Source organism: Arthrobacter glycogeni, assembly GCF_054511155.1.
Map to the genome: position 1 here is coordinate 1 of NZ_JBTNDE010000021.1, position 56,702 is coordinate 56,702.

The 56,702-nt window shown below is 65.8% G+C and carries 54 protein-coding genes, 2 tRNA genes and 1 riboswitch (1 of these 57 running past the window's edge); of the genes, 41 read left to right on the forward strand and 15 right to left on the reverse strand.

Translation table 11 applies throughout. From position 1 onward, the window contains the following. From ACX80O_RS13580 to ACX80O_RS13630, 11 genes are all read left to right on the forward strand, one after another. Positions 1-408 (forward strand): HNH endonuclease (locus ACX80O_RS13580; RefSeq protein WP_459333750.1); only part of this gene is annotated, 408 nt, incomplete at its 5' end. Positions 409-421: 13 nt separating this feature from the next. Further along, positions 422-718: an Asp-tRNA(Asn)/Glu-tRNA(Gln) amidotransferase subunit GatC gene (gene gatC / locus ACX80O_RS13585; RefSeq protein WP_459333751.1), complete on the forward strand. Its 297-nt coding sequence runs from the start codon at positions 422-424 to the stop codon at positions 716-718. Between the two features lie 3 nt (positions 719-721). Further along, positions 722-2,251 carry an Asp-tRNA(Asn)/Glu-tRNA(Gln) amidotransferase subunit GatA gene (gene gatA / locus ACX80O_RS13590; protein WP_459307851.1) on the forward strand — a complete coding sequence of 510 codons (1,530 nt, stop codon included), beginning with the start codon at positions 722-724 and terminating at the stop codon, positions 2,249-2,251. 2 nt (positions 2,252-2,253) lie between these two features. Beyond that, the gene (gene gatB / locus ACX80O_RS13595; RefSeq protein ID WP_459333784.1) at positions 2,254-3,762 is read left to right on the forward strand and encodes an Asp-tRNA(Asn)/Glu-tRNA(Gln) amidotransferase subunit GatB; all 1,509 of its coding nucleotides are present in this window, start codon (positions 2,254-2,256) and stop codon (positions 3,760-3,762) included. A 27-nt stretch (positions 3,763-3,789) separates the two neighbouring features. Continuing rightward, the gene (locus ACX80O_RS13600; protein WP_459333752.1) at positions 3,790-4,737 is read left to right on the forward strand and encodes an aminoglycoside phosphotransferase family protein; all 948 of its coding nucleotides are present in this window, start codon (positions 3,790-3,792) and stop codon (positions 4,735-4,737) included. A 19-nt stretch (positions 4,738-4,756) separates the two neighbouring features. After that, positions 4,757-5,488, forward strand: a complete 732-nt coding sequence (locus ACX80O_RS13605) for a hypothetical protein (RefSeq protein ID WP_459307853.1) — start codon at positions 4,757-4,759, stop codon at positions 5,486-5,488. Between the two features lie 138 nt (positions 5,489-5,626). Further along, complete coding sequence (gene tdh / locus ACX80O_RS13610; protein ID WP_459307854.1) at positions 5,627-6,670, forward strand: L-threonine 3-dehydrogenase, zinc-binding type; 1,044 nt, start codon at positions 5,627-5,629, stop codon at positions 6,668-6,670. Between the two features lie 11 nt (positions 6,671-6,681). After that, positions 6,682-7,884, forward strand: a complete 1,203-nt coding sequence (kbl, locus tag ACX80O_RS13615) for a glycine C-acetyltransferase (protein ID WP_459333753.1) — start codon at positions 6,682-6,684, stop codon at positions 7,882-7,884. 43 nt (positions 7,885-7,927) lie between these two features. Next, on the forward strand, positions 7,928-9,001 hold the full coding sequence (locus tag ACX80O_RS13620) for an NAD(P)/FAD-dependent oxidoreductase (RefSeq protein WP_459333754.1): 1,074 nt from the start codon (positions 7,928-7,930) through the stop codon (positions 8,999-9,001). Between the two features lie 87 nt (positions 9,002-9,088). Further along, the gene (locus ACX80O_RS13625; RefSeq protein WP_459307857.1) at positions 9,089-9,571 is read left to right on the forward strand and encodes a cation:proton antiporter regulatory subunit; all 483 of its coding nucleotides are present in this window, start codon (positions 9,089-9,091) and stop codon (positions 9,569-9,571) included. An 8-nt stretch (positions 9,572-9,579) separates the two neighbouring features. Further along, entirely contained in the window at positions 9,580-10,770 is a 1,191-nt protein-coding gene (locus ACX80O_RS13630; protein WP_459333755.1) for a cation:proton antiporter, read from the forward strand. Between the two features lie 25 nt (positions 10,771-10,795). Here ACX80O_RS13630 and ACX80O_RS13635 read toward each other — a convergent pair whose 3' ends face one another. Continuing rightward, positions 10,796-11,620 (reverse strand): siderophore-interacting protein, encoded by an 825-nt coding sequence (locus tag ACX80O_RS13635; protein ID WP_459333756.1) that lies wholly within the window; start codon positions 11,618-11,620, stop codon positions 10,796-10,798. Positions 11,621-11,807: 187 nt separating this feature from the next. Between ACX80O_RS13635 and ACX80O_RS13640 the strand changes: the two genes are divergently transcribed. Together ACX80O_RS13640 and ACX80O_RS13645 are read left to right on the forward strand one after the other, a co-directional pair. Continuing rightward, complete coding sequence (locus ACX80O_RS13640; protein ID WP_459307915.1) at positions 11,808-12,353, forward strand: AMIN-like domain-containing (lipo)protein; 546 nt, start codon at positions 11,808-11,810, stop codon at positions 12,351-12,353. A 55-nt stretch (positions 12,354-12,408) separates the two neighbouring features. Beyond that, positions 12,409-13,140 carry a DsbA family protein gene (locus ACX80O_RS13645; protein WP_459307860.1) on the forward strand — a complete coding sequence of 244 codons (732 nt, stop codon included), beginning with the start codon at positions 12,409-12,411 and terminating at the stop codon, positions 13,138-13,140. Between the two features lie 8 nt (positions 13,141-13,148). Here ACX80O_RS13645 and ACX80O_RS13650 read toward each other — a convergent pair whose 3' ends face one another. Continuing rightward, positions 13,149-14,462 carry a DUF2252 domain-containing protein gene (locus tag ACX80O_RS13650; protein WP_459307861.1) on the reverse strand — a complete coding sequence of 438 codons (1,314 nt, stop codon included), beginning with the start codon at positions 14,460-14,462 and terminating at the stop codon, positions 13,149-13,151. A 58-nt stretch (positions 14,463-14,520) separates the two neighbouring features. Further along, on the reverse strand, positions 14,521-16,098 hold the full coding sequence (hutH, locus tag ACX80O_RS13655) for a histidine ammonia-lyase (protein ID WP_459333757.1): 1,578 nt from the start codon (positions 16,096-16,098) through the stop codon (positions 14,521-14,523). A gap of 109 nt (positions 16,099-16,207) precedes the next feature. Here hutH and ACX80O_RS13660 point away from each other — a divergent pair, with 109 nt between their 5' ends. The 6 genes from ACX80O_RS13660 to ACX80O_RS13685 all read left to right on the forward strand — a co-directional run bounded on the left by ACX80O_RS13660 (position 16,208) and on the right by ACX80O_RS13685 (position 23,042). Next, the gene (locus tag ACX80O_RS13660) at positions 16,208-16,918 is read left to right on the forward strand and encodes an IclR family transcriptional regulator (RefSeq protein WP_459333758.1); all 711 of its coding nucleotides are present in this window, start codon (positions 16,208-16,210) and stop codon (positions 16,916-16,918) included. Then, positions 16,915-18,609 (forward strand): urocanate hydratase, encoded by a 1,695-nt coding sequence (gene hutU, locus ACX80O_RS13665; RefSeq protein ID WP_459307864.1) that lies wholly within the window; start codon positions 16,915-16,917, stop codon positions 18,607-18,609. The genes ACX80O_RS13660 and hutU overlap by 4 nt, the downstream gene beginning before the upstream one ends. Before the next feature lie 166 nt (positions 18,610-18,775). Beyond that, positions 18,776-20,002 (forward strand): allantoate amidohydrolase, encoded by a 1,227-nt coding sequence (locus tag ACX80O_RS13670; protein ID WP_459307865.1) that lies wholly within the window; start codon positions 18,776-18,778, stop codon positions 20,000-20,002. Next, complete coding sequence (locus ACX80O_RS13675; RefSeq protein ID WP_459333759.1) at positions 19,999-21,378, forward strand: formimidoylglutamate deiminase; 1,380 nt, start codon at positions 19,999-20,001, stop codon at positions 21,376-21,378. The genes ACX80O_RS13670 and ACX80O_RS13675 overlap by 4 nt, the downstream gene beginning before the upstream one ends. Next, on the forward strand, positions 21,375-22,598 hold the full coding sequence (hutI, locus tag ACX80O_RS13680; protein ID WP_459333760.1) for an imidazolonepropionase: 1,224 nt from the start codon (positions 21,375-21,377) through the stop codon (positions 22,596-22,598). The genes ACX80O_RS13675 and hutI overlap by 4 nt, the downstream gene beginning before the upstream one ends. 75 nt (positions 22,599-22,673) lie before the next feature. Next, positions 22,674-23,042 (forward strand): glyoxalase superfamily protein, encoded by a 369-nt coding sequence (locus tag ACX80O_RS13685; protein ID WP_459333761.1) that lies wholly within the window; start codon positions 22,674-22,676, stop codon positions 23,040-23,042. A 22-nt stretch (positions 23,043-23,064) separates the two neighbouring features. Here ACX80O_RS13685 and ACX80O_RS13690 read toward each other — a convergent pair whose 3' ends face one another. From ACX80O_RS13690 to ACX80O_RS13700, 3 genes are all read right to left on the reverse strand, one after another. After that, positions 23,065-23,979 (reverse strand): carbohydrate ABC transporter permease, encoded by a 915-nt coding sequence (locus ACX80O_RS13690; RefSeq protein ID WP_459307869.1) that lies wholly within the window; start codon positions 23,977-23,979, stop codon positions 23,065-23,067. Between the two features lie 2 nt (positions 23,980-23,981). After that, a complete protein-coding gene (locus ACX80O_RS13695; protein ID WP_459333762.1) occupies positions 23,982-24,923 on the reverse strand; it encodes a carbohydrate ABC transporter permease in 942 nt (313 codons plus the stop codon). 85 nt (positions 24,924-25,008) lie between these two features. Further along, on the reverse strand, positions 25,009-26,256 hold the full coding sequence (locus ACX80O_RS13700; RefSeq protein WP_459307871.1) for an extracellular solute-binding protein: 1,248 nt from the start codon (positions 26,254-26,256) through the stop codon (positions 25,009-25,011). 298 nt (positions 26,257-26,554) lie between these two features. Here ACX80O_RS13700 and ACX80O_RS13705 point away from each other — a divergent pair, with 298 nt between their 5' ends. The 6 genes from ACX80O_RS13705 to ACX80O_RS13730 are packed head-to-tail and all read left to right on the forward strand — an operon-like array spanning position 26,555 to position 31,961. Then, complete coding sequence (locus ACX80O_RS13705) at positions 26,555-27,484, forward strand: SIS domain-containing protein (protein ID WP_459333763.1); 930 nt, start codon at positions 26,555-26,557, stop codon at positions 27,482-27,484. 7 nt (positions 27,485-27,491) lie between these two features. Further along, positions 27,492-28,454 (forward strand): ROK family protein, encoded by a 963-nt coding sequence (locus tag ACX80O_RS13710; protein ID WP_459333764.1) that lies wholly within the window; start codon positions 27,492-27,494, stop codon positions 28,452-28,454. Beyond that, positions 28,451-29,452, forward strand: a complete 1,002-nt coding sequence (locus tag ACX80O_RS13715) for a 1-phosphofructokinase family hexose kinase (RefSeq protein ID WP_459333765.1) — start codon at positions 28,451-28,453, stop codon at positions 29,450-29,452. The genes ACX80O_RS13710 and ACX80O_RS13715 overlap by 4 nt, the downstream gene beginning before the upstream one ends. Further along, positions 29,449-30,333: a class II fructose-bisphosphate aldolase gene (locus tag ACX80O_RS13720; protein ID WP_459307875.1), complete on the forward strand. Its 885-nt coding sequence runs from the start codon at positions 29,449-29,451 to the stop codon at positions 30,331-30,333. The genes ACX80O_RS13715 and ACX80O_RS13720 overlap by 4 nt, the downstream gene beginning before the upstream one ends. Next, positions 30,330-31,130, forward strand: coding sequence for a DeoR/GlpR family DNA-binding transcription regulator (locus ACX80O_RS13725; RefSeq protein ID WP_459333766.1), 801 nt, complete (start codon positions 30,330-30,332; stop codon positions 31,128-31,130). Before ACX80O_RS13720 ends, ACX80O_RS13725 begins: the two co-directional genes overlap by 4 nt. Before the next feature lie 30 nt (positions 31,131-31,160). Then, positions 31,161-31,961, forward strand: coding sequence for a CPBP family intramembrane glutamic endopeptidase (locus ACX80O_RS13730; protein WP_459333767.1), 801 nt, complete (start codon positions 31,161-31,163; stop codon positions 31,959-31,961). Between the two features lie 45 nt (positions 31,962-32,006). On the opposite strand, the gene ACX80O_RS13735 is transcribed toward ACX80O_RS13730, so the two are convergent. Next, positions 32,007-32,648 (reverse strand): VOC family protein, encoded by a 642-nt coding sequence (locus tag ACX80O_RS13735; protein WP_459307878.1) that lies wholly within the window; start codon positions 32,646-32,648, stop codon positions 32,007-32,009. A gap of 118 nt (positions 32,649-32,766) precedes the next feature. After that, positions 32,767-32,901: riboswitch (SAM riboswitch) on the forward strand. Between the two features lie 81 nt (positions 32,902-32,982). Between ACX80O_RS13735 and metX the strand changes: the two genes are divergently transcribed. Then, positions 32,983-34,086 carry a homoserine O-acetyltransferase MetX gene (gene metX, locus ACX80O_RS13740; protein WP_459307916.1) on the forward strand — a complete coding sequence of 368 codons (1,104 nt, stop codon included), beginning with the start codon at positions 32,983-32,985 and terminating at the stop codon, positions 34,084-34,086. Between the two features lie 47 nt (positions 34,087-34,133). On the opposite strand, the gene ACX80O_RS13745 is transcribed toward metX, so the two are convergent. After that, the gene (locus ACX80O_RS13745; protein WP_459333768.1) at positions 34,134-34,976 is read right to left on the reverse strand and encodes an SGNH/GDSL hydrolase family protein; all 843 of its coding nucleotides are present in this window, start codon (positions 34,974-34,976) and stop codon (positions 34,134-34,136) included. 91 nt (positions 34,977-35,067) lie between these two features. Here ACX80O_RS13745 and ACX80O_RS13750 point away from each other — a divergent pair, with 91 nt between their 5' ends. Continuing rightward, the gene (locus ACX80O_RS13750; RefSeq protein ID WP_459333769.1) at positions 35,068-35,778 is read left to right on the forward strand and encodes an alpha/beta hydrolase; all 711 of its coding nucleotides are present in this window, start codon (positions 35,068-35,070) and stop codon (positions 35,776-35,778) included. Here the strand turns inward: ACX80O_RS13750 and ACX80O_RS13755 are convergent. Further along, entirely contained in the window at positions 35,765-36,010 is a 246-nt protein-coding gene (locus ACX80O_RS13755; RefSeq protein ID WP_459333770.1) for an RNA-binding S4 domain-containing protein, read from the reverse strand. The genes ACX80O_RS13750 and ACX80O_RS13755 overlap by 14 nt on opposite strands. A 106-nt stretch (positions 36,011-36,116) precedes the next feature. Here ACX80O_RS13755 and ACX80O_RS13760 point away from each other — a divergent pair, with 106 nt between their 5' ends. The 3 genes from ACX80O_RS13760 to ACX80O_RS13770 all read left to right on the forward strand — a co-directional run bounded on the left by ACX80O_RS13760 (position 36,117) and on the right by ACX80O_RS13770 (position 39,604). Further along, positions 36,117-37,085: a DMT family transporter gene (locus ACX80O_RS13760; RefSeq protein WP_459333771.1), complete on the forward strand. Its 969-nt coding sequence runs from the start codon at positions 36,117-36,119 to the stop codon at positions 37,083-37,085. A gap of 207 nt (positions 37,086-37,292) precedes the next feature. Then, positions 37,293-38,681 carry a glycine--tRNA ligase gene (locus ACX80O_RS13765; RefSeq protein WP_459307883.1) on the forward strand — a complete coding sequence of 463 codons (1,389 nt, stop codon included), beginning with the start codon at positions 37,293-37,295 and terminating at the stop codon, positions 38,679-38,681. Beyond that, entirely contained in the window at positions 38,681-39,604 is a 924-nt protein-coding gene (locus ACX80O_RS13770; RefSeq protein WP_459333772.1) for a GNAT family N-acetyltransferase, read from the forward strand. The genes ACX80O_RS13765 and ACX80O_RS13770 overlap by 1 nt, the downstream gene beginning before the upstream one ends. Positions 39,605-39,853: 249 nt before the next feature. Here ACX80O_RS13770 and ACX80O_RS13775 read toward each other — a convergent pair whose 3' ends face one another. From ACX80O_RS13775 to ACX80O_RS13785, 3 genes are read right to left on the reverse strand one after another with little or no spacing between them, the layout of a single operon-like run. Further along, positions 39,854-40,693, reverse strand: coding sequence for a lysophospholipid acyltransferase family protein (locus tag ACX80O_RS13775; RefSeq protein ID WP_459333773.1), 840 nt, complete (start codon positions 40,691-40,693; stop codon positions 39,854-39,856). Then, positions 40,693-41,520, reverse strand: a complete 828-nt coding sequence (locus ACX80O_RS13780) for a DUF1295 domain-containing protein (RefSeq protein WP_459333774.1) — start codon at positions 41,518-41,520, stop codon at positions 40,693-40,695. Before ACX80O_RS13780 ends, ACX80O_RS13775 begins: the two co-directional genes overlap by 1 nt. A 33-nt stretch (positions 41,521-41,553) precedes the next feature. Next, entirely contained in the window at positions 41,554-42,306 is a 753-nt protein-coding gene (locus ACX80O_RS13785) for an alpha/beta hydrolase (RefSeq protein ID WP_459333775.1), read from the reverse strand. Positions 42,307-42,465: 159 nt separating this feature from the next. Here ACX80O_RS13785 and ACX80O_RS13790 point away from each other — a divergent pair, with 159 nt between their 5' ends. From ACX80O_RS13790 to ACX80O_RS13815, 6 genes are all read left to right on the forward strand, one after another. Further along, positions 42,466-43,830: a YibE/F family protein gene (locus tag ACX80O_RS13790; protein WP_459307887.1), complete on the forward strand. Its 1,365-nt coding sequence runs from the start codon at positions 42,466-42,468 to the stop codon at positions 43,828-43,830. 74 nt (positions 43,831-43,904) lie between these two features. After that, positions 43,905-45,086 (forward strand): tRNA dihydrouridine synthase DusB, encoded by a 1,182-nt coding sequence (gene dusB / locus ACX80O_RS13795; protein ID WP_459333776.1) that lies wholly within the window; start codon positions 43,905-43,907, stop codon positions 45,084-45,086. Then, positions 45,070-46,377, forward strand: coding sequence for a deoxyguanosinetriphosphate triphosphohydrolase (locus ACX80O_RS13800; RefSeq protein ID WP_459333777.1), 1,308 nt, complete (start codon positions 45,070-45,072; stop codon positions 46,375-46,377). Before dusB ends, ACX80O_RS13800 begins: the two co-directional genes overlap by 17 nt. A 104-nt stretch (positions 46,378-46,481) precedes the next feature. After that, positions 46,482-48,428: a DNA primase gene (gene dnaG, locus ACX80O_RS13805; RefSeq protein ID WP_459333778.1), complete on the forward strand. Its 1,947-nt coding sequence runs from the start codon at positions 46,482-46,484 to the stop codon at positions 48,426-48,428. 55 nt (positions 48,429-48,483) lie between these two features. After that, a tRNA-Asn gene (locus ACX80O_RS13810) sits at positions 48,484-48,559 on the forward strand. A gap of 82 nt (positions 48,560-48,641) precedes the next feature. Next, positions 48,642-50,111, forward strand: coding sequence for an SDR family oxidoreductase (locus tag ACX80O_RS13815; protein WP_459333779.1), 1,470 nt, complete (start codon positions 48,642-48,644; stop codon positions 50,109-50,111). 30 nt (positions 50,112-50,141) lie between these two features. Here ACX80O_RS13815 and ACX80O_RS13820 read toward each other — a convergent pair whose 3' ends face one another. Further along, positions 50,142-51,362 (reverse strand): multidrug effflux MFS transporter, encoded by a 1,221-nt coding sequence (locus ACX80O_RS13820; protein ID WP_459307892.1) that lies wholly within the window; start codon positions 51,360-51,362, stop codon positions 50,142-50,144. Between the two features lie 309 nt (positions 51,363-51,671). Between ACX80O_RS13820 and ACX80O_RS13825 the strand changes: the two genes are divergently transcribed. The 5 genes from ACX80O_RS13825 to ACX80O_RS13845 all read left to right on the forward strand — a co-directional run bounded on the left by ACX80O_RS13825 (position 51,672) and on the right by ACX80O_RS13845 (position 55,589). Then, on the forward strand, positions 51,672-52,478 hold the full coding sequence (locus tag ACX80O_RS13825; RefSeq protein ID WP_459333780.1) for a phage holin family protein: 807 nt from the start codon (positions 51,672-51,674) through the stop codon (positions 52,476-52,478). 75 nt (positions 52,479-52,553) lie between these two features. After that, the gene (locus ACX80O_RS13830; protein WP_459307894.1) at positions 52,554-53,198 is read left to right on the forward strand and encodes a CDP-alcohol phosphatidyltransferase family protein; all 645 of its coding nucleotides are present in this window, start codon (positions 52,554-52,556) and stop codon (positions 53,196-53,198) included. Positions 53,199-53,231: 33 nt separating this feature from the next. Next, positions 53,232-54,125 carry a DMT family transporter gene (locus ACX80O_RS13835; protein WP_459333781.1) on the forward strand — a complete coding sequence of 298 codons (894 nt, stop codon included), beginning with the start codon at positions 53,232-53,234 and terminating at the stop codon, positions 54,123-54,125. A gap of 57 nt (positions 54,126-54,182) precedes the next feature. Next, positions 54,183-55,379 (forward strand): glycosyltransferase, encoded by a 1,197-nt coding sequence (locus tag ACX80O_RS13840; RefSeq protein ID WP_459333782.1) that lies wholly within the window; start codon positions 54,183-54,185, stop codon positions 55,377-55,379. 136 nt (positions 55,380-55,515) lie between these two features. Further along, positions 55,516-55,589: transfer RNA gene (locus ACX80O_RS13845), tRNA-Ile, on the forward strand. Positions 55,590-55,679: 90 nt separating this feature from the next. Here ACX80O_RS13845 and ACX80O_RS13850 read toward each other — a convergent pair. Both ACX80O_RS13850 and ACX80O_RS13855 read right to left on the reverse strand, forming a co-directional pair. Beyond that, complete coding sequence (locus ACX80O_RS13850) at positions 55,680-55,997, reverse strand: tyrosine-type recombinase/integrase (protein ID WP_459333785.1); 318 nt, start codon at positions 55,995-55,997, stop codon at positions 55,680-55,682. 93 nt (positions 55,998-56,090) lie between these two features. Next, positions 56,091-56,702, reverse strand: partial view of an alpha/beta fold hydrolase gene (locus ACX80O_RS13855; protein ID WP_459333783.1) — the end only. The gene runs 663 nt beyond the window's last position; only the last 612 of its 1,275 coding nucleotides appear in the window; its start codon lies off the right edge, out of view — the gene reads right to left on this strand; its stop codon occupies positions 56,091-56,093.

Consider the following 56,702-nt stretch of genomic DNA (forward strand, 5'->3'; position numbering starts at 1 on the left):
TGTGACGCGCCGATCCGCCACTACGACCACATCATCCCCTGGCACCGCGGCGGACCCACCTCCATTCCGAATTCGGCGGGGCTCTGCGAGGCATGCAACCACACCAAAGAAACCCCCGGCTGGACAGCACAACCACGCCCCCGACCAGAACCAGAACCAGGACCCGACTCAGGCCCCGTCCCAGGCCCAGGCCCAGGCACAGGTTCTCGGCACACCTTCCGCATCACCACCCCCACCGGCCACACCTACAACTCCACCGCACCACCCCTACCCGGAACTTGGCCCGTCTCCGGACAACACCGTCACAGCCGTCACCTGAGGTCTTGGACAGGCCTGTCCTCCACGTCATGGCCGAATCGGTCGGGGCGTGCACCGCACGTAGACTGGAACCAAACACCACTTCATTGACCATGGGAGATTTATGGCTGAGATCAACCGTGAGGACGTTGCGCATCTGGCGCGGCTGGCCCACATCGATATGAGCGCCGACGAGCTGGACCGGATGGCTGGCGAGCTGGCCGTCATCGTCGACTCCATCAAGCGGGTCAGTGAGGTGGCAGGCGAGGATATCCCGGCCACCAGCCACCCTATCCCGCTGAGCAATGTGTACCGCGAGGACGTGATCGGGGAGACCCTCACCAATGAGGAAGCCCTTTCCGGCGCACCCGATAACGCCGACGGACGCTTCAAGGTCCCTGCAATCCTGGACGGGGATTAACCGATGACTGAACTCATTCGGCTCAGCGCGGCAGCACTCGCGCAGAAACTCGCCGCCAGGGAAATCTCGGCGGTCGAAGCGACCCAGGCCCACCTCGACCGCATCGCTCTGGTTGATGGTGGCGACGACGGCGTTCACGCTTTCCTGCACGTCAACACCGACGAGGCTCTCGCTGTCGCCGCCGGCGTTGACAAGGCCCGCGCCAACTCGGAGGACCTCCACCCGCTGGCCGGTGTACCGATTGCCGTCAAGGACCTCATCGTCACCAAGGGCCAGCCCACCACTGCCGGTTCAAAGATTCTTGAGGGCTGGCACAGCCCCTACGACGCCACCGTGATCCGCAAGCTCCGCGCCGCGGGGATGCCCATCCTCGGCAAGACCAACCTGGACGAGTTCGCCATGGGCTCCTCTACCGAGCACTCCGCGTACGGACCCACCCGTAACCCGTGGGATCTGGACCGCATCCCGGGCGGATCGGGCGGTGGCTCTGCTGCCGCCGTCGCCGCCTTCGAAGCGCCTCTCGCGCTGGGAACCGACACCGGCGGTTCCATCCGCCAGCCCGGTGCTGTGACCGGAACCGTGGGTGTGAAGCCCACCTACGGTGGAGTCTCCCGGTACGGCGCGATCGCGATGGCGTCCTCGCTGGACCAGATTGGCCCCGTGTCGCGGACCGTCCTGGACTCGGCGTTGCTGCACGAGGTCATCGGCGGTCACGATCCCAACGATTCCACCTCCCTGACCGACCCGCTCGGCGCACTCGTCGAGGCCGCCCGGCTGGGCAACGTCGAGGGCATGCGGATTGGCGTCATCAAGGAACTGCAAGGCGAGGGCTACCAGACCGGCGTCCTGACCCGCTTCCAGGAGTCGCTGGACCTGCTTCGCGGTGCGGGCGCCGAAATCGTTGAGGTCTCCTGCCCCAATTTCGACTACGCGCTGGGCGCCTACTACCTGATCATGCCTTCCGAGGCGTCGTCGAACCTCGCCAAGTACGACGGCGTCCGGTTTGGCCTGCGGGTAGTGCCCGACGGCGCACCCACCATCGAACGCGTCATGGGCGCCACCCGCGCCGCAGGGTTCGGTGACGAGGTCAAACGCCGGATCATCCTCGGCACCTACGCGTTGAGCGCTGGCTACTACGACGCCTACTACGGGTCGGCACAGAAGGTCCGCACCCTGATCCAGCGCGACTTCGAGGCTGCGTTCACGCAGGCCGACGTCCTGATCTCCCCGACGGCGCCGACGACAGCGTTCAAGCTGGGGGAGAAGCTCGACGACCCGCTGGCCATGTACCTGAACGACGTCGCCACCATCCCCGCCAACATGGCGGGCGTACCGGGGCTGTCCCTGCCCGGCGGCCTCGCCGACGAGGACGGGCTGCCCGTCGGCATCCAACTGCTGGCTCCGGCCCGCGAGGATGCCCGGCTGTACCGGGTGGGGGCGGTGCTCGAATCGCTGCTCGAAGCCAGCTGGGGCGGTCCGCTGCTGGACCGGGCGCCCGACCTGACCCGTACTGCAGGAGGAACTGACTCATGAGCATGGCAACCGAAGACATCCTGACCTTCGAGGAAGCCCTCGACAAGTACGATCCGGTGCTGGGCTTCGAGGTCCACGTGGAGCTGAACACGAAGACCAAAATGTTCTCTTCGGCGCCCAACGCCTTCGGCGACACCCCCAACACCAATGTGACCCCTGTGGATCTGGGCCTGCCCGGCGTGCTCCCGGTGGTGAACCGGGTGGCCGTCGAATCCTCCATCAAGATCGGGTTGGCACTGGGCTGCAAGATCGCCGAGAAGTGCTACTTCGCCCGAAAGAACTACTTCTACCCGGACACCCCCAAGAACTTCCAGACCTCCCAGTTCGAGGACCCGATTGCCTACGACGGGTCGATCGACATTGAGTTGGCCGACGGCACCGTGTTCACCATCGAGATTGAACGCGCCCACATGGAAGAAGACGCCGGCAAGTTGACCCACATGGGTGGCTCCACCGGCCGGATCCAGGGCGCCGAATTCTCCCTGGTGGACTACAACCGGTCCGGTGTTCCGCTGGTGGAAATCGTCACCAAGCCGATCGTCGGGGCTGGCGCCCGGGCACCCGAACTGGCCAAGGCCTACGTGGCGGCGATCCGGGAGATCGTGAAGAACCTGGGCGTGTCCGACGCCAAAATGGAGCGCGGAAACGTCCGCTGCGACGCCAACGTCTCCCTGAAGCCCAAGGGGCAGGAGAGGTTCGGCACCCGTACCGAGACCAAGAACGTGAACTCGTTGCGCGCCGTGGAGCACGCGGTCCGGTACGAGATTCAACGCCACGCAGCGGTGCTCGATTCCGGGACGGCCATCGTCCAGGAAACCCGGCACTGGCATGAGGACACCCGCTCGACGACGTCGGGCCGCCCCAAGTCCGACGCCGACGACTACCGCTACTTCCCGGAACCCGATCTGGTGCCCATCGTCACCACCGAGGAATGGATCGAGCGGCTCCGCGCGGAACTTCCCGAGCCACCGGCCGAACGCCGTAAGCGGCTGCAGCAGGACTGGGGTTATTCCGACGCCGAGTTCCGCGACGTCGTCAACGCCGGCGTGATGTCCTCCATCGAGGACACCATCGCCGCCGGAGTGAAGCCCGCCGTCGCCCGGAAGTGGTGGATGGGCGAGATTTCCCGCCGCGCGAAGGTGGCCGACGTCGAGCCGTCCGAGCTGGGTGTTACCCCCGAACTGATCGTCGAGCTGAACTCGCTGATCGGGTCCGGCAAGATCAACGACAAGCTCTCGCGGGAGGTGCTCGACGGCGTCCTCGCCGGGGAAGGCACCGCCACCGAGGTGGTTGAGGCCCGTGGGCTGGAGGTCGTGTCCGACGACGGCCCGCTGCTTGAGGCGATCGACGCGGCACTGGCGGCCCAGCCCGACGTCGCGGACAAGATACGTGGCGGCAAGGTGCAGGCGGTCGGAGCGATCGTGGGCGGTGTGATGAAGGCGACCCGAGGCCAGGCCGATGCTGGCCGGGTGCGGGAACTGATCCTGCAGCGCCTCGGCGTCGAAGGCTAGCACCCAGGGCACCGGAAAGGACAGCTCGTGGCGAACAGGCCGGCCGCCGAGGTGCGCATCACCGCGGACCTGGTCCGCAGTCTGCTGCGTGCGCAGCACCCGGACCTCGCCGACCTGCCGCTCGAGCCCGTCGCCGAGGGATGGGACAACGTGATCTTCCGTGTCGGCAGCCACCTCGCAGTGAGGTTGCCCCGCCGCGAGAGCGCTGCCGACCTTGCCCTCAATGAGCAACGATGGCTTCCGCAACTGCTGGCCGCCGCCGGCCCGGGGATTTTATCGCCCGGGCCGGCCCTCCGCGTCGCCTCGGTACCGGTGCGGATCGGGGCGCCGTCGTCGTCCTACCCCTGGCCTTGGAGTATCAACGCCTGGGCGGACGGCACCGTCGCCACCCACATCCCCGTCGCGGACCGGGCTCCCGCGGCCGGGGACCTCGCCGACTTCGTGCTGGCCTTCCAGCAGCCGGCACCAGCAGACGCTCCCCGAAACCCGGTACGCGGCGGAGCGCTCAGCGGCCGCGACCGGGCCGTCCAACAGCGGCTCGACGCCCTTCCGCCGCCCACCGCCGAATCCCTGCGGACCCTGTGGCAGGAACTCCGGGACCAGTCAGGGTGGGACGGGCCGCCCCTGTGGCTGCACGGGGACCTCCACCCGGCAAACCTGGTGCTCGGTTCCGGACGGAGGCTCAGCGCGGTCCTCGACTTCGGCGACCTCACTGGCGGCGACCCCGCCACCGACCTTGCCGCGGCCTGGCTGGTGTTCGACCGGCACGGTCGCCGGGTCTTCCAGAACCGCATCAATACTGCGCGTACCACCGCCGACGCCACCTGGCAGCGCGCCCGCGGCTGGGCACTATGCATCGGGGCAGCGCTGGCCGTGAACTCCGATGATGACCCGGTGTTCAGGACAGTGGGCCAGCAGGTGCTGCGCTCGGTCCTGGCGGATCACGGGACCCGGCTCACGGGTGGTGTCCGCTGACATGGGGCAATGGACTCATTTGACCCGCGTCCAGACCGAGGGCGACAACCACATCATGGAGGACGCCTGCGGGTATCGGGGCAACGCCGCCTGGATGATCGACGGCGCCACCTCACTCCTTGAGGAGATCGACCTGCCGGGCGCCTCCAACCCGTCGTGGTATGCGCAGGTCCTCAACCTGGCGCTGGCGGAGAGCGTTGGCCCTGCCGATCCCCGCGCTGTGCTGGCCGCCGCCCTGACCCGTGTTGATGCCCTGGGGCAGCGGCTGGTAGGAGATCGATCAGATCGGTTCCCCAGCGCCGCGGTTTCGGTGGTGACAGCCGACGACGACGGCGTCCGGGTGCTCAGCCTCGCCGACTGTCATGTCGTGGCACGCCGCCACGACGGGAGCTGGGTACATGTGGGGACCCCCATCAGCGAGCCCACCGCGACGATTGCCGACCACCAGCAGGCACGACGGGACCGCAACACCGAGCACGGCGTGTGGGTAGCACGGCGGGAACCCGAGGCGGCGCAGCGCGCGCACCTGGTCAACGTAGGGCTGGCGCACACCGTGGTGCTGGCATCTGATGGCGCGTGGCGGGCCGTCGATCTGGGTCTGGTTTCGGGGGCCGAGGCATTTCTTGAAGCGGTCAGCACGCCCGAAGGAGCACAGGAGCTCATGCTGACGCTGCGCATCGCCCAGCAGGAGATCGGCGAGGCGGCGGACGACGCGTCGGTGATGTGTCTCGCCCTGCAGAACGCAGAATGAGCCCCGGCCGACCCGGCCGACCCGGCCTTGCCCGGCTGCTACGCTGGCGAAGGTGTCACAGCACCATGATGACTGAACTGCACGCGCCGGCGCGTACCACGCCGATCCGCCGCGTGCGGGTGGAAGGAACCCCCAGCAGTGAAGGCGCTCTACAAGTCCGGGCCGCACCCCGGTTTCGAATTGGTTGACCGGCCCGAACCCACGCCTGGGCTCGGTGAGGTCAAGATCCGCGTGATGACCACCGGGATTTGCGGCACCGATCTTCATATCGAATCCTGGGATCAGTGGGCCGCAGGGATTATCAACGCCCCGCTCATTCCCGGCCATGAGTTCTACGGCGAAGTCGTTGACCTTGGGTCGGGCGTGCAAGACGTCAAAGTGGGGGACAGGGTCTCCGGCGAGGGCCACATCGTCTGCGGCACCTGCCGGAATTGCCGTGCGGGCCGCCGTCAGATGTGCATCAGGACCGTGAGTGTCGGAGTGCAGCGAGACGGAGCGTTCGCCGAGTTCGTGGTGATCCCTGAACCCAACGTCTGGGTCCACCCCGCCGGCATCAGCCCCGAATTGGGCGCTGTTTTCGACCCTTTCGGCAACGCAGTCCACACCGCCCTGAGCTTCCCCCTCGTCGGCGAGGACGTGCTGATTACCGGCGCCGGCCCGATCGGACTGATGGCAGCCGCCGTCGCCCGCCATGCCGGAGCCCGCTATATTGCGGTCACTGACGTCTTCCAGCCACGGCTGGATCTGGCCCTGACCGTCGGCGCCGACCTGGCAGTGAACGTGGGCTCCACCCGGATCGCTGATGCCCAGCGGCAGCTCGGCATGCGGGAAGGGTTCGACGTCGGGATGGAGATGTCCGGCCACCCCACCGCCCTGCCCGAAATGATTGACAACATGAACCACGGCGGTAGGATCGCGATGCTCGGGCTGCCTTCGGCCGACATCACCATCGACTGGGCCAAGGTGGTCACCCATATGCTCACCCTCAAGGGCATCTACGGGCGCGAGATGTTCGAAACCTGGTACGCCATGAGCGCGATGCTGCAGTCCAACCCCGTCCTGCAGCAGGCGATCTCCAGTGTGGTTACGGATACGCTGCCCGCGTCGCAGTGGCAGCAGGGGTTCACCACAGCACGTCACGGGGCCAGCGGCAAAGTAGTCCTCGACTGGACCGGATTCTAAGGAGCAACGCTATGTATACGAGTATTCAGGATCAGCTCACCCAGGAGCTGGACGGCATCCGCAGCGCCGGCCTGTTCAAGAACGAGCGGCGGATCTCCTCACCGCAGTCCAACCTCATCCAGGCGGCGACGCTCGACGGCGAACCCCGGCGGGTGCTGAACTTCTGCGCCAACAACTACCTGGGGCTGGCCGATCATCCGGACATCATCTCCGCCGCCAAGCGGGCGCTCGATGAGCGCGGATTTGGCATGGCGTCGGTCCGGTTTATCTGCGGCACCCAGGACCTTCATCTGGAACTCGAAGCCAGGGTGTCGAAGTTCCTCGGTACCGATGACACCATCCTGTTCTCCTCCTGCTTCGACGCGAACGGCGGGGTATTCGAATCCCTGCTGACCGCGGACGACGCGGTGATTTCCGATGCGCTGAACCACGCCTCGATCATCGACGGTATTCGCTTGTCCAAGGCCCAGCGCTACCGGTACGCCAACCGCGACATGACCGATCTGGAGGCGAAGCTCAAGGAGGCCGCGGGAGCGCGCCGCACCCTGATCGTCACCGACGGGGTGTTCTCGATGGACGGGTACCTCGCCCCGCTGGAAGCCATTTGTGACCTCGCCGACCAGTACGGCGCGATGGTCATGGTGGATGACTCGCATGCGGTCGGATTCATGGGGGAGACCGGCGCCGGAACGCCCGAGCACGCCGGGGTGTCAGGCCGGGTCGACATCTACACAGGGACCTTCGGGAAGGCACTGGGCGGGGCCTCCGGCGGCTACGTCGCAGCGCACGCCGAGATCGTTGCCCTGTTGCGCCAGCGCGCCCGGCCGTACCTGTTCTCGAACTCCCTGGCGCCGTCGATCGTCGCGGCCACCCTCACGGCCTTGGACCTGGTCCAGAACAGCGCCGATCTGAGGGCGAAGCTCGGGGGCAACTCGGCATTCTTCCGTCGCCGCATGACCGAGGAAGGCTTCGACCTGCTCGACGGCGAGCACGCCATCATTCCCGTGATGTTCGGCGACGCGGCGCAGGCAGCCAAAACCGCCGACGCCATGTTGGAACGCGGCGTGTTTGTGACGGCCTTCAGCTTCCCGGTGGTGCCCCGCGGTGCCGCCCGGATCCGGGTGCAGCTGTCCGCCGCGCACAGTGCCGACGACGTCGAAGCGTGTGTCCAAGCCTTCATCGGTGCCCGCCAGGAGGTCGCCGCCGCCGGCTGACCTTCCCGCCCCGCCTACCACTTCTGGCGGGTAGGCTGCTGGCATGGCACTCAACGCTGACGTTCTTATCGTGGGTGGCGGTATTGCCGGGCTGTCCCTCGCGTCGCGGCTCGCCGGATCCTGCACAGTGGTCCTGGTCGAAGCCGAACAGGACCTCGCCTATCACGCCTCAGCCCGGTCGGCCCGGCAACTTATTCCCAGCTACGGGCCACCCGCGGTGCAGCAGCTCACCATCCTCACCCTCGACCTGCTCCATGCCACCGAGGAGGAACACGGCCTTCAGCTCCTCACACCCCGCAGTTTCATGTTGGTCGGGTCCCAGCAGGATGTCACTGACCGCTCCAGCGGCGCGATGACCGCCATCGGTGCCGAGGATGCCCTGGCATTGTGTCCCCAGCTCCGCCCCGAAACCTTCACCGCGGCGGGGATTGACAGCACCTCGGTGGGGCTGGACTCCGACGCCCTGATCGCCCACCATCGACGGCGGGCGCTCGACCACGGCGCCACCATTCTCACGGCCGCCCGGGTCCACTCGGCCCAACGGTTGCGGACCGGGTGGAGCGTCGGTGCCGGCGCGCACGCCATCCACGCAGCCGTTGTCGTCAATGCCGCCGGCGCGTGGGCCGACGAGCTCGCAGTGATCTCGGGCGTGGAGATCCAGGGGCTGCGACCCTACCGCCGGACTGCCGCCGTCGTACACCTGACCGACGAACTGGCGCCGGGGACACCGATGGTCGCCGCCGCCGACGACAGTTTCTACTTCCGGCGTGAGGGGGCGGGGGCACTGGTCTCGCCGTGCGAGTCCGTGCCGAGCATACCCGAGGATGCCCAGCCTCACCCGGCCGATCTGGCGGCACTGCTGCGCCGACTGAACGACGCCACCACGCTGGGGATCACGTCAATCGATCGCGCCTGGACCGGGCTGCGCACCTCGACGAAGGTGGGCCTACCGGTGATCGGATTTGACCCGGAAGCTGAAGGCTTTTTCTGGTTGGCGGGCCAGGGCGGCTACGGCTTCCAGACGTCGTCGGGGATTGCCGAGCTGGCGGCGACCCTGATCCTTGAGGAAGAGACCAGCGACCCGGACCTCTGCAGTTCCCTGCAACCGTGGCACTAGCACCCTCCCGATCCGGCGGCACCAAACCCGGGCGGCGCCGCCGACACCCGGAGCACCTCCGCCCAGGACAGGTCTAGAGTTAACGCTATGAAGGTCGATAAGACGCCGCTGCCAGGCATCGGCATGCGCAAAGATATTGTCACGTCCTCGGGGAGGCGCATTGGCACCATCACGCAGCGTGATGGTGAGACGGCGCTGATTATTTCACGCCAGGACGACCCCGACGCCTGCCTGGTGTCGATTCCGCTGACCGCCGACGAGGCAGCGACGCTCGGCAACCTGCTCGGCGCCCACCAGCTGGTGGCACAGCTGACCGAAGAACACCGTGACCTTCCCGGGGTGAACACCCGCCAGTTCCTGATTACCGGCGGCTCGCCCTTCGACGGCTACCGGCTTGGTGATACCAGGATGCGGACCCGCACCGGCGCGTCGGTGGTGGCTGCCCTGCGAGAAGGCAAGGTGGAGCCGTCACCCGCGCCGGATTTCACCCTGCTGGCCGGTGACCTTCTGGTCGCCGTCGGAACAGCCGATGGGCTGGACGCAGCCGCAGAAATCCTCAGCGGCGGCTGAGGGTCGGTTTGGAGGCCGGCAGCGCGCTGACACTGATCGAACTGGGGGCCGTGTTCTTTTGTCTCGGCATCCTCGGGCGCCTCGCCGGACGGATCGGGCTTTCCCCGATTCCCCTCTACCTTCTGGGTGGTCTCTTTTTCGGGAACGGCGGTCTGATCGAGCTGGATGGGCTGGACGAATTCAGCGAGATCGCCAGCGAGATCGGTGTGATCCTGCTGCTGCTCATGCTGGGCCTGGAATACACGGCCAAGGAGCTGGTGACCGGTCTCCGACAGTCCTGGCTTGCTGGCGTCCTGGACATTGTTCTGAACTTCACGCCCGGTGCCGTTGTTGCCCTCCTTTTGGGGTGGGGGCCGGTCGGGGCCATGGTGATGGGCGGCGTGACGTACATTTCGTCGTCGGGAATTGTGGCCAAGGTCCTGACCGATCTCGGGCGGTTGGGTAACCGGGAAACCCCTGTCGTCCTGTCGCTGCTGGTGTTCGAAGACCTGGCGATGGCCGTCTATCTGCCCATCCTGACCACGGTCCTCGCGGGGGCCAGTTTTATCGGGGGAATGCAGGCGGTCGGCATCTCGCTCGTCGTCGTCACCGTGGTGCTGGTCATCGCCCTGCGGTTCGGCAACGTGGTCTCGGCGGTGGTGGACAGCAAGGACCGGGAGGTTTTCCTTCTCACCGTGCTCGGCGCGGCGCTGCTGGTGGCGGGCGTCGCCGCAGCGATGCAGGTGTCGGCGGCGGTCGGCGCGTTCCTGCTCGGAATTGCGATCTCGGGAGCCACCGCCACTACCGCCACCCGGATCCTCGAACCGCTGCGGGACCTCTTCGCCGCAATTTTCTTCGTGGTGTTCGGCCTGAACACCGACCCGGCGACCATTCCCCCGGTGCTCGGTATCGCTCTGTTCCTCGCCCTCATCACGTCGGCCACCAAGATCGGTACGGGCTGGTGGGCGGCACGGCGTCACGGGGTGGGCCGGTTGGGTCGGGCACGGGCAGGCGTCGCCCTGATCGCCCGCGGCGAATTTTCGATAGTGATTGCCGGGCTGGCGGTGGCATCCGGGGCCGTGACCGGCGAGCTGGCGGCGCTCGCCACCGCCTATGTGCTGCTCACGGCGGTGCTCGGTCCGGTCGCCGCGCGGCTGGTCGAGCCCGCGATGGGGTTGCTGCGGCGCAAACCCCGCCCCGAGCCGCTTCCCGCCACCTGACCAAGCGGTTCACCGTGCGGACCGTTCAGTCAAGGATTCTGCCGACGGGCTCCTTCTTTTCGGCCTGAAACCGGTCCTCGGTGCGTCCGTGGGCCCAATAGCCAGAGAGTGACACCTGACCGCGGTCCAGGCCGCGCTCAGTGAAGAAGACGTCCCGGAGCCGCTTCATGGCCTCCCGCTCGCCGTGGGCGAAAACCTGGACCCGCCCGCTGCGCCACTGTGCCTGCCGGACCGCGGCGCCGAGCAGGGTCCCCGCGACGGACCCCCGGCGGTACAGCCAGACGAGGTCAACCCCCGGCGGGGCGACCAGGTCGTGACGATCCGACTCGGTTTCCACCTCAAGGAAAGCCAGCCCGACGGCGTCGCTGCTGAGCGACTCAAGGGCCGAGGACACGGCTGGCAACGCGGACTCATCGGCCGCGAACAGGTGCCAGTCGGCGCTTCCGTCGGGGGAGTACCCGCCGCCGGGGCCCGTCACCACCAGGACGTCGCCCGGCCTTGCGGAGGCCGCCCACGGTCCGGCGAGCCCGTCGTCGCCATGCACCACGAAGTCGATGGCCAACCGCTGCGCGGCGTAGTCCACCCAGCGGAGCGTATACGTCCGGGTGACGGGCAGGTCGGCGGGGTCAAGCGTCTCGCTCAGGGCCAGATGATCGTACGGCGGGATGAGTCCCAGCCCGGGTTTGGCGAAGTGGAGCTTCACATACCGGTCGGTGAAATCGTTGCGTCCGAACGTGGCGAACCCGGTGCCGCCCGCCACTACCCGCACCATGGCAGGGGTGAGCCACTCGGTGCTCTGAACGGTCAGAATGGTTTGCGGTTTGGGCTTCCGGACGGGGGCAACACTCACGGATTGATCTCCTTTGGCTGGAATATCCAAGGTTAGCAACGGGGCAGCGGATCGGCGTTCCCTTCATCGGGCGCCGCTGGCTGAGCCTCCGTAACGGTTCGGCTCCAGAGTTGCTTTGACCGGATCCTTGACCCCCAGATCGCCTTATCATTTATCTATCCAATCCACAACCCTTGAGAGGTGCATGATGAAAAAGATAGGGGCGCTGCTGGCAGCATTCCTGCTGGTGTTGGGCCTGGGACTGGTCGTCCCGAGCTCCGCCGCAGCGGCGCCGTATTGCGGGATCACCTGGGGATCCCAGGTTAAGGTCAGCTCGTCGACGACGAGCGCTCCGGTGACCAACGTGCGGGCAGGACAACATCCTTGCTTCGACCGGATGGTCGTCGACATTCGCGGCAAGGGGGCCGGGTACCGGGTGGAGTACGTCAGCGTGGTCAGGGCCGACGGGTCAGGGCAGGTGATTCCGCTCCGCGGAGGCGCCTTCCTCCGGGTGATCGTGAAGGCACCGAGCTACGACAGGTTCGGCAATGCCACCTACCGGCCAGCCAACCCCAAAGAGCTGGTCAATCTCGCCGGGTACACCACCTTCCGTCAACTGGCTTCTGCCGGCAGCTTTGAGGGCCAGTCGACCTTCGGGCTTGGCGTCCGGGCCCGTCTGCCTTTCAGGACATTCACCCTTGATGGTCCGGGCACTGCCTCCAGGCTGGTGATAGATGTAGCCCACCGCTGGTAAGTGCAGGGCGTAGCTCTTGGTTGACCCGCGCGCAGAGACACTTTAGCGTTGGGGCGTGAGCGACGCCGACATCAACTTCTATTTCGACCCCGTCTGCCCTTTCGCCTGGATGACCAGTAAATGGGTCCGCCAGGTGATGGGCCAGAAGGACTATGCCGTTGAGTGGAAATTCATCTCACTCCGGCTGATCAACTCTCACATCGACTATGCCTCCCACTTCCCGCCGGAGTACGAGGCCGGGCACACCGCGGGGCTCCGGCTGCTCAGGATTGCTGCCCATGCCCGCGCCGAGCACGGGCCGGAGGCGGTGGGAGCGTTCTATGCGGCGTGCGGCAAGCACATCTTCGAATCGGATCCGGTTCCCGACGACGACGATCCCGTGCTCGACCGCCGTGGCACCCGCGCGTTCGCTGAACAGATCCTGGCCAGCGCTGGCCTGCCTGCCGGACTCGCTGCCGCGCTCGACGATGCAGGGTTCGACGAGACGATCCAGTCTGAAAGTGATGAAGCCCTGGCCCTCACTGGCAAGGATGTTGGCACCCCGATCATCCACTTCAAGCCGCCGACTGGGGTGGCGTTTTTCGGCCCGGTCATCAGCCGGCTCCCCAGCGATGATGAGGCAGTGCCGCTGTGGGATCACGTCGTAGGGCTGGCTGGCTTCGCTGGGTTCGCCGAACTGAAGCGCAGCCTCAGGGAGCGTCCGCAACTCCCGGCCCTGGGTGTCCCTGCCGGCGATGCTGGCGTTCAGGAAGACTGGCACGGCGGCAGTCGCCGGACCAAGAGGTAGCCAGCGGCTTAGGTCGAGGCGACTCCGGCGATCCGGTTCTCGCGGAACGCTTCGATGAACAGGGCGTGGTCAGCCCTGACCCGGGCGGCGTAGTCCACCGAGAAATCAATGATGTCGGCGATGAACTCATCCCGTCTACCCGAGACCACCCTGATGATTGCCTCTTCCGTCTGGAACGGGACCAGGTCCTGGTCGCTGTCCTGGTCTGAGGCGCAATGGATCTTGGCCGTTGCCCGCCCCAGATCTTTGAGGACCGGCTCAATTTCCGAGGGTTCGGTCAGTTCTCCCCAGCGGAGGTCCAGTTTGTAAGGGGAGAGCTCATCCACCACAAATCCCACCCCGTCGATGGTGGTGTAGCCGAGGAACGTGTCAGTGTGGACCTGCAATGACCGTTGGCTGATGACCGTACGGTGTCCGTCGTGCTTGAAATACTGCCGGACCCGTTCATCGGTGACCACCCTGCTGGGCGCCGCGATGTTGCCCTGCTTGATGGAGAGCACAATGTCGTTCTCCTGCGCCTCGTTGTAACCCTCAATCAGCACGTTGTAGGCGGGCAGCCCCGCACTGCCAATTCCGAACCCCGTGCTGCCCACGATGTCCTTGACGGCATAGAAGACCTCTCGGGATGACTTTACCGTCTCCGGAATGGTGGTCAGATATAGCTCAAAGGCCTCAAGGACTGCGGCATGCTCAGTGTTGTCCAGTCGCCGGGTCAGCGGCCCGTCGCGGAAATGACGCCTATGCTCCTCAGTGGTGGTCATCGCATCAAGGAGATTGGTGCGTCGGGCCGATCGCGCGGCCTGGAGCATTCCATGGATGGTTCCCGTGGTGTTGTCGAGCCGCAACGCGAAGTCACTTCCACCGTCGCTCGCGTAGGAGTCCACCTGGTCCAGATAGGACGTGAGATAGGTGCGGGCCAGGCTGCGCACCGCTTCTTCGGGTAGCGCTTTCTGCCAGCACATGAGGGCCAACGAGGTGACGAAACGGCGCAGATCCCAGGAAAAATGGCCAAGATAGGCTTCATCGAAATCGTTGATGTCGAACGCCAGGGAACCGGTGCTGCTCATATAGGTTCCGAAGTTTTCAGCGTGCAGATCCCCATGAATCCATACCCGCGCCGTCGACTCGTCCGCCCAGGCATCCGTCAGGGCCTCCATATCGGCGTAGAAAATGCACGCACTGCCCCGATAGAAAGCAAACGGGTCGGCCGCCATCTTGCGGAATTTGGTCCTGAATCCGTGCGGGTCCGCTGTCATCAGCGGCTTGAACGCCGTGACCAGTGATTCGGTGATCAGGGTTTCACGGTCGGTCGTGTCTGACATGTCGCAAGTCTAGTCCGACCTGCTCGACGGCGATCCCCAAACGATCCCGCGGCGATTCCTAGGCGAGCGCGTCGCCCAACGCACCCTGCACGACAGTGAGAAGTGACCCGTTGTCCACGAGGACACGGACCGCCTCAATCTCGGGTGCCAGATACCGGTCGGCGCCGGGGCCCTCGACCACCTCGCGGACCGCCGCCCGTGCCGCGTGCAGTCCGACAGCGCTGCGGGAGGTGGCCAGACCGCCGTCGCGCATGTCCAGTGCCCGTGCCGCGGTAAGGATCTCGATGGCCAGCACCCGGGTCAGCCCGTCCAGTGCGCGGCGGAGTTTGAGTCCAGCCGACCAGCCCATCGAGACGTGATCCTCCTGCATGGCCGAGGATGGGATGGAATCGACAGACGCCGGATTGGCCAGCCGTTTGAGCTCCGACACGATCCCCGCCTGCGTGTACTGGGCGATCATGTGACCCGAATCGACACCCGGATCGTGCGCCAGGAACGGGTTCAGCCCGTGGCTGCGCGCCTTATCCAGGAAACGATCCGTCCGGCGCTCACTCATGGAAGCGACGTCGGCGACGGCGATCGCCAGAAAGTCCAGTGCGTACCCCACCGGGGCCCCGTGGAAATTGCCGTTGGACTCCACCCTGCCGTCGATGGTGACCACCGGGTTGTCGATTGCCGATCCGAGCTCGATCGCCGCAACGGATTCCACGTAGGCAAGCGTGGACCGCGCCGCGCCGTGCACCTGCGGGGCGCAGCGCAGAGAATAGGCGTCCTGCACCCGGGTGCTCCGGTGCGCACTGAGCTCACTCGCCGAATGCTCCTGGATCAGCGGCGACCCGTCGAGGAGGCGGCGGATGTTCGCAGCGGAGGAGAGTTGGCCTGGATGCGGGCGGAGGGCGTGGATATCTTCGGCAAACACGCCGTCAGTTCCCAGCAGCCCCTCAACGCTCATCGCGGCGGCAAGGTCGGCGGTCCGAAGCAGACGGCCGAGATCGGCGGAAGCCATGATCAACATGCCCAGCATGCCGTCGGTGCCGTTGATCAGCGCCAGGCCTTCCTTTTCGCGGAGCTCCACCGCAGTGATCCCGGCCGCTGCGAGCGCCTCGCCTGCGGGCATCAGGACGCCGTCGACGTCGCGCACCTCACCTTCACCCATCAGCGCCAGCGCCACGTGGGACAGCGGGGCCAGATCGCCCGAGCAGCCCAGCGAACCGTACTCTCCGATCATGGGGGTGATGCCGGCATTGAGGAGGGCCGCGTAGGTCTGGGCCACGAGCGGGCGGACGCCGGTGCGGCCGGTCGCCATCGTCGACAGCCGGCCGAGCATCAAGCCGCGCACCACCTCCCGGTCCACCTCGGCGCCGGAAGACGCGGCGTGGCTGCGGATCAGGCTGCGCTGCAGCTGGGTGCGCTGCTCGATGGGGATGTGGGTGGTGGCCAGGGCGCCAAAACCGGTGGAGACGCCGTAGTGCGGGGTCGAATCGTTCACCAGATCCTCGATCACCCGCCGGGACGCTTCCATCGCGACGATGGACTCCCCGAGGATTTCCACCCGTACGCCATGCCGTGCCACTGCGACGACGTCGTCGGGCCGGAGGGCGCCGACGCCCACATCAACGGTCTGAGTGCTGCCCACTTGGGACCCGCTTTCACAAGAAGTCTTGCCAATGAATGAAAAGAGCGTTTCAATAAGTGAAATGCATGACGTCCCGCAATGCAAGACCTCCATGAGAAGGAGCCGCCAGATGGCCGACGCATCGACCCGCACCGTTGAACGCGCGCTGCTCCTGCTGGGCGCCGTCTGCGACCGGGGCGCGGTGACCCTCGCCGACGCCGCCCGCGATGCGTCGCTCTCGGCGTCGACGGCACTGCGGCTACTGCGCACCCTCGAGTCCACCGGTTTCGTCAGGAAGGACGACGACGGCTACCGTCCCGGAATGCGCATCGTCCAGCTCGGGGCCCAGGCGCTCAGCCACGAGTCGCTGGTCTCCCTGGCGGGTGCCGCACTGGACCGGCTGGTCGATGAGACGGGGGAGTCCGCCTACCTCAACGTCCCCGCCGACGACGGCCACGGCATCTACATCGCCGTGCGCGAGGGCACCCACTCCGTCAGACACACCAGCTGGGTGGGACGCCGTATCCCCCTGACCGGCACCGCCGCAGGCAACGTCCTGGCCGGTGAGGCGCCCGCCTGCGGGTATGTGGTGGTCCGCAACGGCATCGAACCGGACGTCACCGCCGTCGCCGCGCCGGTGATGATCGGCGACCGGATTGCCGCCTCGCTCAGCGTGGTGGTCCCCAGCTATCGGATCAGCGAACCGCAGGCCGAAACCCTTGGCCGACTCGTCGCCGCCGAAGCTCTCAGCATCCTGAATTCAACGACCAGCAACATCCCCGCCACCGGACCCGGCGACACCAGCCCGGGCCACCCCGACACCTTGGGAGCATCCGCATGAGCAAGCCGTTTACCCAACACGATCCGACCCGTTCCATCCGGGCGGCCCGCGGCACCACCCTCACCGCCAAGAGCTGGCAGACCGAAGCGCCGCTGCGCATGCTCATGAACAACCTCGACCCTGAGGTGGCCGAACGCCCCGAGGACCTCGTGGTGTACGGGGGCACCGGCCGGGCGGCCCGCAGCTGGGAAGCCTACGACGCGATTGTCCGTTCCCTGGAGGACCTTGAGGACGACGAGACGCTGCTCGTGCAGTCCGGGAAGCCGGTGGGTATCTTCCGCACCCACACGTGGGCGCCGCGGGTGCTGCTCGCCAACTCCAACCTGGTGGGGGACTGGGCCACCTGGCCCGAATTCCGCAAGCTCGAGGCCGAAGGCCTGATGATGTACGGGCAGATGACCGCCGGCTCGTGGATCTACATCGGCACCCAGGGCATCCTGCAGGGCACCTACGAAACGTTCGCCGCGATCGCCCGCAAACTTGGCAAGTCACCGACCGCCACCCTCGCCGGCACCCTGACCCTGACCGCCGGGTGTGGAGGCATGGGTGGCGCCCAGCCGCTCGCCGTCACACTGAATGGGGGTGCGGTGCTGATTGTCGACGTCGACCGGACCCGCCTCGAACGCCGCGCAGCCAAACGCTACCTCGACGTCGTCGCCACCGATCTTGAGGACGGCCTCCGCCAGGTGCTGGCCGCCAAGGAGGAGCAGCGCGCACTGTCGGTCGGTGTCGTCGGGAACGCCGCGGAGATCTTCCCCGAATTGCTGCGCCGCCATCTGGCCGGGCAGCTCACCATCGACATCGTCACCGACCAGACCTCGGCCCACGATCCGCTGAGCTACCTGCCCGAGGGCGTCGCGCTGGACGAATGGGACCGGGAGGCCAAGGGCGATCCCGACGGGTTCACCAAGAAGGCGCAGACCTCAATGGCCCACCACGTGGAAGCGATGGTTGGCTTCCAGGACGCCGGCGCTGAGGTCTTCGACTACGGCAATTCGATCCGGGACGAGGCCCGCCAGGGCGGGTACGCGCGGGCCTTCGAGTTCCCCGGCTTCGTTCCCGCCTACATCCGGCCGCTGTTCTGCGAGGGGATGGGCCCGTTCCGGTGGGTGGCGCTCTCCGGCGACCCCGCCGACATCGCCGTCACCGACGCGGCGCTGAAGGAACTGTTCCCCGAGAACGAGCACCTGCACCGGTGGCTTGACGCGGCCGGTGACCTGGTCGAGTTTGAGGGCCTTCCGGCGCGGATCTGCTGGCTCGGGTACGGCGACCGGGCCAAAGCCGGGCTGATGTTCAACAAGCTGGTGGCCGACGGCAAAGTGTCGGCGCCGATCGTGATCGGACGCGACCATCTCGATTCCGGGTCGGTGGCGTCGCCCTACCGGGAGACCGAGGCGATGGCCGACGGGTCCGACGCCGTCGCCGACTGGCCACTGCTCAACGCTCTGCTGAATACCTCGTCAGGCGCCACCTGGGTGTCCATCCACCACGGGGGTGGGGTGGGCATCGGCCGGTCCATCCACGCCGGACAGGTGTCGGTGGCCGATGGCACCGACCTCGCCGCCGAGAAGCTGGAACGGCTGCTCACCAACGACCCCGGCATGGGCGTCATCCGCCACGTTGACGCCGGCTACGACAGGGCGTCCGAGGTTGCCGCGGAGCGCGGGGTCCGGATCCCCATGACAGACTGACTCATCTGGGGTGGCCGCTTCCGCGGCCACGTGCCGGCTCGACAAAGATTTCCCCTGGCTCGTTCCTCGCTAGTGGAAATCCAACTCGCCTACACACGTGGCCGCTGCAGCGGCCAGTTCGCCCCAGTTTCGGTGGCTGCTCAGGGTTATTGGAAAGGCATTTTTGATGAATACCGTAAGCGACATGCTCGAGTCGATTTCCGACGTCGGCCAGGACTCTGTTCGGGGTGGGTATTCCCGGCCGGTGTTCTCCGGGGCCGAGCTGGAGCTGCGCGAATGGTTCACGGCGGAGGCCACGAAGCGCGGTCTTGAGGTCAGCACCGACCGGAATGGGATCATGTGGGGCTGGTGGGATGCCGGGGGAGGGGACCGGACCGGTTCCCTCGTCACCGGCAGCCACCTCGACTCGGTGCCCGGGGGTGGTGCGTTCGACGGCCCGCTCGGCGTCGCCGCCGCGCTTGCCGCCGTCGACGTCCTCAAAGAGCGCGGGGTAGAACCTCGGCGCGGGCTCGCCGTCACCGTGTTCCCCGAGGAGGAGGGTTCACGGTTTGGGGTGGCCTGCCTCGGCTCGCGGCTCCTCACCGGGGCAATCGACGCCAACCGGGTGCGGAATCTCAAGGATCTCGACGGCAATACCTTCGCCGACGTCAGCCGGGCCAATGGGCTGGACCCGGAACGTCTCGGCCGGGATGAGGACACGCTGCGGACCATCGGAGATTTCGTCGAACTGCACGTGGAACAGGGCAGGGCACTGGTCGACCTTGACACGCCCATCGGCGTCGGCTCCTCCATCCTCGGCCACGGACGGTGGCGGCTCAGCGTGCAGGGCCAAGCCAACCACGCGGGCACCACTTTGATGGCAGACCGCGCCGACCCGATGGTCGTCGCCGCGCAGATCATCCTGGCCATCCGCCGCACTGCCGCCGGCCAGGACGACGCCCGGGCCACCGTGGGCCGGTTGCAGCCGGTCCCGGGCGGCACCAACGTGATCGCCTCCCGCGTTGACCTGTGGCTCGATGTCCGTCACCCCGACGACGCCGTCACCGCGGCCCTCGTCGAGTCCATTCATGGCCAGGCACAGAAAGCGGCAGCCTTTGAGGGCTGCTCCGTCGCCCTGACCGAGGAATCGTTCAGCACTACAGTCCACTTCGACGCGGCCCTGCAACGCCAACTCCAGAACTCCCTCAACCGATCCACGGGCGGCGCCCCGGCGCCCGCCCTGCCCACCGGCGCCGGTCACGACGCCGGAATCCTGGCCGCCTACGTACCCTCGGGCATGGTCTACATCCGCAACCCGACGGGCATCAGCCACTCACCCGAGGAATTCGTGGAACGCCCCGACGCCGACCTCGCCGCCACAGCGCTCGCCGACGTCCTCGAAGACCTGCTGTGATCTCCTTCTGGTGCGAGCAAGCCTGGGTTGGTGGTCACGGAATCCAGCACCGCGTGCGGATCGACGCCGACGACGACGGCACCATCACCGGTGTGACCACCGGGAGCGATGCTGGGCCGGACGATTCCCTTGAACTCAGCGGCGTCGTCTTCCCTGCCGCCGCAAATGCCCACTCGCATGCCTTCCATCGGGTGCTCAGGGGGCGCACCCACGACGACGGCGGTGACTTCTGGGTCTGGCGCGAGAAAATGTACAAAGCGGCGGGAGCGCTGACCCCGACCGGGTACGAGCACCTCGCCACGGCAGTGTTCGCGGAAATGGTCGTCACCGGCTGGAGTAGTGTCGCCGAGTTCCACTACGTCCACCACCAGCCGGGCGGTGCACCCTACGGGCCCGGAAGCGGTGGCAATAGCGGCGGTGGCAATAGCGGCGGTGGCCCGCACGCCATGGAGCTCGCTCTGTGCCGCGCGGCGGTCGCCGCGGGGATCCGCCTGACCCTGCTCGACACGTGTTACCTTGCCGGCGGCATTGACGCGCCGCTCAACCCCGACCAGGAACGGTTCGGCGACGCCGACGCCGGTGCCTGGCTGGAACGGTTCGCCGACCTGCGGCGGGTCGTCGCCGAACAGTTCGACCCGGCGTTTATCACCGTCGGCGCCGCCCTGCACTCAGTGCGTGCGGTCCCGGAAGACGCCCTCCGCACCCTCGCGGCCGGCCTCCCCACCGACGTCCCGTTGCACATCCACCTCTCGGAGCAGCCCACCGAAAACGCCGACTGTCTGTCGCAGTACGGCACCACCCCCACTGGCCTGTTACACCGGCGCGGGTTGCTCTCCGACCGGCTGAGCGTGGTCCACGCCACCCACCTCACCCCCGACGATATTGCCCGGTTGGGTGAGGCCGGAACCACTGCCGTGTTCTGCCCGACCACCGAGGCGGACCTTGCCGACGGCATCGGACCCGCCCGCGCCCTCCGGGACGCTGGCGCCCGGATCGCGCTCGGTACCGACCAGCACGCGGTGATCGACCCGTGGCTGGAAATGCGGTCCCTCGAACACGGGGAACGGCTGGCCTCCGGGCAGCGCGGCCGATTCACCCCCGCCGACCTGCTCGACGCCGCGACCACCGGCGCCGCCCGCTCCATGGCCACCCCGGTGGCCGCCATCACTGTGGGAAGCCCCTGCGATCTGGTCAGCCTGAACCAGCGATCGCTGCGGACCGCGGGATCCGCCCCCGGCCAGCTCCCCCTCACCGCCACCGCCGCTGACGTCACCGCCGTCGTCATCGCCGGGCGCCTGATCGCGCGCAATGGACACCATCTCACCCTCGGCGATCCGGCCGTCCTGCTGACCGCCGCACTGGAGGGACAGTCATGAGCACCGTGATCACCAATATCGGGGAACTGATGACCCAGGACCGGGACCAGACCGTGCTGAGGAACGCGGCGGTGGTTTTCGAGGGGGAGCGGATCGCCTGGATTGGCGCCGCCACGGAGGCACCCGCCGCCGACACCCTGGTCGACGCCGAGGGTCGGGCGGGACTCCCCGGCTGGGTCGACAGCCACACCCACCTGGTCTTCGCCGGGGACCGCACCGCCGAATTCGAGGCGCGCATGGCGGGCCAGGATTACGCCGCCGGCGGGATCGCCGTCACCACCGATGCCACCCGCGCCGCCTCGGATGACGACCTCACCCGGCTGCTCCTGGGCCGCGTCGCCGAAGCAAACGCCGGCGGCACCACCTATCTGGAGACCAAGACCGGGTACGGGCTCGACGTCGAACACGAGGGGCGCAGCGCCCGCATCGCCGCCAGCGCCGTCGACGAGGTGACGTATCTCGGCGCGCACCTCATCCCGGCCGGCATCGCCCCCGATGACTACGTACGCCTGGTCTGCGGCCCCATGCTCGACGCCGTCCGACCCTCCGTGAGCTGGGCCGACGTGTTCTGCGAACGCGGTGCTTTCACCCCCGAGCAGTCACGGCAGATCCTTCGCGCCTGCCAGGCCGCCGGGCTCGGGCTTCGCGTCCATGGCAACCAACTGGGCCCCGGTCAGGGGGTGCAGCTCGCCGTCGAGTTCGGCGCGGCCAGCGTTGACCACGTGAACTACCTGGAGGCGTCGGACATTGACGCCCTCGCCGGCACCTGGTCCGGGTGGGACGGCGGCGCTGGCCGCCGCGGGACGGTGGCGACCTGCCTGCCAGCCTGCGACCTGTCCACCCGCCAGCCGCTGGCCCCCGGCCGGGCACTGCTCGACGCCGGCGTCGAAATCGCGTTGGCGTCCAACTGCAACCCCGGCACCTCCTACACCACGTCGATGGCCTACTGCGTGACCACCGCCGTGCTGCAGATGCGCCTCAGCGTCCATGAAGCGATCCGCGCGGCAACCTTCGGCGGCGCTCTGGCACTGCATCGTGAGACGGGGGCCGACGACGACGGCGCCCGCGCGGTCGGGTCCCTCGCCGTCGGGCATCGGGCCGATCTGCAGCTGCTGAACGCGCCGTCCGCCACCCACCTGGCCTACCGGCCCGGGGTGCCACTGACCCACGCCGTCTGGAAGCAGGGCGTCCGCATCCCGAAGAACCCGGACAAGAGCTGACCTCATTGGGTTCTAGGCTGTGATCAGAATCCGCCGCCGGGCGGGTCGCCAGATCAAGCGAGAGGGCCGGAAACGATGGACTGGAAAATTGAGGTTGTTCCCATCCCGGTCACGGATGTGGACCGGGCCAAGGCGTTCTATGTGGGCCAGATCGGCTTCACCGCCGATCACGACATCCAGGCGGATGAAAAGGTCCGCTTCGTTCAGCTCACCCCGCCGGGTTCGGCCTGCTCGATCGTGCTGGGAACGGGCTTGACCGAGATGACACCCGGTTCGCAGAAGGGGGTGATGATCGTGGTCCCCAACGCGGATGAGGCGCTCAAACATTTGCTGGACCGTGGCGTGGAGGCGACGGGCGTCGACGAAATGGAATGGGGCCGGTTCGTGTACTTTGCCGACCCCGACGGCAACGAATGGTCGCTGCAGGAACTATCGACGACCTAGGCCTGGGCTCACTCGGGAGACGCTACTTCACGGCTCCCGCGGTGAGCCCACCGATCAGGCGCTTCTCGATCAGGGCGAACAGGATGATCACCGGGATGATCGCGACAATCGAGACTCCGAACACGTACTGCCACGAGGTTGCGTACTGACCGATGAACTTGGTCAGCGCCACCGATAGCGGCTGGTTCTCCGCCGTCGACATGATCACCAGGGAAGCCGCGAACTCGTTCCACGACGACACGAACGTGAAGATGACGGCCGTGACAATACCGGGCCACACCAGCGGCAGGTTCACCCGGAACATCACCGTGAGCTTGCCGGCGCCGTCGAGCTGGGCGGCTTCGTCAATCTCCTTCGGGATCGCGGCGAAGAAGCTGTGCATGATCCAGAGGGCGAAGGACAGGTTGAAGGCGGCGTTGATCAGGATCATGGCCAGCCAGGTGTCGTTGATGCCCAGCAGCAGCATCTCCCTGAACAGGCCGGCGGTCAGGACGGCGGGTTGCAGCATCTGCGTGACGATGACCAGGAACAGGAACACAGTCTTTCCGGGGAACCGGAACCGGGCGGTGTAGTACGCGGCCGGCGTCGCCACGAGGAGCACCAGGAGGGTAGCGAACACCGCGATGATGATCGTCGAAATCAGGTTGTAGGGCAGCGGCGTCTCGGGGGTGGCCCACATGGTCGCATAGTTGCTCCACTGAAGGCCCTCGGTGGGGAAGTACGCTGGCGGCACGGAGAGAATTTCGGACCGGGTCTTGAGCGACCCCACGAGCATGATCAAATACGGGAGCAGAAATACCAAGGCGACGACGGCGCCAATAGCCATCCGCAGACCCATCCGGCGGCCTGACACCTGATCCGCACCGTAGCGTTTTTGGCGGGCTGCCACCGGGGGAAGCGGCGACCGGGCCGATTCGTTGAGGGTGCTCGCGGACATGCCTAGATCTCCTTCATCGGTTTGACGATTTTCACGTACGCCGCGACGATCACAATGACGATGGCGAAGTTAACCACGCTGAGGGCACTGGCAAGGTCCACCCGCCGGTCAAACTGCAGCACCTTGAAGATGTAGGTCATGAGGGTATCGGCTTGGTAGCCGGGGATCGATCCGGTGATGATCCGCAGGATGGGGAGGTTGTTGAACACGTTGATGATATTGATCAGCACCGCGACGGCAAGGGCACCCCGAAGCTGGGGGAGCACAATGCTGAAATACGTGCGAAAGGGTCCAGCGCCGTCCATTTTGGCGGCTTCGAGCGCATCCTCGGGGACCGACTGCAACCCGGCCAGCAGGGTGTAGGCGGTGAACGGGATGGACACGAAGACCGCGACGATGATGGCCACCCCGAGGGCCGGAAGCACGTTCTTGGTGAAGCCGTACGGTGAGTCGAGTATGCCGAGATCAACGAGGAACGTGTTCATGATCCCGTAGTTGCTGTCGAGACCGTAGTAGAACACCGTGGTGGTCATGACCACGCTCGCAGCCCAGGGGACCACCACTGCCATCCTGACCAGGGTGCGGCCGGGAAATGGTTTGTTGAGGAACTGGGCCAACGCGAGCGAAATGAGCACCGTCAACGACACGACGACGACCACCCACACCACCGTGTTCAGGAGCACCCGCGGGAGGTTCGGGTCGGAAAATATCTCCGCGAAGTTCACGAACCCGGCGGAGCCCTGGTCGATCCCGCTCTGGCTGATGTCACGGGTGGAGTTGAAGATCATGAATCCGGCGGGGAAGATCACGATCGCAAAGATCAGGAGGAGGACCGGACCAATCCAGGGGAGGGCGGCGGGAAAACCGTCTGAGTTTTGCCTGCGGCGCTTTCGTCCGTTGGACGTGGACGTGGGCGGGCTGGCCAGCACGGGCTGTGCGCTCATCGTAAATAGCTCATTCTCTACCGCCATTGGTTAGGGGCCGGTACCGGCGTGGACCATGACGGACCGCGCCGGTACCGGCTGTAGGCTATTCGGCTGCTGCGTCAGCTTCAGCCTGGATCTGGTCGAGCACCTCTGCTGGTTCCATTCCCTGCCCAAGCTGGCCAAACAGGCTCTTGAACGCACCATCGGTGGCGTTCCAGGCCGGGTTGGAGGTGGGGTAGAACTGTGCACTTGGCAGCATCTCCAGGAATGGCGCCAGGGTCTCGTCGCCTGACATTTCCTCTGCACCGCTGATCGTGGTGGGCAGGAAGCCCTCGGTGCTGACCCATTCGACGTAGTTCTCCGGCGCGAAGAAGTGGTCCATGAAGGCGGTGACAGCCTCGGCTTTGTCGCCGTCGTTCTTGAACGACATCAGACGGTCGGCGACACCCAGGGTGGCGGGCTCGCCCGACGCCGTTGGGATGTTCGCCAGGCCGTAGTTCAGGTCAGGGTTTTCGGTTTCGATCTGCCCGACGGTCTGCGGCAGCCCGTACACCATGCCGATCTGGCCCTGGATGAAGACGTTAATCATGGGGGTGCGTTGGGTGGCGCCGGGGTCGGCCTGGGTCAGCCCGTCGTCGATCATGCGTTTCATGAACTCGGCTGCCTCGAGGTTCTCGGGGGTGTTCACGGTGATTTCCTCGGCGTCCCCGAACCCGCCGCCGTTGCCGGCCATCCAGATCAAGGCCTCGCCCTGGGCTTCTTCCGACCCGAGCGGCATGCCATAGCCGGGAGTGCCGGTTGCGGTGATGGCTTCGGCGGCGTCGTACAGCTCGTCCCAGGTGGTGGGGGGCCCGTCAACTCCGGCTTCCTCGAACAGGTCCTCGTTGTAGAAGAGTGCCCGCGCTGAGGCGAGCAGCGGCAGAGCATACTGGGTGCCGTCAACCTGTTCGTTGGCTGCGAAGGATTCCTGGAAGTCACTGAGCGTTTCGGGCGAAGCGATTTCCTCGGCCGAGTACAGCAATCCCTCGGTCGCGAAGGCGGAGAAGGCGCCGCCGTTGTAGATGTCGGGAGCTTCGCCAGCCTGGATCTGGGTGTTCAGCACCGACTCAAGATTTTCCCACGATTCGACCTGAAGATTGACGGTAATGCCCTCGTTGGCTGCCTCGAATTCCTCGATCACGCCTTCCCACAGGGCCTTGCTGCCGTCCGAATAGCTGGGGACCAGGAGGTCAAGGGTGGTGCCGCCCTCGGCATCTCCGCCGGATTCTCCGCCGCCAAAGCCGCAGGAGGTGAGCAAAAGGCCGGCCGCCGCAACACTTGCGACAACTCCGGTCCGAATGGATTTCTTCATGGTTTCCTCGTTTTCCCAAAGGTGGTGCAGCTGCTCCAGCTGACACAGGAATACTTGCAACAAGTTGACGGTATTGCGCCTCGAATGAGCAATACTGTTCATGCGTAGTGGAATGATACTTGCGTGATCCACGTCTCACGTCAAGCTGCCGCGCTGATCGATACCTGAGCGTTATAGCGCCCGACCTGCCGAAATCGCGTGGACAATGGTTAAATTGATGCTGATTGCTTTACCCCTGTAAACGTCATCCCTAATCAGTCGCGGATCAAGCTGCGGTTATACCGTGAAGGAGCGCTCGATGTCCCAGCCCATTCCCCAGGCACCTGGATCCTCAGTTTCTGCCGGGTTGTACATGGACAGCGAGCTGCAGTCACAACCTGCTGTCTGGCGCCAGGCGATCGATCAGGCGAGCGCGGAGGACATCCTGCCCGCGGATGGTGAGCGGGTTGCCGTCGTCGGCTGCGGCACCTCCTGGTTCATGGCGCAGAGCTACGCTGCCGCCCGCGAAAGCGCTGGCAAAGGTCTCACCGATGCGTTTGCCGCCTCTGAAGCATCGGTCGTCGCCAGCCGCGGCTACGACGCAGTGGTTGCCATCTCCCGCTCGGGTACCACCACCGAGGTACTCGACCTGATGATAACGCTCAAGGGCACCCTCCGGGTGATTGCTGTGATCGGCGACGTCGATTCGCCCGCCACCGGGTTGGCCGACGACGTCGTCGCCCTCCCCTACGCTGACGAGCAGTCTGTGGTGCAGACCCGTTTCGCCACCGCGGCCCTCGCCTACCTCCTGACTTCCGTGGGCGTCGACCTGGAGCAGGCGGTGACGGACGCCGAGGCCGTCCTGGCGGAAGAGGTCACCGCTGCACTGCTCGACGCCGAACAATTCACCTTCCTCGGCACCGGCTGGACCGTGGGACTAGCCCACGAGGCCGGTTTGAAAATGCGCGAGGGAGTGCAGGGGTGGACCGAGTCCTATCCCGCCATGGAATACCGGCACGGACCCATCTCGATCGCCGCCCCAGGCCGGGTGGTGTGGCTCTTCGGTGACGACGTCCCGGGACTGGCCGACGACGTCGCCCCCACCGGAGCGGACTATGTCCACACCGGGCGCCACCCGCTCGCAGATCTTGCCCAGATCCACAAGATCACTCTGGCGAGGGCCCGGGCACGCGGGCTGGACCCCGATCTGCCGCGCAACCTGACCCGCTCAGTCATTCTTGGCCCGTAACCCGACCATGACGTCACCGAAGGCGGAGGCAACGCCGGACCCCACCCCGGACCTTCCCCCGCGCCTGGTGCTCGCCATTGACGTGGGTGGCACCGACATGAAATCGGCGCTGGCGGACCCGACCGGAGCCCTGCTCGACGTCCGCCGCACACCAACTCCCGCCAGGACTGAAGTTCCGGGGGAGAGCATTGTGCAGCAATCCGCTGAGCTCCTCGCCCAGTATCGGGCGGCCTGGCCGGACCACGACATCGGGGCCATCGGACTGATTGCGCCGGGCCTCGTCGATGAGGTCAACGGCGTCGGGATCTACTCGGCGAACCTGGGGTGGCGTGACTTTCCCTTCGTCGATCGGCTGCAGCGTGCGGCCGGGCTGCCGGTCACGTACGGGCACGACGTCGGGGCCGCCGGCGACGCCGAGATGCGCTTCGGCGCGGCCCGCGGGTTTGCCGATGTGGTGGTGATGATCATCGGCACCGGCATTGCCGGCGCCGTGTTCACCGGCGGGGAGCGGGTGCTCGCCGGTGGGTACGCCGGTGAACTCGGGCACGCCCTCGTGCCGGGCGGCTTCGATTGCACCTGCGGCCTGCACGGGTGCCTGGAAACCGTCGGCTCCGCCGGGGCGATCGCCCGCCGCCACTCCGAACTCAGTGGCCGGACGGCCAACGGGGCGCGCAGCGTGTTTGCTGCCGCAGCGGCCGGGGAGACCATCGCCCGGCAGGTGATCGACGACGCCGTCGCCGCCCTCGCCTTCAACGTTGCGCAGCTGACGGCGATCCTCGGCACCGAAGCGGTGGTGATCGGTGGCGGCCTGGCCCAGGCCGGCGAGGCGCTGTTCGGCCCGCTACGGCTGCAGGTTGAGAAGAACCTTTCCTTCCACCGTCGACCGATACTCCTTGAAGCCCGGATGGGCCAGGATGCCGGGCTGATCGGTGCCTCCCTGCGGGCCCGCCGCCTGCTGGACGCGCAGTGAACGCGCCGGGGCTCCCCGAGTCGGAGCTGCGGGTCAGCGGACCGATCCTTACTGTGACAGCCAACCCCGCCGTCGACCTGACCTACGGCATCCCGCGGCTCATCCCCGGTACGTCCCACCGGGTCTCCGCTCCGCTGCTGCGGGCCGGTGGTAAGGGCGTCAACGTCGCGCGGGTCGTGCATCAGACGGGACGACCGGCGATCGCCGTCGCACCGGTCGGGGGTGCGGCGGGGGCCGAGTTCAGGGCCGAGTTGGCCGCCTCAGGCGTCCCGCATGCACTGACCGGGGTCGCCGCAGCCACCCGCCGCAGTATGGCCTTCGCCGACCGTGATGCCGGCCAGACAAGTATTTTCAACGAGACCGGACTGCCCCTCACCCCCGCGGAGTGGGAGGACCTGTTCCGTCTGGTGGACGCACACCTCGCGGGGGCCGGTGTACTGGTGGGCTCGGGAAGCCTTCCCAACGGTGCACCGCCCCACTTCTACGCTGACCTGGTGCGCCGCGCCAAGGCTCATGGCATCCCCAGCATCATCGACACTTCGGGCGAGGCGCTGCTCGCCGCAGCCGAGGCCGGCGCCGACGTGGTCAAGCCCAACCACCACGAACTCCTGGCCGCCACCGGCGCACCCACCGTCGACGGCGGCGCCCGGCTGTTGCTTGACCGTGGTGCCCGGATTGTGGTGGTCAGCTGCGGGGAGCACGGCATGTACCTCTACCGGCTGGAGGAACCACCCCTGAGGGCAACCCTGCCGCGATTCGACGGGAACCCGACAGGAGCCGGGGACGCAGCGGTAGCTGCGATCGCCGTCGCGCTGGCCGCCGGCATCACCAGCGCGGAAACCCTGCTTCGGCTGGCGACCGCCTGGTCGGCGGCTGCTGTCCTGATGCCAGCGGCCGGCGAACTCGACGCCAGTTACCGGACCCTCGAACCAGCAGTAACTATCAGCCAGTCTCGATTACCGACCACCGACCCACCACGGCAGGAGACCGGCTCATGACCCTTACCCCGACACGTGATCTGATGGCGGCGGCGGCGGCGGCAGGCACAGGCATCGGCGCCTTCAACGTCGTCCAGCTGGAAACCGCCGAGGCCCTGGTCGCCGGCGCCGAGACCGCCGGACTGCCGGTGATCCTCCAGATTTCCGAAAACTGCGTCAAATACCACCGAGGGCTGGAACCCCTCGCGCTTGCCACCCTCGCGATCGCCCGGTCGGCCCGGGTCCCGGTCGCCGTGCACCTGGACCACGCCGAGGACCCCGAGCTGGCCTTCGCCGCCATTGATCTGGGGTTCGGGTCGGTGATGTACGACGGTGCCGCCCTGGACTACGACAATAACCTCGCCGCCACCACCCGGGTGGCCGCCTACGCGCGCGAACGCGGCGTGTTTGTTGAAGCGGAGTTGGGCAAAGTCGGGGGAAAGGACGGCGCCCACGCGCCCGGCGTCAGGACCAACCCGGTGGAGGCGGCAGCGTTTGTGGCGGCCACAGGTGTCGACGCGCTCGCCGTCGCCGTCGGCTCCTCCCATGCCATGACGCAGCGCAGCGCCGAACTGGACCTGAATCTTATTGCCGCGCTCAAGTCGGCGCTGGACGTGCCGCTGGTGCTGCACGGATCCTCCGGGGTTTCCGATCACACGCTTGCCGCGGCGATCCGGTCCGGAATGACCAAGATCAACGTCTCAACCCACCTGAACAGCCTCTCCACGCGGGCCGTTCGGCTCTACCTCGAGCACAACCCCTCGGTCGTCGACCCACGGAAATACCTGGGTGCCGGGCGTGCTGCTATCGAATCGGAAACGGCCCGCCTGCTGACCCTGTTCGCCGCCGGGGGGCGGGCCGCGACGCCGGCCCCGATAATGGGGAACGGACCGGCGGGATGAAACGCGCAGAACGGCTGGGCGCCATCCTCGACCTCCTCTCCGAAGCCAGCCAGGTGGACGTCGAGGAGATTGTCACCAAGCTCAAGGTCTCACCGGCCACCGCACGGCGGGACCTCGACAGCCTTGCGGAGCAGCGGCTGCTCACCAGAACCCACGGTGGGGCCACCATTGAGACCGTCGCCTATGACCTGCCGGGACGCTACAACCGGGATGTGCACGCCGAGCAGAAGCGGGCGATTGCCCGGGCCGCCAGCGATTTGATTCCGAAGGGGGCGGTAATCGGGCTGTGCGGCGGAACCACCAGCACGGCTATTGCCTCGGCCCTGAGCAAGCGCAGCGACCTGATGGAACCTTCGAACAAGCCCACCCTCACAGTGGTGACCAACGCGATCAACATCGCTGCCCAGTTGGCTGTTCGACCGAACTTCAAGATCATGGTCACCGGTGGGATCGTCAACCCCCGCTCCTACGAACTGGTGGGATCATACGCTGATGCGGTGCTGCAGCGGGTGGCCCTGGACTTTGCCTTCGTGGGAGTCAACGGACTGGATCCGGTGGTAGGGCCCACGATCAGCGACGAAGGCGAGGCTGCGGTCAACGCGATGGTCGCGAGACGGGCGTCCACCGCGTACGTGGTCGCCGATTCGTCGAAGATCGGCACCCGGCGCTTCGCCACCATGACCGGCTACACCTTCAGCAATCTGATCACCGATTCGGGGATTACCGCTGGGCAGTTGCAGGCCTTCGAGGAGCACGGTACAGCGGTGATCGTGGCGCCCGCGGTGGGGGCCGACTAGCCCCAAGGTACGCCCACTAGGATGGCTGGCATGCCCACCGAACTACCCAAAGCGTCAGCCACTCCCGCCGGCGACCGCTCCGCACCCGTTCAGCGCCGGCGGATCACCGCCGAGATCGCCATCGTCCTGGGACTGTCCCTCGGACAGTCCGCCGTGTACGCCGTGGTGAACCTGCTGGACAAACTGAGCCAGGCACCGCTCGCGGTGCAGACCACCCGGCTGAACCCGGTCCTCAATGACCGCCAGTATCTTGATTTGACCTACCAACTGCTGGGCATCTTCTTCGCCCTGATCCCGGTCTTTCTGGTTCTGTTCCTGCTCACTGAGCCCGGCAAATCGGCGTTCCGCACCCTGGGATTCACCTTCAGCAAACCAAAGGTCGACTTCGGATTGGGCTTCGGTCTTGCGACTGTGATCGGCGCCGGAACGCTGGGTGTGTATGCGGCGGGACGTGCGCTGGGAATCACGACGGCGATTGAACCCGCTGCGCTCGACGCCTACTGGTGGACGGTGCCCGTCCTGATCCTTTCAGCGGTGCGCTACGCGGTGCTTGAAGAAGTCATTGTGGTGGGCTACCTGTTCCACCGGCTGCAGCACCTCGGCTGGTCGACTCCGGTGATCATCGTCACGAGCGCCGTACTTCGAGGAAGCTATCACCTGTACCAGGGCTTCGGGCCGTTCATCGGTAACTTCATCATGGGTGTGGTGTTCGGCTACGCCTACACGAAGACCAAACGGGTGATGCCATTGGTGATAGCCCACGCTGTCCTCGATATTGCCGGGTTTGTGGGCTTCGCCCTCTTCGGCCCGGCGATTGGAATCGGCGCGTAGCACCATACCCCGCGGCACCCTCGACGGGCCGATAAAAACAGCTGGCTAGATTTCCACCAGGCCATTGTCCGTCTGGAAGGTTACCGACATGATGCCGGGGGTACCATTCGGCGCCACCCAGTGCACTGCAACGCCATCAAGAGGCTCGGTGGCGGGGGTGCCCAGCCACTCGGCGATCCGATCGGGGGAGCCTGCGATCGTCAGTGAATCGAGACGGGCCGACGCCGGTTTTGCCTGCGACGGATGAAGTGCCTCGGTACCGTCATCCCACCGCAGCATATAGGGGACCTGGGGGTCGGCGATGAGCCCCTTGATCCCAATCTGCTGCCAGGTCAGTTCTTGCCCATCAGGGAACTTGCGGTTACCTGGCACGGCGCTCCGCCCCAGCCGCTGCTCAAACGGGGCCAGATCGTCTACCGCGACGCACCAGCCCATCCATCCGCCACCGGCTTCGGAACGGGCTCGAACCGCCTGCCCGAAGGGAGCTTTGTCGGAGGCGGGGTGATTCAGCACTTCAACCACTTCCAGGTACTGGCCATTGAGCATCGGGAAGATCATGTTCCTGGTGCCGAAGCGGGGGTGCACACCGCCCTTTACGGGATCCACGCCGAGGGCATCAGAAATCCTCCCAGCAGTCGCTACGAGGCCGTCGGGTTCACAGGCATATGAGACATGGTCCAAGCGCATGGCCCTAGTTTGGCACTTTGTGATCTGTGTCTCGACTTAGGGTACCCTTACCTTATCTTCGGGCCACAGAGGTTCACATATTTGCGCCCGAAGGTTCTTTTCGGGTTATCTAGGAACAGGTCACGAGTGCCAGCACGGAGCGGAACGCCCGCTCCACCAAGCCCCGGCTTGCTGGACGGCAACCCTCCTTCGCGGCGGGGTGCCCCGGGTGACGACCGGGCGGCGGGCAAGGTGTCAGGCGCAAGCGCGAACTCCGAGGCGGGCAATACCAGTGGCAACTATTCACACGACGCAGCAGGACCCCGGCCCAGGGGCACTTCATGCCGTCCAGTCAATCCCTGGAGAGTGTCCCGACGGCGTCCTCCGTACTCTCAGCCTCGGGGCCTTCACCTGCGAAACCGGGGGACACCTCCCCAACCTGACGCTCGCCTACGAGACCTGGGGTGCCCTCAACGACGACGGATCCAACGCCGTCCTGATCCAGCACGCGCTAACCGGCAGCACTCACGTCGCCCGGGGCGATTCGACCGAGGACGGCTGGTGGGACCAGCTGGTCGGCCCCGGAAAAACCATCGACACCACCCGGTATTTTGCCGTGTCCATCAATATGCTCGGCGGGTGCTATGGGTCCACCGGTCCGGCCACCGCCGATCCCGACGGCATCCCCTGGGGCTCACGGTTCCCCTACCTCACGGTCAGGGACTCGGTCCGCGCTGAGGCGCTCCTCGCCGATGCCCTGGGTATCGGGCAGTGGCATTCGGTAGTCGGCGGATCACTCGGCGGGGCCAGGGCACTGGAGTGGGCCCTCCAGTACCCAGACCGGGTCCAGCGCTGCGCGGTGATTGCCTGCACCGCGGCCAGCTCGGCCGAGCAAATTGCCTTTGCCCAGGCGCAGCTTCGATCCATCCGGTTGGATCCCGGCTTCGCTGGCGGTGACTATTACCCGGGCCCCGGGCCGGTCGACGGACTGGGTCTGGCGCGACGCATCGCCCACATCACCTACCGGTCCGAACCCGAATTGGAGCACCGGTTCGGCCGGGCCGCCCAGGGCAGGGAGACGCCTTTCGGCTCGCCGGATCCTGCGGCCCGCGGTCGCTACCAGGTGGAAAGCTACCTGGATCACCAGGCCGACAAGCTCGCGGAACGGTTCGACGCCAACAGCTACGTCCTGCTCACCGAAGCCCTCATGGGTCACGACGCCAGCCGCGACCGGGGCACCCTGCAGGACGCCCTCGGCCAAGCCAGCGCCGAGTTCTTCATCGCCGCAGTGGATTCGGACCGGTTGTATTACCCCAGCCAGTCCCATGTCCTGGCGGCGGCGCTGCCGGGTGAGGTACCCGTGCATATGATCAGCTCACCGATCGGCCATGACGCTTTCCTGACCGAGATCCAGCAACTCGGCGGACGGCTGCGGGAGGCCTTCTATCCCGCGCCCTGACGCGAGGTCGCCATCGTCGTGGCCGGTGATCCAGGCAGGGTAGGAGCCTAGCCCCCGATGCCCGGCGGTATCCCCGGACCAAAAATGGGGGCAGCGTCGGGGCGTTTGGCCAGGATCCCGTCCCCGGAGGACTGGCGCCGCAACCGGCGCAGTACCCAGGGTACGAAATAAACCTTGGCCCACACCAGATCCTCCGTCCGGGCCGCGCGCCACCTCTTGGGGGGGAGCGGCTGCGGCTCAAGGGGCATCAGGGAGTGGGGCACGGCGAGGGTTTGCACCATCATGGCGATGGTGTGGTGTCCCAGCGGCGAGAAGTGCAGCCGGTCGCCGTCCCACATCTGCGGGTTCACCAACTGGCGCAGGGCCCACATATCGGCGATCAGCGCGTCGTGGTGAGCGGCAATGATCCTGAGGTTCTCGTTGTAAATGGCGGTCCTGGACCGGAAGTTGCCGAGCACGGACTCGCGGGCGTCCGGGCCGGCGAACAGCACCACGGTCGCGTGATCGGCACGCAATGCCCCGACGGCATCATCCAGGCGCGCCGCCAACAGGTCCGGGTCGCCGCCCGGGCGGATCAGGTCGTTGCCGCCAGCCGAGATGGTGATCAGATCCGGTTTCAACGCGAGCGCCGGCCCCACCTGCTGAGCCACAATTTCGTGCAGCAACCGGCCGCGGACGGCGAGGTTGGCGTAGGCGAAATCCTCATGGCCCCTGCTGAGTTCTTCGGCCACCCGGTCGGCCCACCCCCGGTTGCCGCCCACGCTCCCGGGATTCGGGTCCCCGATGCCCCCGGTAAAGGAGTCGCCCAACGCCACATACCGCGTCCAGGGGTGGGGAGTGGTGTTCTGCGCAGGATGGGACTCCGCGGGTAGGGATAGGTTCCGGCTCATCCCCCTATCCTGTAACAGACGGTCACCGAACGCGACCCCCGACCGCTACCCCCGCTGGGTGCCGCCGGCCGGTGCGTGCCAGAATACTCCAATGACCCTTTCGGAAACGCCCCACCCACCAGCCGCCGAGCAGCCCACCGCGACGGCCTGGGATCCAGTGGTCCTCTGGTCGCGCCCCGAAGCGGAACGGCAGGGCACAGCCCTGCTGGTGATGTTCCACGGGCACCTCGCCAACGAGGAGGACCTGATGGGCCTGGCGGACCATCTGCCATCCGATCTCACGGTGGCGTCGGTCAGGGCGCCGCACGTACAGGGGCCGGGGTTTACCTGGTTTCCCCTGTCGCACGACACCGGATATTCGGTGGACCTCGTGACCGACTCCGTCGCCCGGGTGGTGACCTGGCTGGACTCGGTCAAGGGCGCGCATACCAGCGTGTCGTTGCTGGGGTTCTCCATGGGAATGGCCGTTGCGACCAGCCTGCTGCGCCACCGCCCGCGGGACTTTACCGCCGTCGTCGGCCTCTCAGGGTTCGCGGTTCCCGCGGAGGGGAGCCCGTTCTTCAACGACGAGGACGCCGCTGCCCACCCGGTGCCGCTGTTCTGGGGCCGCGACCAGGAGGACCCGGTCATCACCGCCGACCGAATTGAGTTCACCCACCGCTGGGCGGTCGGCCACACCACCCTCACCAAGGTGCTCTACGCCGGGATCGCCCACAGCATCAGCATGCGGGAACTGGCGCACGTGAAGGAATTCATCGAGCTCACAGTGTTTGGGATCGAGCCGCAGCCTAGCCGCGGGTAATCCGCACCGACGCACCATTGACGGTGACTACATCGCCGGGATGGAGCTGGGCGCCGCGCCGCTCCTCGATCGCACCATTGACCTTCACGAGTCCGTTATCCACGAGTTCCTTGGCCTGGGCGCCGTCCTCGGCCAGGTTGGCCAACTTCAACAGTTGGCCCAGCCGGATCATGTCATCGGTGATCTGGACGGTGTCGCCTACGGTCGGGTCAACTTCGTGGGATTTGCTCATGGGACCATTCTGCCCGACTGGGACCATCCTGCCCGAACCGCTGGCTGACAGGACATCAAGCCCTGCCAGTACCAGGCCGTTGATCAAGCTGCCATAGGATCAATGGGTGTCACACCACCCCCGGCTTCCCCTGGTCCTCGGCCTGCTGCTCGCCGTCACAGCCGGAGTAGCCATCCCCCTGCAAGGCCGAATCAACGGCGCCCTGGGCACCCACCTCAACGACGGCGCCGGCGCCGCCCTGGTCAGTTTCACCACCGGGCTGGTGGTGATGGTGCTGATCACCTGCGTGTTGCCCGGGGGGCGGGCGGGTTTACGGCAGATCCTCCCCTCCGTGCGGGAACGACGCTTCCCACCCATCTATTTGGCAGCCGGAACCATCGGAGCCTTCTTCGTGTTCTCCCAGTCCCTGACCATCGGGGTGCTGGGCGTGGCACTTTTCACCGTGGCGGCAGTGATGGGGCAGACCCTCAGCGGGCTGCTGGCCGACCGTGCGGGAATCGGCCCGGCCGGCAAACGACCCCTGACCACGATGCGGCTAATCGGGACAGCGCTCGCCGTCGCCTCGGTGGTGTGGGCCGTGTCGCCACGGTTTGGTGCCACCGGCGACCTGCAGTCCTGGCTGATACCCGTCCTGCTCCCGGTGCTCGCCGGGTTCCTGATCAGCTTCCAGCAGGCCATGAACGGCACCGCGGCGGTCCACTACGGGACCCCCATCATCGCCACTTTGATCAACTTCATTTCCGGAGCCTCGGTACTGCTGGTGGCGTGGCTGATCAAGACACTCATCGCCGGGCCGGGCGAGGCGCTGCCCACCGAGTGGTGGTACTACCTCGGCGGCCCCCTGGGGTGTGTCTTCATCGGGCTCGGCGCGGTGCTGGTGCGTAGCATGGGGGTACTGCTTACGGGACTGGGCATGATCGCCGGACAGTTGGTGGGTTCGCTGGTCCTCGACCTCGCGTTCCCCACCCCGGGCACGGTGGTGGAACTAGCCACAGTGGCAGGACCCATCCTCACCCTCGTCGCCATTGTGCTGACCACCCTGCCTTGGCCCAGACGTGCCCTGCGTTTCCGCTAGGACGACGGTCCCCGGCCCAGCGGCGACGGCTCCCGACGGGCCCCGCGCGACCGCGGCGGGGGCTCCTCGGTAGGCTAGGGTTGTACCTTCGATTCGAGCAGGCTTCGGTCCATCACCGGACCCGTGCCCTGGCTCATTCCCTGAGCCAGTTCCTGCCGGACACCACCACGGACCGCACCCAGCGGCCTGTAGAAATGGAGAACCACAGTGGCCAAGAACCAGTCCGCACTCGACCCCATCATTTCCCTCGCGAAACGCCGGGGCTTTGTCTTTCAGGCGGGGGAAATCTACGGTGGCTCACGGTCGGCCTGGGACTATGGTCCCCTTGGCGCCGAGCTGAAGGAAAACATCAAGCGCCAGTGGTGGCAGTCAGTGGTGCGGGGGCGCGACGACGTCGTCGGCCTCGACTCCTCGGTGATCCTCCCGCGCAAGGTGTGGGAAGCCTCCGGTCACGTCGACGTGTTCAGCGACCCCCTGGTGGAATGCCTCAGCTGCCACAAGCGGTTCCGTGCCGACCACCTCGAGGAAGAATACGAGGAGAAAAAGGGCCGTCCCGCCGAGAATGGCTTGAAGGATATTGCCTGCGCCAATTGCGGTACCCGCGGCGAGTGGACCGAGCCGCAGGAATTCTCTGGCCTGCTCAAGACCTACCTGGGTCCTGTCGCCAGCGAGGAGGGCATGCACTACCTGCGGCCCGAAACCGCCCAGGGCATTTTCGTGAACTTCAACAACGTCCTCAACACTTCCCGGAAAAAGCCGCCATTCGGCATCGGCCAGATCGGCAAAAGCTTCCGCAACGAAATCACCCCGGGCAACTTCATTTTCCGGACCCGCGAGTTCGAGCAGATGGAGATGGAATTTTTCGTCGAGCCCGGCACCGACGACGAATGGCACGAGTACTGGATCAAGACCCGCCTCGACTGGTACACCGACCTCGGCATCAAGGCCGACAACCTGCGCCTGTTCGTGCACCCGCTGGAAAAGCTCAGCCACTATTCCAAGGGCACCACTGACATCGAATACCGGTTCGGGTTCCAGGGGTCGGAGTGGGGCGAGCTGGAAGGCATCGCCAACCGCACCGATTTCGACCTGTCGACCCACTCGAAGCATTCGGGCACCGACCTGAGCTACTTCAATCAGGGCACCAACGAGCGGTACACGCCGTACGTGATCGAACCCGCCGCCGGCCTGACCCGGTCCTTCATGGCCTTCCTGGTGGATTCCTATACCGAGGATGAGGCACCCAACGCCAAGGGCGGTGTCGACAAGCGCACCGTCCTGAAACTGGACCCGCGCCTGGCCCCGGTCAAGGCTGCCGTCCTGCCGCTGAGCCGCAACGAGGACCTGTCGCCGAAGGCCAAGGATCTCGCCGCCCAGCTGCGCCGGACCTGGAACATCGACTTCGACGACGCCGGTGCCATCGGCCGACGCTACCGTCGCCAGGATGAGATTGGCACCCCGTTCTGCATCACCGTTGATTTCGACACCCTCGACGACCAGGCGGTGACCATCCGCGAACGGGACACCATGGCCCAGGAGCGGGTATCACTGGACAAGGTTGAGGGCTACCTCGCCGCCAGGCTGATCGGCTCCTGATGGCGTTGCACTACCGTGAATGGCGCGACGGCGACGACCTGGAGCTCATCCAACTATGGGGTGGACCCGAAAACGCCCAGGTAGAGCAGGCCAGGGCGTTGTTCCGTCCGTCCTCCAACCACCCGTGGCTGCGCTGCATCGTGGCCGAGGACATTGTCGGTACCGATGCTGGGGTTCCCGTCGCGGCGGCGTACGTCTTCGAGCCGAAGCTCCACAATCAGAGGCTGTGGGCCTACGTCGAGGTGGCAGCCGACCACCGGCGCTCGGGCGTCGGGTCAACCCTGTTGGGAATGCTTCGCAACGAGGCCAGCGCCTCGCCGTCGGGCGCTACGAACCTGCGGGCGAAGGTGATCCCGGGCAGTACCGGCGGGGACTTTGCTGCCGCGTCGGGGTTCGGACAGATTCAGCGGTCGCGCATCGTGAAGGTGGAGCCCGGTGCGCTGTCCCTGCCGGTCTTTGACGACGCCGGTGGTCCGCAGCTCGATGAGGCGGCGACCGGTTCGGTGGAACTGACCACCGCCGTCGTCGCCTGGTACAACTCGGTCCATGGCTGGGATCCGGCGGACATGACCCTCGGTCAGGCCCAGCAGTACCTGCTCGCCGACAGCACGGGGGCCGGGGGAGCGGTGGTGCTCAGGGACAAGCCCGGTGCCGAGGGCGGCACGATCGCCGCGTTCGCGATCAGCTACACCCAGGCCCGGACCGACGATCCGGCCGACGTGCTGGTGGGCTATAATCCCGAGCTGGCGCCGGCCGAGCAGGAAGCCGCTGTGGCGTCCCTGCTCGCGATGCTGGTGCACGAGTTTCCGGTGCTCCTGGAGGTGGACGATTCGATGACCGCACTGGTCAACGTCGTCGAGCCGCTGCTGGCCATGGGGTCGGCTACGGTGAGCGCCCCCGAGACCCAGGTCATCAGCGACTAGCTCGCCCCTGGTATCTCGAAGAACGGGGACGCTGCCTCAATATTGTGCAGTTATGGCGGGTGGCCCCAAAGAAGTGTGCAGGTCTGGCGGGTTGGCGCGATCCTCACCCACCAGACCTGCACACTTGCTTCCGGCGGCGGGGCGCCTGGAGGAGATTACCCGCCATACCTGCGCATAAGTTCGCCGGCGATCGGGGGGAGTGAAGCGTGCTGTCCGTGCCTGCCCGGCTACTGTCCGTGCCTGGCCCGGCTACTGCCGCTGGTGCCGGCCCGTTGCTGCGTCGTGGGCGTCCGCAGCGATGCGTTCCTCCTCGGTCATCGCGCCACCACCGAGGTGGGCGGGCTGCCACCAGGCATCAGCCTCGGGTACCAGCGGGAAGTCGGCGATGCCCCGGTCAATGCCGTCCTGGAGTTCGGCCCGCAGTTGCTCGGTCTCATGGACGACGTCGGCATCCGCTCCATGCCAGATCGGCTGACTGACGTGGACCCGGACCGGCGCCCGGAAGGCCGTCGCGAGGGACAGCTTGTGGCCCCGGCTCATGAGACGGTGCGACCCCCACACCGACACGGGGATGATCGGCACTCCAGCCTCCGCCGCCAGACGGACGGCACCCGTTTTCAGTTCGCGGACGGTGTAGCTGCGGCTGACACCGGCCTCGGGCAGGATCGCCACGTACTCGCCGGCCTGCAGCTTCTCCAGCGCACGCTGATAGGCGGCACCCCCGGCGCTACGGTCGACGATCACGTGGCCCGCAGCCCGGATTGCTGGCCCGGCAAACCAATGCGACCCGGCGCCCTTGGTGATGAGGAACCGCATCTGGGCGCGCGCGTGATGCCAGAGCACCAGCTCCGCGAACGCGAAGTCCAGATACCCGAAGTGGGTGATCGCGACGACGGCGCCCTCGCCCGGCACGGGGCGCCGGGACTGCCCGTTCCGGGGTCCGGGAGGCAGCAGGTTCTCCTGGCCGGTGACGATCACCCGGATGCGAAACACCAATCGCAGCGCCTGGCCGGTGCGGACGATCATGCGGTAGAAACGATCGTTGGGGCGGGGCTGCCAGCCGCCAATTTTCTGAGTGAGCCGACTCATCATGATGCACCTCGTCCGGGTTTGGGTGGGAGCGGAAAGAAGCCGCTGGTGTTCTCGATGTACTCCCGGTAGCCGGGCCGCGTGCTGAGGCGCTTCTCGGTCAGCGGCTTCCCGGTTTTGTTGGACAGGGTCCAGAACATCAGGGCGGGGGAGAGGATGGTGAGGACACCCGGCCAGGAATCCGCTGCCACCAGGAACAGGCTCACCCAGACGGCGGCGTCACCGAAATAGTTGGGATGGCGGGTATAGCGCCACAAGCCGCGGTCCATCACGGTGCCCTTATTGGCCGGATCATTCCGGAACGCCGCCATCTGGTAGTCGCCGACCGTCTCAAAGAAGAAGCCAACCAACCAGATGAAGGCTCCCACCCAGGCCAGCCAGCCGAGCGGGCCCGTCGCGTACATCGCCACCTGGATGGGAAGGGACACAAAGAGCATCACCACCCCCTGCGTCAGGTAAATTTTCCGCAGCGCAAACATATTCCGGGAGCCGGGCGCCTCGCCGAGCATATCCTCGTAGCGCGGGTCTTCGGCCCCGTCGCGGGCCCGCCACCCGATGAAGCCCGCAAGTCGCAGCCCCCACGCAGCGGTAAGAACCAGCATCAGCCAGCGGCGGGCGTCGTCGCCCCCTGACTCTCCCGAAGTCTCGGCGGAGGTGACGAAGGTGACCGCAGCGATCACCACAAAACCAAGCCCCCACGCCGTATCGATGACGGAATGGCGCTTCTGGACCTGCGCGAGGGCGAAGGTGGCAGCGAGGAGCACGACGACGCCTAGCGCCGCCCAGCCGAAGCCCTCAACAAAGCGAAGAAACGGAAAATCAGGCATCGCGCACCTTTGATGGTTAGTTAAAGCCGGTTGTTAGACGGTGATGGACAGGGGTTGATCACTGGCCAGCAGTTCCCGGGCGGGCAGGGTGCCGTCGGGATCCACCGCGGCTCCCGTGTCCGCCGCGAAGGACTGGAGCACAAACGAGGCGGTGAGTTCATGCCAGAGGCTGGCCTTCTTGACCATGAAGTGTCCGGCGTTCGTGACGGTGACATAGTGCAGTTCGGTGGCCAGCGCGCGGGCACGGTGGGCATAGCGCAGCGATTGCCGGTGCGAGGTCCAGCGGTCCGAATCGCCATGCAGGATCAGGACACGCCGACCGGTCACTGGCTCTGCGGGGGTGGTCTCGCTCAGCCACGGCGCGAGGGAGACCACAGCACGGACCTGGGAATCGTCGGCGACGCAGAGCGCAACGAGCCCGCCCATTGAATGGCCGACCAGGTAGATAGGGACGCCGGGATGACGTTCCCCGATTGCTGCCAGGGCCCAGCGGGCATCGTGGAGCGGCGACATTTCCTGACCGTTCCAGCCGCGCACCCGGTTGCGCAGTGACCACACTTCAAGGCCGTGGCTGGCGCCGCGGCGGTGGATCAGCGCGGCGAAGGGGACCATCCGCGCCGGGCTGAGGTGACGTGCGCGCACCGGTTCGAAGCTATTGGCGCGGCCGCCATGAAGTACCAGTACCACCCCCCGGACCGGTCCCGACGCTCCCCGGACGGTGATCTCCGGCGCATGCGCGACCGTCCCGGCGGGAACCTCGTCCGATTCACTGAACCGCTCTTTCATCTGCTCTTTTCCGCCTACTGCGTTGTCTCCGATAAACCGTGGTTATAGCTTATGTCCCGAGGAGGGCGCGGCCCGACCCCGCGTAGGGTCCGCCCCCGTAGAATTCCGTACAGCGCCGAACCGGTGCGGAGGAACCGACCAAGGACAGCTGGGAATCTCGTGGGCCACAGCCACACTCATCACACAGTCAATTCGGAGCCGAGCGCAGCGACGATTGGCGCTCGGCAACGGGCCAACCTTTTGCTCGCCGCTATCCTGGTCCCGGTAGGAATCCTGACGGTCATCGGCATGATCCTGCTCTGGCCCAGCGGCGACCGCAGCAGTGTCACCATTGCCAACCCGTATGCCACGGCCGATGGGGTGTCCATTGAGGTGGGGCAGGTGGAACGGGTGTCGCTTGAGGACTGTCCCTCGTCCCAGCCCACCGTCGACGCCGGCGGCGAAGCGCTCCAGTGCCAGGTGGCATACACCGTGCCCGACGCCGGTGGCGCGCCGATCCCCGTGGAGGTCACCCCCGAACTGGCGCGTGCCGGCGCCGTCGAGGTGGGGGCCAAGATCCGCTACCTCAATCTTGACGGCGTCATCCAGGGCGGCAGCGCACCGTATATTTTCATTGACTTCGTCAGGACCGTGCCGATGATGTGGCTCGCCGTTCTTTACGCGGTGGTGGTGGTCGCCGTCGCGCGCTGGCGTGGACTACGCGCGATGATCGGCCTGGTCGGTGCCCTGGTGGTGCTGGCCCAGTTCATCCTGCCGGGCCTGGTGGAGGGCAAGCCGCCGTTGTTGCTGGCCCTGGTGGGATCGGTGGTGATCATGATCGGGGTGCTGTATTTTGCCCACGGATTCTCCGCCCGCACCTCAACAGCGCTGCTCGGCACCCTTTTCGGCCTGTCGATCACGGCGCTGCTGGCCGCCTGGGCCACCGAGTCCATCTACCTGTTCGGGGTGGGCGACGAAAACGCGTACGTGCTGGTCAACGCCTCGGGGGAGGTATCGATCTCCGGGATCATCATGTGCGGCCTGATCATTTCCGGGCTGGGCGTCCTCAATGACGTGACCATCACCCAGTCGTCGGCTGTCTGGGAGCTGTACGAACTGGCTCCCAACACCTCGGCCCGCCGGTTGTTCACCGGGGCCATGCGGATCGGGCGGGACCACATTGCGTCCACGGTCTACACGATCGCCTTCGCCTACGCCGGCGCTGCGCTGCCGTTACTGATCCTGGTCTCCCTGTACGACCGGACGGTGCTGGAGAACCTCACAAGCGGCGAGCTGGCCGAGGAAGTGGTGCGCACCCTGGTGGGTTCGATCGGCCTGGTGCTCGCCATCCCCGCCACCACCCTGATCGCCGTCCTCGTGGTCAAGTCGGTGGGCCTCCGCCCGCAGGCAGCGCCCGACGACGGCGTCCCGACTCCCGGAGTCCTGACCGCCGAAAGTGCCGCGCCCCGGCCGCCGGCTGAACTGGTCGCTGTCGCCCTGACCCGCCGGGCCCGACGGGACGACGCAGACCGCAGCGACGGCTAACCACCCGCCGGGGGAGAACACGCCGCAAACCTGTTGCCCCTTCCCGATTTGCCTCAGCTTGCGACAATGGACAGGTGACTGTTGTATCGACCCTGCCCGCCGACACGCGCCTTGACCTGCCACCACTGCAGCTCGGCGGAATCACCGTCAAAACACCGGTGGTCCTCGCGCCGATGGCCGGCATTACCAACACCGCGTTCCGCCGCCTCTGCCGCGAATACGGTGGCGGCCTGTACGTCTCGGAGATGGTGACCTCCCGCGCGTTGGTCGAACGAAACCCCGAGTCCCTGCGGATCATCTCGCACGACGACGACGAAGCGGTCCGCTCGGTGCAGCTCTACGGCGTCGACCCGGTCACTGTGGGTGCCGCCATCAGGATCCTCGTCGAAGAGGACCGCGCTGACCACATTGACCTCAATTTCGGCTGCCCTGTCCCGAAAGTCACCCGCAAGGGCGGCGGCGCGGCGCTGCCCTGGAAACTCGACCTGTTTACCGGAATCGTGCAGACCGCTGTCCGGGAAGCGTCGAAGGGCGGGATTCCCCTCACCATCAAAATGCGCAAGGGGATCGACGAGGATCACCTGACCTTCCGCGAAGCCGGGAAGATCGCCCGGGACAGCGGCGTCGCAGCCGTCGCCTTGCACGGGCGCACCGCTTCACAGTTCTACTCGGGCAAAGCCGACTGGAACGCCATCGCTGAACTCCGCGAAGCCTTGCCCGACATTCCGGTCCTGGGCAACGGCGACATCTGGTCGGCGGAGGACGCCATCAGGATGGTGCGCGAGACAGGCGTCGACGGCGTCGTCATCGGCCGCGGTTGCCAGGGCAGGCCGTGGCTGTTCGGTGACCTGATGAACGCGTTCGAGGGAGACAGCACCAGGCACCAGCCCGGCCTCGGCCAGGTGGCTGCGACCGTGTACCGCCACGCCGAGCTGTTGGTGGATACCTTCGGCAACGAGATGATGGCGCTGCGGGACATCCGCAAGCACATGGCCTGGTACTTCAAGGGTTACGTGGTGGGCGGGGAGCTGCGCGCCAAACTTGCCGCCGTCCCCACCCTTGAGGTGCTGCGTGAGCTGCTGGCCGAGCTCGACGCCGACTCCCCGTACCCGGGGGTCGACGCGGAAGGCCCGCGCGGCCGTGCCGGCAGCCCCAAGAAGACCTCCCTACCGCAGGACTGGCTGAACTCACGAGCCCTCAACGATGCACAGCAGGCGGACATCTCCGCCGCGGAAGTGGATGTCTCAGGTGGCTGAATCTCCCATGAGCTTCCCACATGCGCCGGTGACCGCCGGGTACACCGACGCCGACAGGCAGCGGTGGGTCGACGAACCCGCGAAGAGCACCCATCGGTCCCATTTCGAGCGCGACCGTGCCCGGGTACTGCACTCCTCCGCGCTACGGCGCCTCGGAGCCAAAACCCAGGTGGTGGCCCCGGACACCGACGACTTCGTCCGGACCCGCCTCACCCACAGCCTTGAGGTCGCCCAGGTGGGCCGCGAACTGGGGCGTGCGCTCGGCTGCGATCCGGACATTGTCGACGCCGCCTGCCTGGCCCACGATCTCGGCCATCCACCCTTCGGCCATAACGGCGAATCAACGCTGAACGATCTGGCGCATTCGGTCGGCGGTTTTGAAGGCAACGCCCAGACCCTGCGCCTGCTGACCAGGTTGGAACCGAAGGTGATCCGCGGCGACGGCACCCCGGCCGGCCTGAACCTTACCCGGGCGAGCCTCGACGCCGCCTCGAAGTATCCGTGGACCGCGGCCAACGCGCCGGTGCGTCACGGGCAGCGAACCTCCAAGTTCGGCGCCTACGAGGACGACCTGCCGGTCTTCGAGTGGCTCCGCGAGGGCGCCCCTGCCAGCCAATCCTGCCTGGAAGCCCAGGTGATGGACCTCGCCGACGACATTTCCTACTCCGTTCACGACGTGGAAGACGCCATCGTCGCCGGCCACTTCCAGCTCAAACAGCTCGATAGCTCCGACCAGCGCGCCCGGGTGGTCGGCTACACCCAGCAGTGGTATCTGCCGGACAGCGACCCCGCAGCGGTGGATGCGGCCCTCGCCCGCCTCGAGGCGACCGATATCTGGGTGCGCGGCGCCGACGGCAGCAGGCGGTCCATGGCCGCCCTGAAGAACATGACCAGCCAGCTGATCGGCCGGTTCTGCCTCAGCGCGCTCGCCGCCACCCGCGCCCGCTACGGACACGACCCGCTCACCCGGTACCACGCGGAAATGGTGGTGCCCGAGGACACTGAACTGGAAATCGCCGTCATGAAGGGCCTGGCCACCACCTTTGTGATGACCACCGAGCGCCGCCAGCCCGTCTACGAACGCCAGCGGGAGGTACTCAGCTCGCTGGTCGCCCAGATGGCAGCGGCGGGAGACAGGTTCCTCGAACCCACCTTCGCCGGGGACTGGAAAGACGCGCCCGACGACGACGCCCGGCTGCGGGTCATCATCGACCAGGTCGCCTCCCTTACCGATGCCTCGGCCCTGGCCCTGCACCGACGGGCGGTCGGGCCGGTCCCGTCCCTCTGGTAGCTGGTAGCCGGCCGCAGGTAGCCGGCCGTCCCGCGTGGGGCACTTCTCCTGCACAAGGGGTCCCGGCGGAACCTCAGGGCAGCGGCGCCGCATAGACTGTTTTCATGGCCGGACTCATCAAGCGCGAAGACATCGATGAGGTACGCCAACGCACTGACATCAAGGAAATCGTCGACGGGTACGTCACGCTGAAATCCGCTGGCGTGGGCTCCTACAAGGGGCTGTGCCCGTTCCACGACGAGCGCTCGCCGTCGTTCCACGTCCGTCCGCAGCTGGGCTCCTACCATTGCTTCGGCTGCGGCGAGGGTGGGGACGTGATCTCGTTTGTCCAGAAAATGGACCACACCTCGTTTTCCGAGACGGTCGAGAAACTTGCTTCAAGGATCGGCTTCGAGCTCAGGTATGAAGACGGCGGGACTGGCCCACGCCGGGAGGACATCGGCAAACGCCAACGCATGCTCGACGCCCACAAGATCGCCGCTGAGTTCTATCGCGACCAGCTCCTCACCCAGGGTGCCGCCGCGGGCCGCCGGTTCCTGCAGGAGCGCGGCTTCGACCGGGGAGCCGCCGAACTGTTCGGGGTGGGCTACGCCCCGCAAGGTTGGGACGGCCTCCTGACCCACCTCACCGGCACGGGTTTCACCCAGGACGAACTCAAGCTCACCGGCATGTTCAGCGTCTCCTCCAATAACGACCAGCGGATCTACGACCGGTTCCGTGGCCGGCTGATCTGGCCAATCCGTGACATTACCGGCGACACCGTCGGGTTCGGGGCGCGGAAGCTATACGAGGAAGACCAGGGACCCAAGTACCTCAACACCCCCGAAACCTCCCTGTACCGCAAATCCCAGGTCCTGTACGGCATCGACCTGGCCAAACGGGAGATCGCCAAATCGCGTCAGCTGGTAGTGGTCGAGGGCTACACCGACGTAATGGCCTGCCACCTCGCCGGGGTGGGCACCGCCGTCGCCACCTGCGGCACCGCCTTCGGGGCCGACCACATCAAGATTGCGCGCCGGCTCCTGTCCGACGACGGGTCCGGCGGGGAAGTGGTCTTTACCTTCGACGGCGATGCCGCCGGCCAGAAGGCGGCCCTGCGTGCCTTCGAGGAGGACCAGCGGTTCGTGGCGCAGACCTACGTCGCCGTAGAGCCCAGCGGCGCCGACCCGTGCGAGCTACGCCAGGCCAAGGGCGACGATGCCGTCCGCGGCCTGATCTCGTCCCGCAGGCCACTGTTCGAGTTTGCCATCAAGGCATCCTTCGGCAACTACGACCTCACCACCGGCGAAGGGCAGGTCAACGCGCTCCGGCATGCCGCGCCGATCGTCGCCCGCATCCGCGACGTGTCACTACGGTCCATCTACACCCGCGAGCTGTCTCGCTGGCTGGGCATGCAGTTCGTCGGCGAGGACCAGGTGGCCCGGGCGGTGTCCACTGCTGCCCGGAAGGGCACCGGGGTGAGCGGTGGCCAGGGAGCCGGATCGGGTATCGGATCCCGCGAGCACGGTGCGTCGTCGTCTTCCTCCTCCGGCGCGGCATCACCCGCTGGATCGGAGCAGGGCGGCGAGGTGCAGCAGTTTCCGCGGCCGGACCCCAAGGACCCGATCGGCAGGATGGAGCGCGAAGTCCTTGAGGTGGTCCTGCAATACCCGAACCTGCTGGAGCCGGTGCACTGGGAACGTTTTACCGAGTCGGAATTCTCGGAGCGCGTCTACGGCGTGTTGAAGGACGCTGTGCAGGCGGCCGGTGCCGCCGGGGTGGATCCGGCCCAGTGGGTGGAACGGGTCCGCCAGGAGGTCCCTGAGGTGTTGCGGGGGCTGGTGACCGAATTGGCTGTCACGCCGTTGCCGTCGAAAGCCGAGGACGCCCTCGCCCTCTACTGCCGGGACATTCTGAACCGGCTCTACGAGCTGCGCATCACCCGGCTCAAGGCCGAGATGCAGGGTCGGCTGCAGCGGGTCGATGCCGCCGCCGACCCCGAGCAATACGTGCAGTTACAACGGGATCTTCTGGAACTGGAAATGCGCCGTCGGCAGTTGCGCTCGGACTAGATCCCGGCCAATTTCACTTCCCCGCTCTTGGTATGTAAAGTTGGATTTGCTGCTTTCCTCCGTAGCTCAATTGGCAGAGCATTCGACTGTTAATCGAAGGGTTACTGGTTCAAGTCCAGTCGGAGGAGCCACCAAACCCCTTCCCATCAGCTTCGTGCTGGCGGGAAGGGGTTTTTTGTCCCCCGGATGCCACGGGAAGCGTAGGCTGAGGAAATGGAACAAGACAGCAAACTGATCCTAGTCACCGGTGCGACCGGATACATTGGCGGCCGGCTGGTGTCCCGCCTCGTCGCTGAGGGTCACACAGTGCGTGTGCTGGTGCGGTCGCCGCAGAAGCTCAAGGACGTCCCCTGGGCGTCGTCGGTGGAGGTAGTGAAGGGCGACCTCGAGGACGAGGCATCTCTCACCGAAGCCTGCGCAGGGGTGGACACGTTGTATTACCTCGTCCACTCGATGGGTACCGGCAAAGGCTTCGAAACCAAGGAATCGAAGATCGCGTCGATGGTGTCGAAGGCAGCCACCACCGCCGGAGTGACGCGGATGGTCTATTTAGGCGGCCTGCACCCGGAAAATGTAAAGCTGTCCACCCATATGCGCTCCCGCGAGGAAGTGGGAAGGATTCTCCTGGAATCCGGAACTCCGACCATCGCCTATCAGGCCGGTGTGGTTATCGGGTCCGGGTCGGCGTCGTTCGAGATGATCAGGCATCTCTCCGATGTGCTCCCGGTGATGCCGGCTCCGAAGTGGGTCCTGAACCGTATTGAGCCGATCGCCGTCCGGGACGTGCTCCACTACCTGATTGGCGCACTCACCCTGCCGACCGACCTGAACCGGACCTTCGACATCGGCTCACGGAATGTGCTGTCCTACGCCGAGATGATGAACCAGTACGCCGTCGGGGCCGGACTGCCGCGCCGCAAGATCCTCGCCCTGCCGGTGCTGACGCCCCGGCTCGCCGGCCACTGGGTCAACCTCGTCACACCCATCCCACGGGTGATGGCGATGCCACTGATCGAGTCGCTGCAGCACGACGCGATCACCGCGGAACACGACATTGATGGTTATCTGCCAGTGCCCGACGGCGGGCTCACCAACTACCGCACAGCAGTCGACCTTGCGCTGGGCAAGGAACGCGGGGGAGAGGTGGAAACCAGCTGGGCGGGAGCCTCACGCGTTGACACGGCAGCCGATCCGCTGCCCACCGACCCCGAATGGGCCGGACACACCGTGTTCACCGATCTGCAGGTCTACCAATCCAAGGCCACCCCCGAGCGGCTGTGGAAGGTTATTGAGGGCATCGGCGGGGACAACGGCTGGTACTCGCTGCCGGTTGCGTGGGCCGCCCGCGGCTGGATGGACAAACTGGCTGGCGGGGTAGGGCTCCGACGGGGACGGCGCCACGCCGACCAACTGCTGACCGGCGATCCGCTGGACTTCTGGCGGGTCGAGGAAATTGTCAGAGGCGAACGGCTCCGGCTGCGCGCCGAGATGAAACTTCCGGGTCGCGCCTGGCTCGAAATGTCGGTGAGCCCCGACGGCGCTGGCAGCGAGTACACCCAGCGTGCAGTGTTCTTCCCCAAGGGTCTCGCCGGGCGGCTGTACTGGCTGGGAGTGCTCCCGTTCCACGGAATCATCTTCAAGTCGATGGCCCGCAACATCTCCAGCAAGGCCGAACGGAACTGAGTACCGCCCCCAGCTGGGCCGCCGTGCTGGCTAGCGCAGGGGCGGGACGGTCCGTGGCCTGACCACGGTCCACAAGAAAACTACTCCGGCGCCGATGCAGGCGGCCATCACGCCGCCCATGGTGGTCGCGGAGACGCCCAACAGGCCGACCACGGGAGAGATCGCCCCGGCCAGGCCGAACGTGACAGCCCCCAGTAGCGACGCCGCGGTGCCCGCCTGGGCACCGTGGTTGGTCAGTGCGAGCACCTGCACGCAGGGGAAGGTGAACCCAGCCGACATAATGTAGAACCAGAGCGGCACAATGATCCCCCACAGCCCGAGTCCCAGTTGCGCGAAGAGGACAATGAGCAGGGACATCAGCAGCATCGACGCAGTGGAGAAGACCATCACCCACTGAGGGCCGATCCGGCGCAGCACTCGCGAGCTGATCTGCACGCCCGCCACAATGCCCAACGAATTCACGGCGAACAGCAGCCCGTACTGCTGTTCGCTGAAGTCGTAGGTGCCCTGGAACAGGAACGGTGACGCCGAGAGGTAGGAGAACAGTCCGGAGAAGTTCATGCCACCCACCAGCAGCACGCCGATGAAGATCCGGTCGGTGAGGACCGCCCGGTACCGTTGCAGGGCGGTGGCGCCGGAGGTTCCCCGCCGCTCCGCGGGGAGCGTCTCCACAAGGAACACCGATACGGCGATGATGACGAGCAACCCGTAGGCGGCAAGGAACCAGAAGATGCCCGGCCACGGCATGACGAGCAGCAGCTGCGATCCGATGACTGGCGCGAAAATCGGGGCCAGCCCATTGACCAAAGCCATATAGGACAGCATCCTGACCAGCGGATACCCGCTGAACAGGTCGCGCAGCATCGCCATTGCGACGACGCCACCGCCGGCCGCCCCAACGCCCTGGAGCACGCGGAAGACCATCAGCGTGGTGATGTCGGTCGCCATCGCGGCACCCAGCGATGCGAGGATATGGACGCTTGTCGCGAGAATCAGGGGGACTCTGCGGCCCACCTTGTCGCTGAGCGGACCGACAATCAACTGTCCGACGGCAAACCCGACGATAGTGCCGGTGAGCGTTAGCTGCACAGCTGCCTCGGTCACCCCGAGATCGCTCTGTAGTGATGGGAACGCCGGGAGGTACAGATCGATAGTGAACGGACCGAGTGCGGTGAGGGAGCCGAGGATCACCACGTAGATCAGCTTCTGACGCCGGGACAGTGAAGCGCCGGGGTGAATTACTGTGCTCAACTGGTGCCTATCCGACCAAGGTTTTTCCCTGTGTCACGGGGCCCCTGAGGCCTCAAAGAATGGATAAATGACTACTGGTGCCTGGCGCGCTGAATCTCATCCGGGATTGGGGGAGGGACAACGCACCACGCTGCCGTCGAGATCCATCTTAGGCGGCTTCGCCAACCGGCGGGCGATAAGTGTGCTTGCTATTGAAGTAGGCTTTACACAGAATCGGCATTAGCCACTCAATGGTAATTTTAGAAAAACATTAACGCAGCTTGCAGGTCCGCTCACGCGGCTTGTTAGACGAGGGATGGAGGCAGGGCTATGGACAGCTCCGCTAGCACACGTGGCACAAGGACTTCCAGCAAGCCATCAGTCTTCGGACTGGTCAAGCTTCTAGCCAGGCTCACGCCTCGCCAGTTCGGCGACGAGTTCTCGATGGCACTCGAGCAGATGAAGCAGAAGGGCATCAAGGCGGGCATCGCTGCCGCATTCCTTGTTGTCGCGGTTGTCTTCCTCGCCTTTCTCGCTGTTGCATTGATCGTCGCCGCGATTCTCGGCTTGGCCACCATCATGGACGGCTGGCTGGCAGCGCTGCTGGTGGCGGTTCTGTTCCTGATCGTCATTGCCATCACGGCGCTGATCGGTGTTTCCAGGTTCAAGAAAACCCTCCCGCTGCTGCCCGAGGATGCGATTCGTGGCATTCGCTACGACATCGGCGTCCTGCGTGAAGGCCGAAGCTTTGATCCAGCGACCCTCGATGTCAAAAAGCCCAAGGAAGAAAAGCCCGACGACAAGCCGGAGGATTCCAAGCCCAAGGAGCCGACGCCGTCGTACGGCGAATTGCGCAGTCGGTCCGGGTCGCGTCGGGACCACCTGGCGGATCTGCGCGACGATCTGGGGCGCGGACTCGACGTCAAGTCACGTTGGAACCACGCCAAGGCCTCGACCAAGACCAGTGCCAACCGGCTCGCCGAGCAGGCACGGTCAATCATCCCGGAGCGCAGCCCCGCCGGACCGCGGGAACACGTGCACAATGTCACTCTGGCCGACCGGTGGAAGCCGCTCTCAGTGGTAGCCGGCTCGGTAGCGGCGATTGTTGTCATGGTGAAGAAACTGGTCTCACGCTAGGAAACGCCCCGACTCGATCGGACCCGATGTCCGGGCGATTCCGCCCTGCCTGCATAATGGTGGGGGGAGGGGAAAATGATCAGACTGATTGGGGCCGGTGCCAGACCGGGACACGAGAACGACGAACTGGCGACCTTCTGGACCCTGCCCAACATCATCACGGTCATCAGGTTCCTCGGGGTCCCGCTATTCGTTTACCTGATCGTCGCCAACGAGGACGCCCTCGCGGTCCTCACCCTCGTCGTCCTCGGTTCCACCGACTGGATTGATGGATATATTGCCCGGCGGTTCAACCAGGTGTCGTCGGTCGGCAAGTGGCTCGATCCCATTGCAGACCGCACCGCGCTGATCGTCATTGCAGTGGTTTTTGTGGTGGATGGCATCGCACCAGCCTGGTTGGTCTGGACTATCGTCATCCCGGACACGATCCTCATCCTTAACGCGCTGATCCTGTTCCGCGGACCGTTGCACCTTCCTGTCACCAACGTGGGGAAAATCCGCACGGCGCTGCTACTCACCGGGTCGCCAATGCTCCTGCTGCACCGCGTGCCCGGATTCGACCTGCAGTGGCTGCTCGTCACAGCGAATATTCTCCTTATCCTGGGCTGTATCGGTCACCTGATAGCGTTCTACGGGTATTTCACCGCAGCCCATCGGAAGTTCCGTTCGGACGGCAGATCCCGCGGATCTGCCCAGCCCGGGGCTGTTGATGCAGGCTAACTGCCTTCGCTCCCGTTGCGCGAAGGGCGGCGCATGGTCTGGCTAGCGATCTTGCTGGCTCTGGTCGGTGCCTGTTTCCTTGCCGTGGGAGCCCAGCGCCAAGGCAGCGCGGTGCGGTCCAACACCGGCGGCCTCTCACTAAACTCGAAGGGCTTCGTCCGGCTGCTGCGCAACCCGCGGTGGGTGCTCGGGCTGATCCTGCTGGTGGTCGGCATGGCGCTGAACGTCGTCGCGCTCAGCATGGCAAGCCTCACCGTGGTGCAACCGATCGGTGCGATCGCTTTGGTGATCACTACCGTCGTGAACTCCAAGGATCAGGGCATCCGGATCAACCGGGCCACCGTCGTCGCGATCGCTGCGTGCGTCAGCGGCAGCGCCTTATTCGTGTTGCTGGCGGTCAACGTTACCCGTGAGAACCACGCGGTGCTTCCGGAACAGGAACTGGTCACAGTCCTGCTGCTGGCGGCCGCAGTTGCCCTGTTCGGATCCCTGGCGGTGCTTTTCCGGCGCCGGCTCAGCGCCTTCGCCTACATTCTGGGTGCTGGAGTGCTGTTCGGCTTCGTTGCAGTGCTGACGAAGATTATCGCCACCCACCTGTTGGACCCCAATGGGCGGTTTCTCCTGAATGTTCCGCTTTATACGCTGGTGGCGATTACCGTGGCAGCGGCTCTCGGCTCCTGGTTTGTGCAGAGTGCCTACGCGACCGGTCCGCCGGACCTGGTGATCGCCGGCCTGACGGTCATTGATCCGATAGTGGGGATCGCGGTGGGCATTATCATCCTGGGGGAGCTGGAATCCGACGTGAAATCGGTGATCGCCATTGCCATGGGAATGGCAGCGTTGGTTGCTATTGTGGGGGTCATTGCGCTGTCCCGCCATCACCCCGATGTAGTGCAGCGTCAAAAAGATGTACGACGTCGGCGCTAGCTGAGACCCAATCTGTCCAGCAGCCGCATCCGCCAGTAACCCACAGAGGAATCCACCGTGAGCCACCCGGCCGATAAATTGCCGTTGACCATCCTGATAGCCGCGGAAACCTACCCGCCCAACATCAATGGGGCGGCCCAGTTCGGCTACCGGCTGGCCAAGGGAATGCACTCTCGCGGGCACAACGTCCACGTCCTGGCGCCAGGCACGCAGAACGGCAAGAGCTTCACCGAGGCCGACGGCGAGTGGCCTGTGCACCGGTTGAAGTCCCACGGTGTCCCCACCCATGACTACTGGCGAATTTGTCTGCCGTGGGAGATTAAACGGGACATCAGCATGCTCTTTGACCGGGTGCAGCCCGATGTCGTGCACATTCAGTGCCACTACATGGTGGGCGAGTACACCCTCTATGAGGCGGTGAAGCGTGGCATCCGCGTGGTGGCCACCAACCACTTCATGCCCGAGAACCTGAACCCGTTCCTGCCTTTCCCCGAGTGGTTCAAGAAAATTGTTGCGAAGAATTCCTGGCGTGACATGGGCAAAGTCATGGGTAAGGCGGCCGTGGTCACCACGCCCACTCCGCTGGCCGCCAAGGCGATGCATGAGCATGCGTTCCTGCGGAAGGTGCTGCCGCTGTCCAACGGTATCGATTCCTCCGCCTACGAACTGCAACCCGGTGAAGCACTTGAGCCCGAGAACCACCCCACTGTGCTCTTCGTCGGACGCCTCGCCGAGGAAAAGCATGTTGATGTCCTGATTGACGCTGTCGCCAAAACCGCTCCAGCGCTCAACGTCCATCTCGAGATTGTGGGCGGTGGCGAGGTGAAGGCGGCACTCCAGGCGCAGGTTACCCGGTTGGGTCTGGATGGGCGGGTGGTGTTCCGCGGGATGATCACCGATGAGGAGCTCCGGCGGACCTATCTGCGGGCAGCGCTGTTCTGCCAACCAGGGACCGCCGAGCTGCAATCCCTGGTGACCCTCGAGGCCATGTCGGCTTCCACCCCGGTGCTGCTCGCCAACGCGATGGCGCTGCCCCACCTGGTGGACCATGGCGTCAACGGGTACCTGTTCACGCCGCACGACAGCACCGAGCTGGCGGACCGGATCACTCAGCTGCTGAGCCTTCCTGCTGCTGATCTTGACCGGATGGGCAAAGCAAGCCGATCCATGGTGGACGTGCATTCTCTCACCGCTACCCTCGCCACGTTCGAGGGTCTTTACTACGGCGACTCGCGGGACTCCGAAGCCGTGTAAGCGTTTCGGCTAGGGGGCCTCCCGGCCCTCAAATATCGACAGCCGGGCGATGTTGGAAGGACGTCTGAGGAGTGGCGTCTTTGGAATAACCTGGGTGTCGTTAGAATAAACAGTGCGCGCTTCGGCGTCATGGTGCGGGGCTGTAGCTCAGCTGGTTAGAGCAGCGGACTCATAATCCGTTTGTCCTGGGTTCAAGCCCCAGCAGCCCTACCGAAAAGAGCCCCTGGCCTGCGGAAACGCGGATCAGGGGCTTTTTGCTTTGGAAGTCTGAGGTAGGCATCCACCGGAAACCCACCGAATTCAATCCAGGCGCTGACCAAATGCTTCGAGCAGAACGGTGTTGTCAGGCGCCACATGAGTCTTCTGTACGTAGTGCTTCCGGGTGACGTTCTCGCTGGAATGGCCAAGCTGTGCGGATGCCGACGCCATGCCTGAGGAGGCCTCCAGTATGGTTCCTACAGTCTTCCGGAAGGTGTGGGGGGTAACCCACTGGAAACCGAGCTCGTCCCGCGCAGCGCGCCATTGCTTACGGAAGTTGTTCGGATCCCGGAGAGAACCGACCGCGGATCGGAATACGACGTCCCAGAGGTTGGCCTCGAGGCGGCCCAGACCACCGATGACCGAGGAGGCGGTGGATCATTACACGTTCTCTGGCGGACATCACTGGGGCTACCGTTGATCACGCCAGCCCCAGTGACACCGTTGGTTGCGTTACTTGAGGATTTTCCGGTGGTTCCGATGGTCTAGGACCAAGACTGCCGCAGCGGCAAGTAACAGCAGGCCTGTCATGGTGACGATGGTTGTATAGGTGTTCAGGGTTGATCCGGTTTGAACTGTTCCTGCGACGCCGGTGTCAGCGCCGCCTTCGGGCATCTGGCCCATCTGAGAGGGCTCAAAGTTACGTTCGCCCAGCCAGGTCGAGATTCCGGTGGAGAATTCATCCTTGGTGTTGTGCAGCGTCAGGGCGTGGCCGGTCGCTGGGATGGTGACGGAGGTAAGATCCTGGACACCGGTCAGCAGGGCGGCCTGCTCGTCGGCCGGTACGGGGTAGATGGCGTCCTCGCCGCCGGTTAATACCAGGGTGGGTACGCTGATCGCTGCGATGTTGGCCTTGTTTGTATCCACGGCCGCCATGTAGGACATGATGTCACCGCAGGGGTCCATGTTTCGGATGCTCGCGGTAGTGTCCACCACCACCGGATCGGCGTTATCGGTGAAGAAGTGCGCCATGATGAACTTCTCCGGGGTCGCTGCTCCGAAAAAGACATAACCAGGGGACCCGGCGTCACCATCGGAAAGCCCGCCTCCGGCCTCACATTCAGC

What these genes read in the sequence shown, in the direction of transcription:
- gatC (WP_459333751.1), top strand. Translation starts at nt 422, where the DNA reads ATGGCTGAGATCAACCGTGAGGACGTTGCGCATCTGGCGCGGCTGGCC.
- gatA (WP_459307851.1), top strand. Translation starts at nt 722, where the DNA reads ATGACTGAACTCATTCGGCTCAGCGCGGCAGCACTCGCGCAGAAACTC.
- gatB (WP_459333784.1), top strand. Translation starts at nt 2,254, where the DNA reads ATGGCAACCGAAGACATCCTGACCTTCGAGGAAGCCCTCGACAAGTAC.
- kbl (WP_459333753.1), top strand. Translation starts at nt 6,682, where the DNA reads ATGTATACGAGTATTCAGGATCAGCTCACCCAGGAGCTGGACGGCATC.
- ACX80O_RS13620 (WP_459333754.1), top strand. Translation starts at nt 7,928, where the DNA reads ATGGCACTCAACGCTGACGTTCTTATCGTGGGTGGCGGTATTGCCGGG.
- ACX80O_RS13625 (WP_459307857.1), top strand. Translation starts at nt 9,089, where the DNA reads ATGAAGGTCGATAAGACGCCGCTGCCAGGCATCGGCATGCGCAAAGAT.
- ACX80O_RS13640 (WP_459307915.1), top strand. Translation starts at nt 11,808, where the DNA reads ATGAAAAAGATAGGGGCGCTGCTGGCAGCATTCCTGCTGGTGTTGGGC.
- ACX80O_RS13650 (WP_459307861.1), bottom strand. Translation starts at nt 14,462, where the DNA reads ATGTCAGACACGACCGACCGTGAAACCCTGATCACCGAATCACTGGTC.
- ACX80O_RS13660 (WP_459333758.1), top strand. Translation starts at nt 16,208, where the DNA reads ATGGCCGACGCATCGACCCGCACCGTTGAACGCGCGCTGCTCCTGCTG.
- hutU (WP_459307864.1), top strand. Translation starts at nt 16,915, where the DNA reads ATGAGCAAGCCGTTTACCCAACACGATCCGACCCGTTCCATCCGGGCG.
- ACX80O_RS13670 (WP_459307865.1), top strand. Translation starts at nt 18,776, where the DNA reads ATGAATACCGTAAGCGACATGCTCGAGTCGATTTCCGACGTCGGCCAG.
- hutI (WP_459333760.1), top strand. Translation starts at nt 21,375, where the DNA reads ATGAGCACCGTGATCACCAATATCGGGGAACTGATGACCCAGGACCGG.
- ACX80O_RS13685 (WP_459333761.1), top strand. Translation starts at nt 22,674, where the DNA reads ATGGACTGGAAAATTGAGGTTGTTCCCATCCCGGTCACGGATGTGGAC.
- ACX80O_RS13690 (WP_459307869.1), bottom strand. Translation starts at nt 23,979, where the DNA reads ATGTCCGCGAGCACCCTCAACGAATCGGCCCGGTCGCCGCTTCCCCCG.
- ACX80O_RS13695 (WP_459333762.1), bottom strand. Translation starts at nt 24,923, where the DNA reads ATGAGCGCACAGCCCGTGCTGGCCAGCCCGCCCACGTCCACGTCCAAC.
- ACX80O_RS13700 (WP_459307871.1), bottom strand. Translation starts at nt 26,256, where the DNA reads ATGAAGAAATCCATTCGGACCGGAGTTGTCGCAAGTGTTGCGGCGGCC.
- ACX80O_RS13705 (WP_459333763.1), top strand. Translation starts at nt 26,555, where the DNA reads ATGTCCCAGCCCATTCCCCAGGCACCTGGATCCTCAGTTTCTGCCGGG.
- ACX80O_RS13710 (WP_459333764.1), top strand. Translation starts at nt 27,492, where the DNA reads ATGACGTCACCGAAGGCGGAGGCAACGCCGGACCCCACCCCGGACCTT.
- ACX80O_RS13720 (WP_459307875.1), top strand. Translation starts at nt 29,449, where the DNA reads ATGACCCTTACCCCGACACGTGATCTGATGGCGGCGGCGGCGGCGGCA.
- ACX80O_RS13725 (WP_459333766.1), top strand. Translation starts at nt 30,330, where the DNA reads ATGAAACGCGCAGAACGGCTGGGCGCCATCCTCGACCTCCTCTCCGAA.
- ACX80O_RS13730 (WP_459333767.1), top strand. Translation starts at nt 31,161, where the DNA reads ATGCCCACCGAACTACCCAAAGCGTCAGCCACTCCCGCCGGCGACCGC.
- ACX80O_RS13735 (WP_459307878.1), bottom strand. Translation starts at nt 32,648, where the DNA reads ATGCGCTTGGACCATGTCTCATATGCCTGTGAACCCGACGGCCTCGTA.
- ACX80O_RS13745 (WP_459333768.1), bottom strand. Translation starts at nt 34,976, where the DNA reads ATGAGCCGGAACCTATCCCTACCCGCGGAGTCCCATCCTGCGCAGAAC.
- ACX80O_RS13750 (WP_459333769.1), top strand. Translation starts at nt 35,068, where the DNA reads ATGACCCTTTCGGAAACGCCCCACCCACCAGCCGCCGAGCAGCCCACC.
- ACX80O_RS13755 (WP_459333770.1), bottom strand. Translation starts at nt 36,010, where the DNA reads ATGAGCAAATCCCACGAAGTTGACCCGACCGTAGGCGACACCGTCCAG.
- ACX80O_RS13770 (WP_459333772.1), top strand. Translation starts at nt 38,681, where the DNA reads ATGGCGTTGCACTACCGTGAATGGCGCGACGGCGACGACCTGGAGCTC.
- ACX80O_RS13775 (WP_459333773.1), bottom strand. Translation starts at nt 40,693, where the DNA reads ATGAGTCGGCTCACTCAGAAAATTGGCGGCTGGCAGCCCCGCCCCAAC.
- ACX80O_RS13780 (WP_459333774.1), bottom strand. Translation starts at nt 41,520, where the DNA reads ATGCCTGATTTTCCGTTTCTTCGCTTTGTTGAGGGCTTCGGCTGGGCG.
- ACX80O_RS13785 (WP_459333775.1), bottom strand. Translation starts at nt 42,306, where the DNA reads ATGAAAGAGCGGTTCAGTGAATCGGACGAGGTTCCCGCCGGGACGGTC.
- ACX80O_RS13800 (WP_459333777.1), top strand. Translation starts at nt 45,070, where the DNA reads ATGTCTCAGGTGGCTGAATCTCCCATGAGCTTCCCACATGCGCCGGTG.
- dnaG (WP_459333778.1), top strand. Translation starts at nt 46,482, where the DNA reads ATGGCCGGACTCATCAAGCGCGAAGACATCGATGAGGTACGCCAACGC.
- ACX80O_RS13815 (WP_459333779.1), top strand. Translation starts at nt 48,642, where the DNA reads ATGGAACAAGACAGCAAACTGATCCTAGTCACCGGTGCGACCGGATAC.
- ACX80O_RS13825 (WP_459333780.1), top strand. Translation starts at nt 51,672, where the DNA reads ATGGACAGCTCCGCTAGCACACGTGGCACAAGGACTTCCAGCAAGCCA.
- ACX80O_RS13830 (WP_459307894.1), top strand. Translation starts at nt 52,554, where the DNA reads ATGATCAGACTGATTGGGGCCGGTGCCAGACCGGGACACGAGAACGAC.
- ACX80O_RS13835 (WP_459333781.1), top strand. Translation starts at nt 53,232, where the DNA reads ATGGTCTGGCTAGCGATCTTGCTGGCTCTGGTCGGTGCCTGTTTCCTT.